We start from the raw sequence: 57,069 nt of genomic DNA on the forward strand, positions 1-57,069 counted from the left end.
CCGTACCAATCGTCAGCTCGCTGCAGCTACACCAAGGGGGCTTTCGCGGCGCCCATGCAGGGCCCTTCTGGATCAGCGGTTAGGTTGCGGCGTCAGGCGCAGGTACGGCTTGACCGCGCGATAGCCCTTGGGAAAGCGCTGCTTGATCTCCTCTTCGTCCTTGAGCGAGGGCACGATCACCACCTCGTCGCCGTCCTGCCAGTTGGCCGGGGTCGCGACCTTGTGGTTGTCGGTGAGCTGCAACGAATCGATCACCCGCAGGATCTCGTGGAAGTTGCGCCCGGTGCTCGCCGGGTAGGTGATGGTCAGCCGCACCTTCTTGTTCGGGTCGATGACGAACAACGAGCGCACCGTCAGGGTGTCGTTGGCATTGGGATGAATCAGGTCGTACAGCTCGGAGACCTTGCGGTCGGCATCAGCCAGGATCGGGAAGTTGACGCGGGTGTTCTGCGTCTCGTTGATATCGTCGATCCACTTGATGTGCGAATCCACCGGGTCTACGGACAGGGCGATGGCCTTGACGTTGCGCTTGGCGAACTCGTCCTTCAGCTTGGCGGTGAAGCCCAGTTCGGTGGTGCACACCGGGGTGAAGTCGGCCGGGTGCGAGAACAGCACACCCCAGCTGTCACCCAGCCACTCGTGGAAGCGGATGCGGCCTTCGCTGGAATCCTGTTCGAAATCGGGGGCGATGTCGCCGAGGCGGATGCTCATCTTCATTCTCCTATCTTGCGTGGGTTGCTGCGTTAGTTGATAGCGACTCAGGCGCGCCGTTGCGCCTGTCGCTCGATCCGGCTCTGCAAGCGGTACAGGCTGGCGAAGCCCTGCTCCCAGCGCCGATGCCCGGAGGCCACGTTGATATGCCCGGCGCCGGCCAGGATCGTGGTCTCGCTGCCCCAGGCGTGGCCCATCTCGACGGCACGCGCGGCACTGGCGGCAGTGTCGTTGTCCGAGCCGATCAGCAGGCTGGCGAATGGCAAAGGCTGGCGGGGGATCGGCGCGAAGTTGCGCAAGGGTTCCGGGCAGCCGCTGCGTGCGACATCCGCGGGTGCCACCAGCAGGGCGCCGCGCACCCGTTGCAGCAGCGGCGCAGGCGCCTGCGCCGCCCAGTGCGCAACCGTGATGCAGCCCAGGCTGTGCGCCACCAGAATGACCGGTTCATCATGAGCGGCAATGCTGCGCTGCAGCTCGGCGACCCAGTCTTCGCGACGCGGAAGGAGCCAGTCCTGCTGCTCCACTCGGGCGCTGCCCGGCAGGGTGCGTTGCCAATGGCTCTGCCAATGCTCATCGGGCGAGCCATGCCAGCCCGGCACGATCAGATAACGGATGCTGCGCATATCGGCGCCTCCTGTGATTCATGGCGGCCAGTCTAGGCAGCAGATCGATTCGCTTAAAAAGAATAAAGGATTATTTATTTATTCTTTTTAAGAATATTAGGCCACCTGATAAAGAATCTTCTTGTTATTCCATAAAGATCTATAAATGTTCTTAAACAATATTTTTAAGAATATTTCGCCCACACCTATGATCCGCTCCACGCCTTGCTGGCTACGGCCGTTCCGGTTGTCACGAAAGGCTTTCACGGAGAACAGCAATGACCGCGACCATTCGCAACCTCGAGGGGCAGGACGAAGCCAGCATCCTGCGCGAGATCAACAGTGCCCTGAGCGGCCTCAAGTTCGGCTCGGTTGAAATCACCGTGCACAACGGCCAGGTCGTGCAGATCGAGCGCAAGGAGAAGTTCCGCCTGCAGCCGACCGGCAAGAACGCCTGACCCCCAACTACCCCATCCATCAGCCCGACTGGACCACCGGAGGGCGTGACCATGAAACGAGCCGAGACCATGAACACGCACCGGTACTGCAGCTGTCGTCCGCGAATGCGGAGCTAATCGAGTCACTGAAAACCGCCTGACACAGCTAGACCAGGTTGCAACCCGCCAGGCTGCTTCTGCCTCGCCCTGCCTGTCTTCCAGCGTGATTTCAGCGACCGCCCCTGATGCGCCAACACATACAAATTAGTTTTTTCAGGAGCTGCACCATGTCCATTCGTCGCTTCGCCCTCGCCGCCCTGGCGAGCGCGCTGTTCGCCGGCCCCGCACTGGCCGCCGATACCCTGCTCAACGTGTCCTACGATCCGACGCGCGAGCTCTATGTGGAATTCAACAACGCCTTCAACAAGCACTGGCAGGCCCGGGGCCATGAGCCGATCAAGGTCCAGCAGTCCCATGGCGGCTCCGGCAAGCAGGCCCGTGCCGTCATTGATGGTCTGCGCGCCGATGTGGTGACCCTGGCACTGGCGGGCGATATCGACGAGCTGCATCGCCTCGGCAAACTGATCCCCGAGGATTGGCAGACCCGCCTGCCGGACGCCAGCACGCCCTATACCTCGACCATCGTGTTCCTAGTGCGCAAGGGCAATCCGAAGGGCATCAAGGACTGGGACGACCTGGTCAAGCCGGGCGTCGAGGTGATCACGCCGAACCCGAAGACCTCCGGCGGCGCACGCTGGAATTTCCTCGCCGCCTGGGCCTATGCGCAGCAGAAATACGGCACTGAGAAACAAGCACAGGAATTCGTCGGGACGCTGTACAAGAACGTGCCCGTACTGGACACCGGCGCCCGCGGCTCGACCGTCACCTTCGTCAACAATGGCATCGGCGACGTGCTGCTGGCCTGGGAGAACGAGGCCTTTCTGGCCCTGAAGGAACAGGGCGGTGAAGACTTCGAGATCATCGCGCCGTCGCTGTCGATCCTCGCCGAGCCGCCGGTGGCCGTGGTGGACAAGAACGTCGAGCGCAAGGGCACCCGTGAAGTCGCCGAGGCCTACCTGAACTACCTGTACAGCGAGGAAGGCCAGCGCATCGCTGCGAAGAACTTCTACCGGCCACGCAACGAGGCCGTGGCAGCCGAATTCAAGGATCAGTTCCCGGCGCTAAAGCTGGTCACCATCGACGGGGATTTTGGTGGCTGGAAGGCCGCGCAGCCGAAGTTCTTCAATGATGGCGGGGTGTTCGACCAGATCTATCTGACCGAATGAAGCTACTGCGCTTGCTCATGCTGCGTTGAAGACCGGCTCGGGCCTGCTCATTTACAGCCCGTAAACTCCGCCGCCCTCGCCGGTCTTCGCCTTGCCTGAGCTGCGCTCGTGACGCTTCAGCCGAAACATTGCGTAGGGTGGATCGCGCTTCACCGATCCACCATCGCTACCGCTCGGAGGGCGGTGGTGGAAAGCAAAAAGCGACTTCCACCCTACGCAGCGCGTGACGCTTCAGCCGAAACCTCTTCAACCGGAACGCTGTGGCCGCGGCGGATTCTTGTCCGCCCTGTCGAAGGAATAGTCATGTCCCGCCGAACCTCCCCCCTCATACCCGGCTTCGGGCTGACGCTGGGCTACACCCTGGTGTACCTCAGCCTGTTGGTGCTGATTCCCCTGGGTGCGCTGTTTCTCAAGACCACCGAACTCTCGTGGGCACAGTTCATCGCCATCGTCAGCGCGCCGCGCGTGCTGGCGGCGCTGAAGCTGAGCTTTGGCACCGCCTTCGCTGCCGCCGTGCTCAATGGCGTGATCGGCACGCTGCTGGCCTGGGTGCTGGTGCGCTATCGCTTCCCCGGCCGCAAGATCATCGAGGCGATGATCGACCTGCCTTTCGCCCTTCCGACCGCGGTGGCAGGCATTGCCCTCACTGCGCTGTACGCGCCGAACGGACCGGTCGGCCAGTTCGCCACGCAGATGGGCTTCAAGATCGCCTACAGCCCGCTGGGCATCACCCTGGCACTGACCTTCGTGACCCTGCCCTTCGTGGTGCGCACCCTCCAGCCGGTGCTCGCCGATATCCCTCGGGAAGTCGAAGAAGCCGCGGCCTGCCTTGGCGCGCGTCCACTGCAGGTTGTTCGCCATGTGCTCCTGCCAGCGCTGCTGCCCGCCTGGCTGACCGGCTTCGCCCTGGCCTTTGCCCGCGGCGTCGGTGAGTACGGCTCGGTGATCTTCATTGCCGGCAACATGCCGATGAAGACCGAGATCCTGCCGCTGCTGATCATGGTCAAGCTGGACCAGTACGACTACGCCGGCGCCACGGCCATCGGCGTGCTGATGCTGGTGGTGTCGTTTGTTCTGCTGCTATTCATCAACCTGCTGCAGCGCCGCATCGCGCACTCCTGAAGAGGCCACCGACATGACTTCCGCTTCCCTATCGGTGACCGCAAACAGCACCGCCAATGCCACGCGCCGCGGCAACGCCCTCGGCCGTCGGCTATTGATCGTCGCTGCCTGGCTGGTCTTCGCGCTGTTCCTCTTGCTGCCCCTGCTGATCGTTGTCAGCGAGGCACTGAAGCAGGGCTTCAGCACATTTTTCACCGCCATCTTCGAGCCCGACGCCCTGGCGGCGCTCAAGCTCACCCTGCTTGCCGTGGGCATCTCGGTGCCGCTCAATCTGGTGTTCGGCGTCGCCGCCGCCTGGTGCGTGAGCAAGTACGAGTTCCGCGGCAAGAGCCTGCTGGTGACCCTGATAGACCTGCCGTTCTCGGTCTCCCCGGTCATTGCCGGCCTGATCTACGTGCTCTTGTTCGGCGCCCAGGGCTATTTAGGCGAGTGGCTGAGTGATCACGATATCCAGATCGTCTTCGCCGTGCCGGGCATCGTCCTGGCGACGCTGTTCGTCACCGTGCCCTTCGTCGCCCGCGAGCTGATCCCGCTGATGCAGGAACAGGGCAGCACCGAGGAAGAAGCCGCGCGGCTACTCGGCGCCAGCGGCTGGCAGATGTTCTGGCACATCACCCTGCCGAACATCAAATGGGGCCTGATCTACGGCGTGGTGCTCTGCACCGCGCGGGCGATGGGCGAGTTCGGCGCGGTGTCGGTGGTGTCCGGGCATATCCGCGGGCTGACCAACACCCTGCCGCTGCACGTCGAGATTCTCTACAACGAATACAACCACGTCGCCGCGTTCAGCGTGGCCAGCCTGCTGCTGGCCCTGGCGCTGGTGATCCTGCTGCTCAAGCAGTGGAGCGAATCGCGTATCGCCCGCCTGCACGCCAACGCCGAGGAATGACCATGTCGATCGAAATCAGCAACATCAACAAGCGTTTCGGCCAGTTCCAGGCACTGAACGCGATCAACCTGCATATCCAGAGCGGTGAACTGGTCGCTCTGCTCGGCCCGTCAGGCTGCGGCAAGACAAGCCTGCTGCGCATCATCGCCGGGCTGGAAACGCCGGACAGCGGCAGCATCGTGTTCCATGGTGAGGATGTCTCCAGCCGCGATGTGCGCGACCGCAACGTCGGTTTCGTCTTCCAGCATTACGCCCTGTTCCGCCATATGACCGTGTTTGACAACGTGGCCTTCGGCCTGCGCATGAAGCCGAAGAAGCAACGCCCGAGCGAAGCGGTCATCGCCGAAAAAGTCCGCGAACTGCTCGGCCTCGTGCAGCTCGACTGGCTGGCCGACCGCTACCCGGAGCAGCTCTCCGGCGGCCAGCGACAGCGTATCGCCCTGGCGCGCGCACTGGCGGTCGAGCCGAAAGTGCTGCTGCTCGACGAGCCGTTCGGCGCACTGGACGCCAAGGTGCGCAAGGAGCTGCGCCGCTGGCTGGCACGGCTGCACGAAGACGTGCACCTGACCTCAGTATTCGTCACCCATGACCAGGAGGAAGCGATGGAGGTCGCCGACCGCATCGTGGTGATGAACAAGGGTGTGGTCGAGCAGATCGGCACGCCGGCGGAGGTCTACGCCAACCCCGCCAGCGAGTTCGTCTACCACTTCCTCGGCGACGCCAATCGCCTGCAGCTGGATGAACAGCGCAGCGTGCTGTTCCGCCCGCATGAGGTTTCCCTGAGCCGCGAAGCGGTGGCCGAGCACCTAGCCGGCGAGGTGCGCGACATCCGTCCGCTTGGTGCGCTTACCCGGGTCACGCTGAAGGTCGCTGGGCAAGCCGAGCCGATCGAAGCGGAGGTCGGCAATGACCACGCCAGCCTGGTAGGCGTGCGACGCGGCAGCACGCTGTACTTCCAGCCCAAGGGGCAGGCGCTGCGCGCGGGCTGATGCGCGCCGCCGCGTCGACTCGCGGTCATATCGGGCGACAGAAGCGACTTGGCCGCGGCGGGCAACTGTCGCACCCTGTCGGCAGTCGCCCCTTATCGCGAGGCTCACATGCGCATCACCCTGTTCAGCAGCAAACCCTACGATCGCCACAGCTTCCAGGCCGCCAATCAGGCACATGGCTTCGAGCTCCAATTCCTCGAGTCGCGCCTCGATCCCGATACCGTGGCGCTGGCCGCCGGCGCCGAGGTGGTCTGCCCGTTCGTCAATGACGTGCTGTCGGCGCCCGTGCTGGAAAAGCTCGCCGCTGGCGGCACACGGCTAATCGCGCTGCGTTCGGCCGGTTACAACCATGTCGATCTGCCCTGTGCCCAGCGTCTCGGCCTGCCGGTAGTGCGGGTGCCGGCCTATTCGCCGCACGCGGTGGCCGAACACACCGTGGCACTGATTCTGGCACTCAACCGGCGCCTGCCACGGGCCTACAACCGTACCCGCGAGGGCAATTTCTCGCTGCAGGGGCTGACCGGCTTCGATCTGGTCGGCAAGCGGGTCGGCGTGGTCGGCAGCGGGCAGATCGGCGCGGTGTTCGCGCGGATCATGCAGGGCTTCGGTTGCGAGGTGCAGCTCTACGACCCCTACCCCAACCCGGAACTGGAACGCCTCGGCATGCGCTACGTGGCACTCGATGAACTGCTCGCCAGCAGCGATATCGTCAGCCTGCACTGCCCGCTGACTGAGCAGACCCGTCACCTGATCAACCAGCAGAGCCTGGCGACCATGAAGCCGCGCGCCATGCTGATCAACACCGGCCGTGGCGCGCTGATCGACACGCCAGCACTGATCGGCGCGTTGAAGAGCGGTCAGCTCGGCTACCTGGGCCTGGACGTCTACGAGGAAGAGGCCGGGCTGTTCTTCGAGGACCACTCCGGCCTGCCGCTGCAGGACGATGTGCTGGCGCGGCTGCTGTCGTTTCCCAACGTCATCGTCACGGCGCACCAGGCATTTCTCACCGACGAGGCGCTGGCTGCGATCGCTGGCACCACGCTGGGCAATGTCGCTGCCTGGCAGGCCGGGCAGATCAGCAATCAGGTCAGCAGCTAGCGGCCTGTACGGTGGGTTGGTTGAGGCAAGTTCGGATGAGAGGCAAGGAGCAGCAACACAGTATCGGGGCCATGGGCGCCGAAATTGACCAACTGAACTTAGCAAAGGCCACTAACGGGCTGGTTTTTCGTCGAGCTGGCGCAGGCGCGCCTCGAGCAGGTCCGGGAAGCGCTTGAACCAGGTCTGGTTCAACGGCGAGGGATGCGGCAGCGGGTGCAGGGTGAAGGTTCGGGCCTGCCCCTGCTCGTCCTGTAGCTCGACGTCGAGGCTGGCGGTGAAGCGGTCCTCACGTTGCCAGAAGTCTTCCAGACGCTGGCGCGCCTCACGCGGCTGGTCGATGCCGAACCAGAGGAATGCCTCGCGCCCGAGGGTGATGATGTGCCGCCCGCGCCAGCTGTCCACCAGCAACTGGCGCATCAGCGGATGGAAGCGGCGCTTGACTGCCATCGACCAGGCCTTGTTGCCGACCGGCTTGTACGGCACGGTGTTGATCCAGAAGTAGTGCCGCCCCAGCGCCCGCCCCGCCTCGAAATCCGGCATCTGCTCGCCATGCAGGTGGCGATAGAGCACGCGGCGGACGATCTGCCCGCCGGAGCCGATGAAGGGCTCGCCATGGCGGACCTCCTCGCGGCCTGGGTCACGACCGAAAAAGCAGAGCGGCGCATCGGCGTCGCCAAGACCGATGATTGGCTCCAGCGGATCACGCTCTAATGCTTGGTAGACCGGTCGATCGATGCCATCGGTGTGTGCGGCAAGCTCGCGCAGCGCCTGACATATCTCGGTGGGTAGCGTCATTGCCTGTGGCTCAGAAGTCGCTTTCGTCGACCAGCTCGACTGCGGCGGCTTCCAGCGCATAGGCGGCATCGGCCAGATCGTTGCTGACCGGCTCGATTTGCAGGCGACCGTCCACCCACAGCGGCGCGTAGATGTCCTCCAGGGCGATGCCCTTCGAGTAGCGCACCAGCACGATCTGGTTCGGCGGCGGCGGCGGTACGTGAATGCAGGCGCCCGGATAGGGCACCAGGAAGAATTCGGTGCTGCGCCCGCGCGCGTCGCTCTCCAGCGGCACCGGATAGCCGCCCAGACGGATCTCGCGGCCATTCAGTTCGGCGACGGTCTTGGCCGAGTACATCACCGCCGGCAGCCCGGCGTCCTGCTTCAGCCCGCCCTGATCGCTGAAGCCGGCATCTTCCGGCGTCGAGTGGTCGATTTCGGGCATTTCCTCCAGCGCCTGGCGGTCCTCGGGCGGCATCAGCTCGAGCCAGTCGAGTTCGGGCGGCGTGGCCTGGGCGTGGGAAACAAGTGCGAGACAGCAGAGCAGCGAGAGGACGAATGTGCGCATAAGGCAACTACATGAGAGAGAACGGGGCCGCTGGGCGCGGCCCCCGGCGGATCAATGTTTGCGGCTGGTGACCATGCCATAGATGACCAGCAGGATGATCGCACCGACCACCGCGCCGATAAAGCCTGCGCCTTCGCCCGCCTGGTACAGACCGAGCGCCTGTCCGCCATAGGTCGCCAGCAGCGAGCCGCCGATACCGAGCAGGATGGTCATGATCCAGCCCATGCTGTCGTCGCCGGGCTTGAGGAAACGCGCGATGAGGCCAACGATGAGGCCGATGATGATGGTGCCGATGATGCCCATGGATAAGCTCCTGAGGTCGGAAAGGTGGGTAACCAATCGGACCCGAGGGCTCTGTCACCGTTCGCCGAAGCCTGACGGCCGGGCGTCAGGAATGCGGGATCAGCGTCTCTACGGCGGTGATCTGCCGGTCGAGGGTGGCGCGATCGGGGCAGCGCAGGGTGGCGTGGCCAACTTTGCGTCCGACCTTGAAGGCCTTGCCGTAGTGATGCAGATGGCAATCCTCGATGGCGATGACCTTTTCCACCGGCGGAACTTCACCAATGAAGTTGAGCATGGCGCTCTCGCCCAGCTTGGCGGTCGAGCCCAGCGGCAGACCGGCGACGGCACGCAGGTGGTTCTCGAACTGGCTGCACTCGGCGCCTTCGATGGTCCAGTGCCCGGAGTTGTGCACGCGCGGGGCGATCTCGTTGGCCTTCAGGCCGCCATCGACCTCGAAGAACTCGAAGGCCAGCACGCCAACGTAGTCGAGCTGCTTGAGCACACGACCGACATAATCCTCGGCCAGCGCCTGCAGCGGATGATTACTACTGGCCACCGACAGCCGCAAGATGCCGCTCTCGTGGCTGTTGTGCACCAGCGGATAGAAGCAGGTTTCGCCATCACGCCCGCGCACGGCGATCAGCGAGACTTCCCCGGTGAAGGGCACGAAGCCCTCGAGGATGCACGGCACGCTGCCCAGCTCGGCGAAGGCATTGCTCACATCGGCCGGCTTGCGCAGCAGCTTCTGGCCCTTGCCGTCGTAACCCAGGGTGCGGGTCTTGAGCACGGCTGGCAGGCCGATGCTGGCCACCGCGGCGTCGAGGTCGGCCTGGGACTGGATATCGGCGAACTCCGGGGTGGGAATGCCGAGATCCTTGAACATGGATTTCTCGAACCAGCGATCACGGGCGATGCGCAGCGATTCGGCGCTCGGGTAGACCGGCACGAACTGCGAGAGAAAGGCCACGGTTTCAGCCGGTACGCTCTCGAACTCGAAGGTCACCAGATCCACCTCGTCGGCCAGCCGGCGCAGGTGGTCCTTGTCGTCGTAGTCGGCGCGGATGTGCTCACCGAGGGCCTGGGCGCAGGCATCCGGTGCCGGGTCGAGGAAGGCGAAGCTCATGCCCAGCGGAGTGCCCGCCAGGGCCAGCATGCGGCCCAGCTGGCCGCCACCGATCACACCAATTTTCATATCAACGGCCCTTCAGTAGGCGGCAGATCGAGCGCGCGCGTCGCGCGGCGCAGGAAAGCAAGTTTATACCCGCCAGCGGGCGTCGCCGCGCCGGCAGGGTCGGCTCAGACGCGTGGGTCCGGGCTGTCCAGAACGGTCTGGGTCTGCTCGTCGCGGAATTTCTTCAGTGCCTGGTGATACTCGGGAAACTCGTGACCGAGGATGCTCGCCGACAGCAGCGCGGCGTTGATCGCGCCGGCCTTGCCGATGGCCAGGGTGGCGACCGGCACGCCCGCCGGCATCTGCACGATGGACAGCAGCGAATCGACGCCGGAGAGCATCGAGGACTGCACCGGCACGCCGAGCACCGGCAGGTGCGTCTTGGCGGCGCACATGCCCGGCAGATGGGCGGCACCGCCGGCGCCGGCGATGATCACGCGCAACCCGCGGGCTTCGGCCTGTTCGGCGTACTGGAAGAGCAGGTCCGGGGTGCGATGGGCGGACACCACCGTCACTTCATGGGGGATGCCCAGCTTTTCCAGCATGTCGGCGGTGTGGCTCAGGGTGGACCAGTCGGACTTGGAGCCCATGATCACGCCTACCAGTGCGCTCATCGTCGTGCCTCTCATTGGGCGCCCGCGGGCGCGTCAAGAACAACAAACCACGCAAAAGAGCGTGGCCTGGACAGTCGCGGACCGACCTTGGCCGCCCGCGCGAAAGCCGCGCAGTATAGCGCAAGGCGTGACCAGCCAGTACCCCGCGCTACTGCAGCGCAGCAGGCGCCAGGCGTGGCAGTTCGATCCAGAAACGGCTGCCGACGCCAGGTTCGCTGTGCAGTCCCAGCTGGCCGTTCATCAGGCGGGCGAACTCCAGGCACAGCGACAGCCCTATGCCGGTGCCCTGAATCATGCTGTTCTCGCGCCCGAGCCGCTGGAAGGGTTCGAACACCTGCGCCTGCTGCGCGGGCTCGATGCCCAATCCCGTATCCTCGACCAACAGCCGCACATGCCCCGGGCTGGTTTCGGTACGCAGGCTGATGTGGCCATCGGGGACGTTGTACTTCATCGCGTTGGACAGCAGGTTGAGCAGCACTTGGCGCAACCGACGCGGCTCGGCAAGCACCTGCAGTGGCTCATCCGGCAACTGCAATTGCAGATGCAGGCCGCGTTGCTGAACCTCGAGCGAGACCAGTTCGGCGCACTCGCGCATCAGCTCGCAGACGTTCACCGGCTGCAGCTCGAGCTGCGCCGGCTCGTTCTGCAGGCTCGACCATTCGAGGATTTCCCCCAGCAGCTGATTGAGGTGCCGGCTGGCCAGCAGGATCTCGTCGAGGTACTCGGCCGCCTCGGCCTGGCTCTCATCGTCGCAGTCCATGCGCATCAACTGGGCGAAGCCGAGAATCGCATTGAGCGGCGTGCGCAGTTCATGGCTGATACCCGAGAGCAGCCGGCCCTTCGCTTCGCTGGCAGCCTGGGCCTGCAGGGTCGCCGCGCGTAGTTCTTCCTCGACCCGCTTCAGCGCGTCGATATCCACATGAGTACCGGCGAGTATCTTCGCCACGCCGGTATCCGGATCATGCGCGAGCACGCGCCCGCGGCTGAGCAACCAGTGGTAGTGGCCCTGGGTATCGGCGAAGCGGTACTCGGCCTCATAGCGCTGCTGCAGTCCGCGGCTGACGCGTTCGATCTGCGCCAGCGCCTGCGGCAAGTCATCGGGGTGGATACGGCGGCGAAACTCGCTGTCGCTGAGCTGCCCCGACGGCAGGCCGAAGCGCGTCACCATGCCGCCGCGTATACGCAGCCGGTGGTTGGGCATGTCGTATTCCCAGAGGCTTTCGGTCGCGCTTTCCAGCACCAGCTCCAGGCGTCGTTGCGCCTCCCAGCGCTCGGATTCGCTATAGGCCAGGCGGCTGCCGATGTCCTGGGTGTGACGGCACATCTCGTCCAGTTCGCGAATCTGCGACTGTGCCGGCTCCGGTTGCCAGCGGCCGACGCCAATCTCGCCGAGCATCCGCGAGATGCCGGCGATGGGCGTCAGCAGCGCGCCGCTGAGCTGGCGTGCGCGCAGCCACATGAGGGCGAAGAAACCGATATAGAACAGCACCAACCCGGCAATCAGCAGATAGCCGATCTGCTGATAACGGCTCGCCAGGGCATTGGTCTGGCGAAATACCGCGGCCTCATCGACCACCGCCAGCAGGTGCCAGCCGGTCTGCGCCACAGTGGTCCAGGCCACCAGCTGCGGCCGGCCGCCAAGCATCACCTGCTGTACGCCGCTGCTGGCCCCGGAGATTGCCGCGGCGAGTTCAGCGGTTTCCGGGCGGCGATCAAGCTGGAAATCCTCCGGTTTGAACACCTCGCGGCGGATGGCATCCAGATAGGAATGCTCGGTCAGCTCGGCCAGGCCGAAATCCGCTTCGCCAGGTTCGGGCAGCGCCATGATCGACAGATCATCGCTGACCAGCATGGCGTAGCCACCCCAGGGCACCTGCACCTGGCCGATCTGCTCGAGGATGCCGCTGACGGTGATGTCGATGCCAACCACGCCTTCTAGAAAATCGCCGTGGTACACCGGCGCGGTCGCCGACATCATCCAGCCGTGCCCGGCCGGGTCGAGGTAGACATTGGTCCACACTACGCCGCGCGACGGGTTGTGCTTGGCGTCCGCCAGGTAATAGAAGTTGTACTTGGGGATATCCATGTCCGCCGGGTACTGATCGAGCGTGAAGAACCACGGATAGATATGGTTGAAGCTATCCCAACTGTTGAAGTAGAGGCTGGCGACCAGCGGGTTGCGCGCTTCGATCTCCTTCATCAGCGGCTCCAGCTGCCGCAGCCTGGCGATCTTCTGCAGATCATGCCGCTCGGGAGCAGTGGCGTTGGAATAGAACACGGCGGCACCGCCGTCATCGCTGGGACTGTAGCGCACGCCCTCGTCGCTCAGGGCCAGTTCGGGCACCTGTCCCGGCGCGACGCCCTGCAGCGCCTGCGCGGTGAGGTTGCGATACAACTGGGTCAGGGAGCTGACCTGGCTGAGCTGCTCGCTGATCAGACGCGACTCAAGACTTACCGCCGCCTGCAGGTCGTTGAGCGCGGTTTCGCGCAGATGCTCGACCTGGGCGTCGCGAATGGCGTTGTTGGTCAGCAGATAGATCGCGATCAACGCGGTCTCCACCAGCACCAGTGGGATGAGCGCGCTGCGCACGAAGGCCCGCCATATCCATTGACGCAGGCCGATTGGCTTTGAGGTGGGCACGATGGGCTCCAGCGGCCGCGCAAGGCGAATAATCAGCAGTAGGCGCGGCGAGGCCGTGATCATACCATCGCGCTCGCGGCGTCGAGCTAGTGGCCTGTGCGGTGAGTGGGTTGAGGCAAGTTCGGATGAGCATGGGTCCGAAACAAGGCGCTGCGACGAGTCATAGCTGGGCTATGGCAAGGAGCAGCAACGCAGTATCGGGGGCCATGGGCACCGAAATTGACCAACTGAACTTACCAAACAGGCCACTGGAGCCTGGCGGTCGAGTTCGCCGTCGTTTCAGCAGGCGCTGGCGACGCTGGTGGTGCCGGAGACCGAACGGCGGCATTGCTTGGCCATCGCCGCCAGGCGTACCGCGACATTGGCGGTGCCGTAGCCGGCGTAGCCATTGCAGCGCTGCAGGATCTCGAAGAAGAAGCGGCCTTCGAACGGCTCGGTGTAGACGTGAAACAGCTCGCCACCCTCGGCATCACGGTCGTAGAGCACGTTGTAGCGCGCCAGCTCGGCGAGCAGCGCGTCGTCGAAATCGAACCGCGCCGCCAGATCGTCGTAGTAGTTGCGCGGGATTTCCAGCAACGGCACCCCGGCCGCCTGCGCCCGGGCGACCTCGGCGAAGATGTCGTCGCAGGCGAACGCCACGTGGTGCACCCCGGCGCCACGATAACTGGACAGCGCCTGGGCGATCACGGTGTCGCGATCCTGCGAGGTGTTCAGCGGCAGCCGGACGCGGCCGCAGGGGCTACGCATGGCGCGGCACTTCATCAGCCCATAGGGATCGGGCAGCAGCAGCTCGTTGTCGGCCTCGAAATCGAACAGGCTGCGATAGAACAGCACCCAGCTGGCCAGGCTTTCGGCCGGCAGCGCGGTAGCCATGTGATCGATACGCCGCAAGCCCGCATCCTTCGGGCCGACCGCATGCAGGCGAAAGTCGATGTCGTAGTTGCTCTGCCCTGGCGCGCCGGACTCGAGCAGATAGATCAGGCTGCCGTCCGGCGCGCGCACGGCCGGAATCTGCCGCTCGTTCGGCCCGATCAGGCCACGGTAGGGCTGGCCGCCAAAGGCGCAGGCACGCGCCAGCGCCGGCCCCTCTTCGTCGATCTTCAGCGCCATTGCACACACCGAAGGGCCATGCGCCTCGAAGTAGTTGTGGGCAAACGAATAGGGCTCGGCGTTGAGCACGATATTGATCTCGCCCTGGCGAAACAGCTGCACATCCTTCGAGCGGTGCTGACCGACATGGGCGAAGCCAAGACGCTGCAGCCAGCTGCCGAGGCGCACGGCGTGCGGCTCGTCCACCGCGAACTCGAGGAAATCGATGCCTTCGTAGCGCGGTGCCGGCGGTGGCGCGAACAGCGTTTGCGCCAGCGCCGGGCTGGTCGAGGCACTCAGGCGCTGCCCGGTTTTCTCTTCCAGGTGCTGAAGCGCACGCAGGCCGTCAGCGGCGATGCCTCGCGGCGGCGCAGCGCGGAAGCCATCGTTGAACACTTCCAGCGACAACGGGCCGCTGTAGCCGGCCTGCAGCACAGGTGCGAGAAAGCCCGCCAGGTCGAATTCGCCCTGACCGGGAAAACAACGGAAATGCCGACTCCACTGCAGCACATCCATTGCCAGCAGCGGCGCATCGGCGAGCTGTACGAAGAAGATCCGCTCGCCCGGGATATCGACGATGCCGCTCGGGTCATCGCCCAGCGCCAGCGTATGGAAACTGTCGAGAATCACCCCCAGTGCAGGATTGTCGACCTGTTGTACCAGTGACCAGACCTGCCGCCAGGTCTTCACGTGGCGGCCCCAGGCCAGCGCCTCGTAGCCCACGCGCAGCCCGCGTGCACCGGCGCGCTCGGCGATCTGGCCAAGGTCACCCACCAGTGTCTCGTTATCGCCCAGCGCATCGGCCTGGACGTTGCTGCAGAGCAGCATCAGGTCGACGCCCAGTTCGTGCATCAGGTCGAACTTGCGCTCGGCGCGATCGAGATTGCGCTGCACGCGCGCCCGCGGGCAGCCCTCGAAATCGCGGAACGGCTGGAACAGCGTGACGGCAATGCCCAGGTCCTCGCACAGGCGGCGGATGTCCTGCGGGCTGCCGGAGTGATAGAGCAGGTCGTTCTCGAACAGCTCGACGCCATCGAATCCAGCCGCCGCGGCGGCCTCCAGCTTCTCCGGCAGGGTGCCGCTCAGCGACACGGTGGCGATCGAGCGTTTCATGCGGTTACTCCTGTTACCGGGTGACTCGGGAAGTTGCGCGGCAGCGCTGGGGTCGACGCGAGCATGATCAGGGCACCAGACCATCGCGCTTGCCCGGCTCGGTCAGCGGCAACATCAAGCCGCTCTGACCAGGCATTGCCGCAGTCGGATCCTCAAGCAGCGCGCGCAGCGGCGTGGCGATGGAGGCGGTGTAGTCCTTGACACAGCGATGATGGCCGCCGAGCACGTCGTAACTCTCGAAGCTCGCCCCCATGCCGCGCCAGGCGCGACTGGTGTAGTCGGCGGAGAAATACACCACCGGCGCGTCGATGCGCCGGGGCAGGTAGCGCGCCATTACCAGCGAGTACTGCAGGAAGCGCACGCGCACCTCACGATCACGCGCGGTGGGTGGTATTGGCACGTGACCGGCCAGCCGCTGCTGCACCATGCGCACGCTGCGCCGCGACAGCTTCCAGGCCAGGTTGGCGAAGCGCTTGGGATAGGGCCACTTGCTGGTTTCACCGAAACGGCTGAGCGCCTCGTAGGCGCGGGCAAGGTGCATGTCCGGCAGCACCCGGTCGAGGGTACGCAGGATGGCCCGCGACCACGGGCGAACATTGGCGGTGGGCGGATCGATCAGAGCGACGATCTCCACCTCATGGCCCGCCTCGATGAGCAAACGAGCGGCCTCGAAGGCCACCAGCGCGCCGTTGCAGTAGCCGCCGATGCGGTACGGTCCCTGCGCCTGGCGCGCGAGGATCAGCGGCAGACGTTCACGCGCCATCTGCTGCACCGACTCTGGTATCGGCTCGTTGTCCATGCCATGCGGGGCGATGGCGGTCAGCGGCTGCTGCGGGCCGAGCAGCCGGGCCAGGCGACGGATGTAGTAGCCGCCATGGGCGAAATCGCCGTGGAACCAGAACAACGGCGTGCGCCCTGGCTGAGCGTTGAAATCGATGACCGGAATGATGTGGTTGGCAAGATTCTCCAGGCGTGCTGCCAGCTCGCGGGCAGTCTCCGCCTCGACCAGCAACGACTCGGGGATCACCCGCCCGACCATCTGCTCCAGCTCGGCAAGCATTTCGGTGGCCAGCAGCGAGTCACCACCACAATCGAGAAAGTTGTCGTTCGGGCCGACCGCCTCGGTTTTCAGCAGTCGCCGCCAGAGCGCCAGCACCTGCTGCTCCAGTTCGGACGCCGCCTCGGCCACCGCCGCGGCCCGGGCCCGCGCGCTGCGCTGCTCGAGGTAGGCATCCGCCAGCCGATGCCGCAACACCTTGCCGGTCAAGCCGCGCGGCAAGGCTTCGATGATCTGCACGCGCCGCGGCACCTTGAAGTACACCAGCTCGCCCCGCAGGTAGCGCTGCAGCTCCTCGGCCGCCACCTGCATGTCAGGGCGTAGCACCACGGCGGCGGCGACGTCCTGGCCGAGGCGCTGATGCGGCACGGCGAACGCCGCTGCATCGGCCACCGCCGGATGGCGCAACAGCACCGCATCGACTTCCGGCAGGCTGACCTTCTCGCCGCCGCGGTTGATCACTTCCCGCAGGCGTCCATGCAGGCGCAGGAAGCCGTCCTCGTCGAGGCTGCCGATGTCGCCGGTGTGGAACCAGCCGTCGCGCAGCACCTCGCGGTTGAGCGTGTCATCGCCAAGATAGCCAGGCATAACCGTCGCGCCACGCACGCGGATCTCGCCGCGCTCGCCCGCCGCTAGCGGAATGCCGTTCTCGTCGACGATGCTCAGGGTTTCCGGCCAGGGCCGACCGACCGTGTCCGCCTTGCGCTCGGTCGGGGTGTTGACGGCGATCTGCGCGGCCTCGCTGGAGCCGTAGTGCTCCAGCAGCGGGAAGCCCATGGTCTGCTCGAAGGCATCGATGATGTCCTGTCCCAGCGGCGCGCCGCCGGATGAGGCGAAGCGCGGCCGCTGCGTGCCCAACCCTTCGGGGTGCGCGCTGGCCGCTTCGAGAATTGCGCGGTGCAACGCTGGGCCGGCGGAATACCAGCTCGGCCGCAGGCTTTCGAACCACTCGTGCAGGTCCACCACGGCCGGGCTGAGCGGAAAGGCAACGCTGCCGCCGGTGAGCAACGGCGTGAGGATGGTGACCTTCAGCCCGTGGGAATAATAGGGCGCCGATACGCACAGGCAGCGGTCGCCGGCATCCAGGCCGAACCAGCGCTGCCACTTGCGGGCGGCGGTCAGCATGTTGCGATGGGTGAAGGGAATCAGCTTGGGCAACGCCGTGGTGCCGGAGCTGCGCAGGATGAACGCCGGAGCGTCTGCCTCGGGCAGATCATCGGTGGCCGGCTGTGCAGCCAGCGGCATGTCGAGCTGTAACGCCGGGCTGCCGTCCGCGGCCGCTTCGGCTCTGATCAGCGTCAGCCCGTGGCGCTCGGCGGCCGCCCGGCCCTGCTGATCGCCGTCACTGCTGATCAGCAGGGCATCGAGCGGCAGCTGTTGGAGAAACTGATCCAGTTCGGCCGGGCCGAGGCGCGGATCGAGCGGTACGGCAACCGCGGAACAGGCGACGGCAATGATCGCGACCGCCGCCTGCGGGGCTTCTGGCAGCAATACGCCGATGCGTGCGTCGCGGCCGAAGCCGGCCAGGCGCAGCTGGCGACGGGTCTGCTCGATCATCTGCTGCAGGCCGCGATGGTCCAGCGGCGCGAAGCGTGTCGAAAGCACCGCCGATCGATCAGGCGCACCATGCGCCACGCGGCTCAGCGCGGCATGCAAAGTGACGGGCTCGATGCCGGCGGTCGCCGGGTCGAGCACAGCAAAGACCGAGCCCGCAGGGGGCACGGCGGCGTCGGAGTCGTAATTCACGGCTGTCTGTCCTTGGCTAGAGTCCGGCCTGGCCATGGCACGGATTGCTCAGCTAAGACAGCATCGCCCGAAAAAGTTGCCTCGCGCGAAGCAACAAAATGTGTGCAGTTAACCGCTTGTTACGCACATTTGGCCGCGTGGGGCGCTTTAACCTGCCGCTTCGCCCGCCTGTCGCTGCGCTTGCGCGGCACGGTTTTCCAGCCTTCGCCAGAGCAAGCGCACTGCACCCTTGCGCATCAGCGAGCAGCGATACAGGCGGATTTCCAGTGGTACGCGCCATTGCTCGCTACCACAGATCGCCAGCTCGCCACGCTGCAGCTCGGGCTCGACGCTCAGGCGCGGCACCCAGGCGATCCCCAGCCCCTGCAGTGCCATGCTCTTCAGGCTGTCGGCCATGGCAGTCTCGTAAACGGTGGTCGAACGCAGCGCGCGCTGACGCAACAGCAGGTTCACCGAGCGACCGAGAAAGGCGCCAGCGCTGTAGGCCAGCAGCGGCACCGTCTGGCCGCTGTCGACGTCGTACAGCGGCGCGCCGTCGGCACCCGCCGCGCAGACTGGCAGCATCTCGGTGCGCCCCAGGTGCAGCGAGGGGAACAGCTCTGGGTCGAGCTGCAGCGCGGCATCCGGGTCGTAGTAGGCGAGAATCAGGTCGCAGCCGCCTTCGCGCAGCACATGCACGGCTTCGCCGACGTTGGTGGCGATCAGCCGGGTGGCGATGTTCAGCCCGTCGTGGCGCAGGCCGGCGATCCACGCAGGGAAGAAGCCCAGCGCCAGCGAGTGCGCGGCGGATATCTGCAACACCTCGCCCTGCTGGCCCTCGACGTGGTGCAGATGGCGCACCACTTCGCCGAGCTGTTCGACCATGTTGCGCGCACTGACCAGGAACAGCTGGCCGGCCTCGGTCAGCTCGATCGGCGTGCGCGAGCGGTTGATCAGTTGCAGGCCGAGCGCCTCCTCCAGCGAGCGTATCCGCCGGCTGAAGGCCGGCTGCGTGACGAAGCGGCGTTGCGCGGCCTGGGAGAAGCTGCGGGTCGCCGCCAGCGCCACGAAATCCTCCAGCCACTTGGTTTCCAGATTCACCTGAACATCCCTCGATACGATTGCGACCGGTACAAAGTCACACGGACATTATGCCGTTTCGGCATAGGGCAGCCAGCAACGGCATTGGCCGCGAAACGCCTGAAAGCCTTATTTTAGGCGCACTGCAGCACTGCCTGCGCCTACCGAAGCCACATTACCATCATGTCCGAAGTTGCATCATCGCGAGTCGAAAAAGACCTGCTTGGCACCCTCCCCGTTCCTTCCAACGCCTACTACGGCATCCAGACCCTGCGCGCACTGCACAACTTCCGCCTCTCCGGCGTGCCGCTGGCGCATTACCCGAAGCTGATCGTCGCCCTGGCGATGGTCAAGCAGGCCGCCGCAGACGCCAACCGCGAGCTGGGCTACCTGCCCGAAGCCAAGCACGTGGCAATCAGCCAGGGCTGTGCACGACTGATTCGCGGCGAATTCCATGAGCAGTTCGTGGTGGACATGATCCAGGGCGGCGCCGGCACCTCGACCAACATGAACGCCAACGAAGTGATCGCCAACCTCGGCCTGGAAGCGATGGGCCACGCCAAGGGCGAGTACCAGTACCTGCACCCGAACAACGACGTGAACATGGCGCAGTCCACCAACGACGCCTATCCGACGGCGATTCGCCTGGGCCTGCTGCTCGGTCACGACACCCTCCTCGCCAGCCTGGAGAGCCTCTGCCAGTCGCTGACCGGCAAGGGCCATGCCTTCGCCCACGTGCTGAAGATGGGCCGCACCCAGCTGCAGGACGCCGTGCCCATGACCCTGGGCCAGGAATTCCACGCCTTCGCCACCACCCTCGGTGAGGATCTGCACCATCTGCGCGGCTTCGCCCCGGAGCTGCTGCTGGAAGTGAACCTCGGCGGCACCGCGATCGGCACCGGCATCAATGCCGACCCGCGCTACCAAGCCATTGCCGTGCAGCGCCTGGCGCAGATCAGCGGCCAGCCGCTGCGCCAGGCCGCGGACCTGATCGAAGCGACTTCGGACATGGGCTCGTTCGTGCTGTTCTCCGGCATGCTCAAGCGCCTGGCGGTGAAGCTGTCGAAGATCTGCAACGACCTGCGCCTGCTCTCCAGCGGCCCGCGCACCGGCTTCAACGAGATCAACCTGCCGCCGCGCCAGCCGGGCAGCTCGATCATGCCGGGCAAGGTCAATCCGGTGATCCCGGAAGCGGTCAACCAGGTCGCCTTCGAAGTGATCGGCAACGACCTCGCGCTGACCATGGCCGCCGAGGGCGGACAGCTGCAGCTCAACGTCATGGAACCGTTGATCGCCTACAAGCTGTTCGATTCGATCCGCCTGCTGCAGCGCGCCATGGACATGCTGCGCGAGCATTGCATCGAAGGCATCACCGCCAACGAAGACCGTTGCCGCGAGCTGATGGAAAGCTCCATTGGTCTGATCACCGCGCTGAACCCCTATATCGGCTACGACAACAGCACCCGCCTGGCTCGTGAGGCGCTGCTCGGCGGCCGCAGTGTGCTGGAGCTGGTGCGCGAGGAGCGTTTGCTCGACGACGCCATGCTCGCCGAGATCCTGCGCCCGGAAAACATGATCGCGCCACGCCTGGCACCGCTGGCGGTCTGATCAACACCGCGCCCGGCATATAGCCGGGCGCTTGCTTTACGGGCCGCCAGCCCGGCTCGTTCGCACAATAAAAACAACAGGAAAACCCATGACTCAGAGTACGACCCTCTCCGCTCCCCTGCGCCTGCTCGTCCGCCTGCCGCTCTGGCAGCAGATCCTCATCGGCCTGGCCCTCGGCGTCGCCGCCGGCATGGCCTTTGGCGCAGACGCGCAGCTGCTGGCACCGATCGGCACGCTGTTTCTGAATGCGATCAAGATGCTTATCGTGCCGCTGGTGTTCGTTTCGCTGGTGGCCGGCATAACCTCGATGCAGGACAGCGCCAAGCTCGGCCGCATCAGTCTGAAGACCATCGTCATCTATCTGGTGACCACTGCCTTCGCGGTCAGCATCGGCCTGCTGTTCGGCGCGCTGTTCACCCCGGGCGAAGGCATGAACATGGTCGCCAGCGGCAGCGAGCAGGCCAAGCAGGCGCCCTCGCTGGTGTCGATCCTGGTCGGGCTGGTGCCAGCCAACCCGGTCACCGCCTTCGCCGAAGGCAACATCCTGCAGATCATCGTCTTCGCCATCGCCCTGGGCGTCAGCATCAACCTGATCGGCGAGCGCGGCGCGCCGGCGGTGCGCCTGTTCGATGCGCTGGCCGAAACCTTCTACAAGCTCACTGACCTGGTGATGCGCGTCGCGCCGATCGGCGTCTTCGCCCTCACCGCAGGCGTGGTCGGCAGCCATGGTGCCGAAGTACTGCTGCCACTGGCGGGCGTGATCGGGGTGATCTACCTGGCCAGCATCGCCCACGTGCTGCTGGTCTACGGCGGCCTGCTCGGCCTGCTGGCGCGGCTCAATCCGCTGCGTTTCTTCCAGGGCATCGCCCCGGCGCTGGCGGTGGCCTTCAGCACCTCGAGCAGCTCCGGCACCCTGCCGGTGTCCATCGAATGCGCGCGCAATAACCTCGGCGTATCCGAAGGTGTGGCGGGCTTCGTGCTGCCAGTAGGCGCGACCATCAACATGGACGGCACGGCGATCTATCAGGGCGTGCTCGCACTGTTCATCGCCCAGGCCTTCGGCATCGACCTTAGCGCCGGGCAGTACGCGATGATCATCCTCACCGCGACGCTGGCCTCCATCGGCACCGCCGGCATCCCCGGCGCCGGGCTGATCATGCTCGGGCTGGTACTCACCGCTGCCGGCCTGCCGCTCGAAGGCGTGGCGCTGATCGCCGGGATCGACCGCATCCTCGACATGGCACGCACCACGGTGAACGTCGCCGGCGACCTGATGACCACCACGCTGGTCGGTCGCAGCGAGCAGGAACTCGACCGAGCGGTGTACGACGCCAGCAACAAGGAGTGAGCGCCGCCCGAAGACCTGCCGCTAGCTCGGCAGGTCCCAGGCGTGACGCAGGCGTTGCAGCGCGGCGATGATCTCCACTTCCGGCACCGCCGCAAAACCCAGCACCAGGCCGCCCGCGGCGCCTCTCGGCGCCTGACCGTCCAGCCAGTAGTCGGCCAGCCCGTTCATTTCCACCTCGGCCGCTCGCGCCGAAGCAACCAGCTCGGCTTCGCGGGCGTGGCTGTGCACCGGCACGCACAGATGCAGCCCGGCATCCACCGCCGGCAACTCCGCGCAGCCAGGGATCGCCTCTGGCCAGTGCTGCAACAGGGTGTCGCGGCGCACCCGGGCGGCCTGGCGCATACGGCGCACGTGACGCTGAAAATAGCCGGCGGCGATGAACTCGGCCATCACCATCTGGCTGCCAATGTCCGAGTGACGCATATCCAATGCACGGCGACGGGCGAAGGCCTCGGCCAGGCCGGGAGGCAACACCAGGTAGCCGAGGCGCAGCGCGGGGAACGTGATCTTGCAGAAGGTGCCGACGTAGAGCACCCGCCCCTGCCGGTCCAGCGCCGCCAAAGGCGTCAACGGCGTGCCGCTGTAACGGTACTCGCCGTCGTAGTCGTCCTCGACGATCCAACCCTCGTTGCGTTCGGCCCACGCGAGCAATTCCAGGCGCCGCGCCAGCGACAGGGTCACGCCGGTCGGGTACTGATGCGAGGGCGTGACATAGGCCAGCCGACAGCCTTCGATCTGCGCGAGGGCGGCGGTATCCAGTCCCTCGCCATCCACCGCGACCCCACACAGCTCGGCGCCAGCCACGGCGAAGGCATGGCCGGCGGCGCGGTAGCCGGGGTTTTCCAGCGCCACGCGATCACCAGGCTGCACCAGCAGCTGGGCGCAGAGGCTGATGCCCTGCTGCGCACCGCAGGTAATCACCACCTGGGACGGATCGCAGTTCAGCCCGCGGCTGCTGCGCAGGTAGGCCGCTACCAGTTCGCGCAAGGCAGGCTCACCCGCCGGGTCGCCATAGCCCAGGCGCGCCGGCGATGGCTTGCGCCAGAAACGCGCCGTGAGCCGCGCCCAGGTTTCGAAGGGGAACAGATCGAAGGCCGGCACGCCGATGCGAAAGGCACGCGGCGCACCGCTCACGGGGAGCGCAAGGTGATTGCGCTGCAGGCGCAACAGCGCCTCGGTCGGCACTACCCCGGAAGCAGGCGGCTGCATCAGCGGCCGCGCGCTGCCGAGTTCCACCACGTAGGTGCCATCGCCTACCCGGCCTTCGATGTAGCCCTCGGCGTAGAGCTGATCGAACGCCCGGGTAACGGTGTTGCGTGACACCGCCAGCAATGCCGCCAGATCGCGACCGGCCGGCAGCCGACTTCCTCCAGCCAGACGCCCGTCGAGGATACGCTCGCGCAGGGCCTGATAGAGCTGGCGTGTCAGCCCCTGACTGCGCTCCAGACAAATGCCGGAAAGATCGACAGGCAACGGGGGTGTGGTCGGCATAGGTCGCATTGGCTCTATCAAAGTCACAAGTAATGGATCTTACAGCGGGCCAATATCCTGCCTAGCATGGCAACACTGTATTTGGAGAGACGCCATGTACCTGCCAGCCTCATTCCGCCAGGACGATCTTGGCGAGTTGCATCGCCAGATTCGGGCGATGCCGTTCGCGCTGCTGACCAGCGCGGGCACGGACGGCGTGCAGGCCAGTCACCTGCCGCTGCTGCTGGAATCGGACGAAGGCGAGTTCGGCACGCTCTACGGGCACTTCGCCAAGGCCAATCCGCACTGGCGCGAGCTGCAGGACGGCTGCGAAGCGCTAGCCGTGTTCAGCGGCCCTGACGCCTACATCAGCCCCAGCTGGTATCCGACCAAAGCGGAGCACGGCAAGGTCGTACCGACCTGGAACTACATTGCCGTGCATGCCCGCGGCCCGGTGCAGCTGATCGACGACCGCAAGAGCCTGCTGCAGATCGTCAGCCGCCTCAGCGATCAGCATGAAGCCAGCCGCCCACAGCCCTGGGCCGTAAGCGATGCACCAGACGACTACCTGGACGCCATGCTGCGCGCCATCGTCGGCTTCGCCCTGCCGATTCGCCGGCTGGAGGGTAAGTGGAAACTCGGGCAGAACCGCTCGCCGGCGGACCAGGCCGGGGTTCGCCAGGGCCTGGCCGCCTCGCTCGATCCACGCGACCAGGCCCTGGCCGCACGCATGCCCATCACCGATTGAAGAGGAATGCACTGTGCCTGAGATCCGCCCTATCACCGCTGCCGACCACGCTGTCTGGAGAGAACTCTGGCAGAACTATCAACGCTTCTACGCCGCTGCGATTGCGGAGCAGACCAGCGACCTTACCTGGCAGCGCTTCCTCGATCCAGCCGAGCCGATGCATGCCGCGTTGGCCTGGCATGACGGCCACGCCATCGGCCTGGTGCACTGGATCTTCCATCGCAGCTGCTGGACCCGCGGTGACTACTGCTACCTGCAGGATCTCTACGTGGCCGAGGGCACCCGCGGCAAAGGCATCGGTCGGGCGCTGATGGAGCACGTCTACGCCAAGGCCGCAGCCGCTGGCGCCTCGCGCGTCCACTGGCTGACCCAGGAGACCAACTATACGGGGCGCATGCTCTACGACCGCATCGCCGAACGCTCGGGCTTCATCCAGTACCGCAAGATCCTCTGAGCCTTCACTCGATGCCGAGCAGCCCGTTCTCCACATGCGGCGTCGCCAGGCGCTCGCGGATGTCCAGGTCAATGCGCGGGTCGTCCGGGCTGTAGAGCATCACCTGGCGATAGGCGCTGACACGGTTGATCTCGCGACCCAGGTATTCCCACACCACCGAGGTGCACGCTGGCGTGCGGCGGTCGCCCGAAGAGACGCCGGTCTTCATTCCGTTAAGCCGGGTGATGCGGCTCTTGAAGCTGGGAATGAGGATGGTCTGGCTCATCTCGTTGAGCGTCAGCGATTCGTAGTCGATCAGGAACAGTCGGTCCTGCAGGCCGAACGCCGCGCCGAGGTAGCGGCAGCGTACCCAGTCCTCGGCGTGGCCGAGGGTAGGGCTGGCGCGCTCCTGGCGCTCCTGACGCTCGAACAGGTAGAGGCCGTTTTCCTCGCGCAGATGCACCAGCGAGATGAGGATGCTGCCCGGCACCGACATGCAGTTGGCGTATTCGAAGTAGTAGCCGCAATAGCGCGACAGACTCGCGGCGTGCTCGCGCAACGGCTGCAGCAGGGCCAGCAGCGGATCGGTCCGCGGCAGCGCCTGGGCTTCCGGATGGCGCGCCCCAACCAGCCGGGCGAACTGCTCGGGCGGCATTTCCAGCTCGTAGCCCTCGACGCCGAAGAAGTCGCCGATGCGTTTGAGGTTGAACGGCGTGGGACGGCTCTGCCCGCCCAGGTACTTGTTGAACTGCGCCCGATTGATGGCCAGCTTGCGGCACACCTCGGCAATCGAGCGGTAGTGACTGCAGAGCAACTTGAGGTTTTCGGCGAGGTGGGAGGTCATGGGATGCCCTGGCGGTTGGCGCGAGTGTCGCCATTCTAGCATCAGGTCGCGTCACATCGCGGCCACCTGCGAAATTGTCCTGTCGTCGCTACTGTTGAAACATCCCCCGCTTGCACGGCGCAGCGGCGCGCGCCGGCACCCTAATAACGACAACAAGGTGAACATTGCCATGCTCGACCTTCTGAATGACCTCATTTGGAGCAAGCTGCTGATCGTCATGCTGATCGGCCTCGGTCTGCTCTTCACGATTCGCTCCGGCTTCGTCCAGTTCCGTTATTTCGGCAACATGTTCAGCATCTTCGGCCACGCCTTCGAGCGTCAGCCGGGACAGCTCTCTTCCTTCCAGGCCCTGATGCTCTCGGTCGCCGGCCGCGTCGGCGCCGGCAACATCGCCGGAGTCTCGGTGGCAATCATGCTCGGCGGCCCGGGTGCAATCTTCTGGATGTGGGTGGTGGCGCTGGTGGGCATGGCGACCAGCTACTTCGAGTGCTCACTGGCGCAGCTGTACAAGCGTCGCGAGCCGGACGGCACCTACCGCGGCGGCCCGGCCTTCTACATCCAGCACGGACTCGGCCAGCGCTGGCTGGGCATCGTCGTCTCGATCCTGCTGCTGATGACCTTCGGCTTCGGCTTCAACGCCGTGCAGTCGTTCACCGTCGCCAGCTCGCTGCATGACACCTTTGGCGTGCCGACCGTAGCCAGCGGCATCGCGCTGACCCTGGTCATCGGCGGCATCATCTTCGGCGGCATCCGCCGTATCGCCAAGTGGGCCGACGTACTGGTGCCGGTCATGGCCTTCTCCTACCTGGGCATGGCGCTGTTCGTCATCGGTAGCAACTTCGGTGCCGTGCCGGAAACCTTCGGCCTGATCTTCCGCAGCGCCTTCGGCCTGGAGCAGGCCTTCGCCGGCGGCATCGGCGCGGCGATCCTGATGGGCGTCAAGCGCGGCCTGTTCTCCAACGAGGCCGGCCTGGGCAGTGCGCCGAACGTCGCCGCGGTCGCCGAGGTCAAGCACCCTGTGGCGCAGGGCATCGTGCAGTCGCTCTCGGTGTTCATCGACACCATCATCCTGTGCAGCTGCACCGCGCTGATCATCCTGCTCTCGGGCGTCTACGAGCCGGGTATGGACCAGGCCGGTGTGGTGCTGACGCAGACCGCCATGGCGGCCGTGGTTGGCGAGTGGGGTCGGGTATTCATCAGCATCGCGCTGCTGCTGTTCGTCTTCACCACGCTGATCTACAACTACTATCTGGGTGAAAACGCGCTGGGCTTCTTCACCGAGAAGCGCATGCCGGTGGTGATCTACCGCATCCTGGTGGTCATCCTTGTGCTCTGGGGTTCGGTGCAGGATCTGGGCACCGTGTTCGCCTTTGCCGACGTGACCATGGGTCTGCTGGCCATCGCCAACCTGATCGCCGTGGCCCTGCTGTTCAAGGTCGGCCTGCGCCTGATGCGCGACTACGACCGCCAGATCCGCGCCGGCATCGAGCAACCCGTGCTCGATCCGAAGGACTTCGCCGACCTGGATCTCGACCCGGCCGTGTGGAAGGCGAACATGCCCGCCACACCCGACACCACCGAGCGCCGCTAAGCGCTCCGACGCGACCGGCCAGCCCTCTGCGCAACCGCGCACGGGGCTGGCCCCATCCGCCTGTATTTCTGATGGTCTGCGCCGAACGAGCGAGGAGCGCGTGTGAATCAATCAATCGAACGCCTGCTGGTGCTCTACACCGGCGGCACCATCGGCATGCAACAGAGCGCCGCCGGGTTGATGCCAGCCTCCGGCTTCGAAGCTCGCCTGCGGGCGCAGCAGGCGCTGGAAGCCGGGCCGCTGCCGAGCTGGACCTTCCGCGAACTGCAACCGCTGCTGGACAGCGCCAACATGCAGCCGACCCACTGGCTGCAGATGGCGTCCGCCGTCCGCGATGCCGTGGCGCAGGGCGACTGCGATGCGGTGCTGCTGCTGCACGGCACCGACACTCTGGCCTACAGCGCCGCTGCGTTGTCCTTTCTGCTGCTGGATCTTGAGATCCCCGTGCTGCTCACCGGCGCCATGCTGCCGGCGGGAAGCCCGGGCAGCGATGCCTGGCCCAACCTGTTCGGCGCCATGCGCGCCCTGCAGGCCGGGCAGGTGCACGGCGTGCAACTGTTCTTCAACGGCGTGCTGCTGCACGGCGCGCGGGTCAGCAAACTGCGCAGCGACGCCTTCGACGCCTTTGCCGAGGCGCCGCGCAAGCGCCTCGCCGCAGCGGCCAGCGAACGTCCGCCGGCGCTGTTGCCGCAGCGACCGGCGCAGGTCGTGGTGCTGCCGTTGTACCCCGGCGTCGGCGCCGCGCAGGTCCGGGCACTGGTCGCCAGCGGCGCTCAGGCGCTGCTGCTCGAGTGCTATGGCAGCGGCACCGGCCCGGCGGACGACGTCCCGTTCATCGAAGCGCTGCGCCACGCGCATCGACAGGGCGTGGTGCTGGCGGCGATCAGTCAGTGCCCGGGCGGCCATGTCGATTTCGACGTCTATGCCACCGGCAGCGGCTTGCGCGATGCCGGTCTGGTCTCCGGCGGCGGCATGACCCGTGAAGCAGCGCTGGGCAAGTTGTTCGCCCTGCTCGCCGCCGGGCTCGACCACGCCGAGGTGGAACACTGGTTCTGCCGCGACCTCTGCGGCGAAATGGCCGACTGAAAACGACACCGGCAAAAATGCGCGCTGCCCCGCAGGGCAGCGCGGCCGGCTGGCGATGTACCTGCAGCACCGCTACCCTTGCTCACGCCAACAACAAGAAAAGCGTCAAGGAGCCGATGCCATGGCCAGATCCCGAACTGCCGGGGCGCTGTTCGCCCTGCTCATCAGCGCTGCATGCGCCGCCCAGGCCGAACTGCCTGCCAACTATCAGATCACCCTGCAAACCGACAGCTTCCCGCCATTCAACATGGGCCCCAACAGCAAGGGCTTCGCCCGCGGCGACGATGTGCAGGGCATCGATGCCGATACCGTGCGCGACATCTTTCGCCGCGCCGGCATCGCCTACAACCTGACCCTGCGCGGCCCCTGGAACCGGCTCTACGAGCAGACCCGGCAGCAGCCCGCCCACGGCCTTTTCTCGGTGGCGCGCACGCCGCAGAACGCCGGACAGTTCAAGTGGGTCGGGCCGCTGGCCCATCACGCCAGCGTGCTGCTGGCGCCGGCCGACAGTGGCCTGAAGTTCGACAGCCTGGAGCAGGCGCTGGGCTACCAGATCGGCGGCCACGCCAACGGCGGCGTCAGCCTGTTCCTGGAAAGCCAGGGCATCGCCACCAGCAACAGCCTCAACGACGCCGAAAACCTGCGCAAACTGCTGACCGGGCGCATCGACCTGTGGGCGGTGGCCGACCCGGTGTGGCGTCATTACGCGCGGCTGCAGGGCGTCGACGAGAGCCAGCTGCGCATCGCGCTGAGCTATCGCAGCGAACCGCTGTATCTGGCACTGAGCCCTGATACGCCGGACGAAGTGATCGATCGTCTGCAGAAGGCGCTCGAGGAAGTGATCGCCGAAGGCTACGCCGGCTGCAGCAAGACCCCTGACCTGTGCTACCTGATTCAGGAGCGCGGCACGACGCTGGCCGGTGGTCGCTGACCCCGCGCCTCGTCAGCAGACCGAAACCGCCCGGAAGCGCTTCAGCTCACCTGGTAGCGCGCCCGCGGCGTGGCCATCGGCAGCGGGCCGTCGCCGACCAGGCGGAACTCGCCCTTCTCGGCATCGTAGGCGCGGATTTCGCTGGTCCCTATGTTGTACACCCAGCCGTGGATGAACAGTTGACCGCTGGCCAGCCGCGCTGCCACCGAGGGATGCGTGCGCAGGTGGTCGAGCTGCGCCACCACGTTCTCCTCGGTAAGGATGCCAAGGGTGTTGTGGTCGGCGCAGCCACAGTTCTGCTCGACGACGATCTTCGCCACCTCGGCATGCCGCAGCCAGCCCTTTACCGTCGGCATGCGTTCCAGCTGAGCCGGGTTGAGCACCGCCTTCATCGCGCCGCAGTCGGAGTGGCCGCAGACGATGATGTGCTGCACGCCGAGCGCCATCACGGCGAACTCAATGGCGGTCGACACGCCACCGTTCATCTGCCCGTAGGGCGGCACCACGTTGCCGACGTTGCGGGTGACGAACAGGTCGCCGGGCGAACTCTGGGTGATCAGCTCGGGGATGATCCGCGAGTCGGCGCAGGTGATGAACATCGCCCGTGGCGTCTGCTCGTAGGCGAGCTTCTCGAACAGCTCGCGCTGCTCGGGATAGACCTCTTCGCGGAAGCGCTTGACGCCCGAGACGATGTGTTCGAGGGCCTCCTGGGCGGTTTCGCTCTTCTTGCCGTCATTCATGCTTGGTTCTCTCCAGAGGAATTCGAAGGGTAGGCGCCGCCGCGACGGCGCGTCAGAAGATGGACCAGCCGATACGCTGCGACAGCGCTTCGAGGGCGGCCATGCCGATCAGCGAATTGCCCGCGGCGTTGAGCTCCGGCGACCAGACGCAGACGGTGAAGCGGCCCGGCACCACCGCGACGATGCCGCCGCCCACCCCGCTCTTGCCGGGCAGGCCGACGCGATAGGCGAAGTTGCCCGCCTCGTCGTACAGCCCGCTGGTGGCCATGATCGCGTTGACCTGCTTGGTCTGGCGCGGCGCCAGCACCGTCTCGCCGCTTTGCGGACAGGCACCATCGCGGGCGAGAAAGGCGAACGCGCGGGCCAGGTCGACGCAGTTCATGCGCAGCGCACAGTGATGAAAATAGCTGCGTAATACCGCTTCGACATCGTTGTGGAAGTTGCCGAAGGCCTGCATCAGGTAAGCCATGGCCGCATTGCGCGCGCGGTGCTGATATTCGGATTCGGCGACGCGGGTGTCGGAGACGATCTGCCGGTTGCCGGACAGGTGCCGGACGAAATCACGCATCGACAGCTCCGGGGTGGCGAAGCGCGACTGGTTGACGTCGCAGATTACCAGCGCCCCGGCGTTGATGAACGGGTTGCGCGGGCGGCCGCGTTCGAACTCGAGCTGCACCAGTGAATTGAACGGCTGCCCCGAAGGCTCGTGGCCTAGCCGCTCCCATAACGACTCACCGCGATGGGCGATGGCCTGCACCAGGCTGAACACTTTCGAAATGCTCTGGATCGAGAACGGCGTCTGCGCGTCGCCGGCTTCGAAAATCTCGCCCTCGGCACTGCACACGGCAATACCCAACTGGTTGGGCGGCACGTCGGCCAGCGCCGGGATGTAACTGGCCACGCGACCTTGCCCGAGCAGCGGGCGTACATCGTCGAGAATTTCCTGCAGCAGGGCGTGCATCGAAGGCTCCATCGGTCCTGAGTCCAGGGTGGACGCCCGCCGGCCGAGGGGCATCACAGCGCGCGGTCAGAACTTCTCGGGCCGCAGCACTTCCACCTCGGCCAAGTAGCAAACCATGGCGAAGTTCTCGTAGTAGCGCGCCTGCAGGTGCTCGGCGATACGCTCGGCGATCTCGCGGCTGCAGATCACCTCCAGGCGGATATTGCCGTCGGTATCCCAGCCGGCGCTGCGCACCCCGCGGCTGCCGCTGCCACGGGCGTCCGACAGGGTCCAGCCCGGAGCGCCCAGGTTTTTCAGGTCGGCTTCCAGCTTGTGTTCCAGCGCTGCCTCGCAGATCACGGTCAGCAGCGTACGATTGTGCGCGTTCATCTCAGAACCCCCAGGCGATCAGCCGCTCGGCCAGGGCCAGGTAGAGCGGAATGCCGATCAGGATGTTGAACGGAAAGGTGATGCCCAGCGACGCGGTCAGCGACAGCGACGGATTGGCTTCCGGTACCGCCAGACGCATCGCCGCCGGCACCGCGATGTACGAGGCACTCGCCGCCAGCGTGGCGAGCATTGCCGTACCGCCCAGCGACAGGCCCATGAAGCGCGCCAGCAGGGCGCCGATCAGCGCACCGATCAGCGGCATCAGCAGCGCAAAGGCAGCGAGCTTGAAGCCGTAGCGCTTGAGCGAGCCGAGCTGGCCGGAGGCGATCAGGCCCATCTCCAGCAGGAAGAACGCCAGCACCGGTTTGAACATGCTGGTGTACAGCGGTTCGAGCGGTTTGATCGCCTCTTTGCCGGCGATCGCACCGATCAGCAGGCCACCAAGCAGCAGCATGATGCTCTTGCCAAGGAAGATCTCGCGGCCCAGTTCCTTCCAGTCGGTATCGCGCGACACGCCCTTGGCCAGCAGAATGCCGACCAGGATCGCCGGAATCTCGAGGATCGCCACGAACAGCGGCATGTAGCTTTCGAAGAAGATTTCCCGCGCCGCCAGATAGGCCACCACGACGGCGAAGGTACCAGCGCTCACCGAACCGTAGTGCGCCGCCACCGCCGCCGCGTTGACCCGGTCGAAACGCAGGCCACGCAGCAGGATGAAGGCCAGGATCGGCAGCAACACGCCCAGCCCCAGCACCAGCAGCGACTGCCCCAGAAGCGCCGCACTGGCCTGTTCGGCCAGTTCCACACCACCGTGCAGACCGATCGCCAGCAGCAGGATGATCGACAGCGTCTCGTAGAGCGCCGGCGGCAGCTTCAACTCGCTCTTCACCAGGCCCGCAAACAGGCCGAACACGAAGAACAGCACTACTGGGTCGATACCCATCTACAGTCTCCACAGCTTGGACAATGGACCGATCCCTGGCAGACATTGGCTCGAAAAAAAGGAGCCACAAGGGCTCCCAAAGGGGACACACTGCCCGCGCCGTCCGTTCCGCTGGCTGCCGCGCATGCTTGCGCAGCGCGGCCAAAACAGTCGAAACGACGCTGGCGTGACGTGATCAGACCGCCACGCCACCCTTCACTCAGCCCTCGATCTCTATCAAGACATCGCCTGGGTTCACCCGGTCACCTTTGGCGACATGCACGGCCTTGACCGTTCCGCTCATGGGCGCCTGAATCTCGGTTTCCATCTTCATAGCTTCGCTGATCAGCACGGCCTGGCCGGCCTTGACCACGTCGCCTTCCTTGACCAGCACGTCGACCACGTTGCCCGGCATGCTGGTGCTGACGTCGCCCGGACCGCTGGCCTGCGTGCGCTGACCGCCGCCGCTGCCACCGACGAAGTTGTTCAATGGCTCGAACACCACCTCTTCCGGCATGCCGTCGATGGAAAGGAAGAAGTGCCGCTTGCCTTCGCCCTTGACGCCGACACCGGTGATATCCACGCGGTAGGTTTCGCCATGCACGTCGATGACGAACTCGGTCGGCACGCCCTGCCCGCCTGCAGCGGTCGCGGTGCTGCCGTCAGGGATCGGCAGCAGTGTTTCCGGTACCAGCGTACCGGCCTCACGCTCCTCGAGGAACTTGCGGCCGATGTCGGGAAACATGGCGTAGGTCAGCACGTCTTCTTCGGATTTGGCCAGCGCACCGACTTCCTGGCGCAGCTTGTCCAGCTCCGGCTTGATCAGGTCGGCCGGGCGCACGTCGATGATCTCTTCACCGCCAATGGCCTGGCGCTGCAGCTTGGCGTCGATGGTGCCCGGCGCCTTGCCGTAGCGGCCCTGCAGGTAGAGCTTCACCTCGTTGGTAATGGTCTTGTAGCGTTCGCCGGCGAGTACATTGAAGAACGCCTGGGTGCCGACGATCTGCGAGGTCGGGGTTACCAGCGGCGGGTAGCCGAGGTCCTTGCGCACGCGAGGGATCTCGGCCAGTACTTCATCCATGCGGTTGAGCGCGCCCTGCTCCTTCAGCTGGTTGGCCAGGTTGGAAATCATCCCGCCCGGCACCTGGTTGACCTGCACGCGGGTGTCGACGCCGGTGAATTCGCTTTCGAACTGGTGGTACTTCTTGCGCACCGCGTAGAAGTACAGGCCGATCTCCTGCAGCAGCTCCAGATCGAGACCGGTGTCGTAAGGCGTGCCACGCAACGCGGCAACCATGGATTCGGTGCCGGGATGACTGGTGCCCCAGGCCATGGAGGAAATGGCGGTGTCGATGTGGTCGGCGCCGTTCTCGATGGCTTTCAACTGGCACATGCTGGCGACGCCAGCCGTGTCGTGGGAGTGAATGAACACCGGCAGGTCGATCTCGGCCTTCAGCGCGCGCACCAGCTCGCCGGTGGCGAACGGCGTGAGCAGGCCGGCCATGTCCTTGATGGCGATGGAGTCGACGCCCATGTCGCGCATCGCCCGACCCTGCTCGACGAACAACTCAACGGTATGCACCGGGCTGGTGGTATAGGCGATGGTGCCCTGGGCGTGCTTGCCGGTCTTCTTCACGGCCTTGATCGCGGTTTCCAGGTTTCGCACGTCGTTCATCGCGTCGAAGATGCGGAACACGTCGATGCCGTTCTGCGCCGCCTTGGCGCAGAACGCATCGACCACATCATCGCTGTAATGGCGGTAGCCGAGCAGGTTCTGCCCGCGCAACAGCATCTGCAGGCGGGTGTTGGGCAGCGCGGCCTTGAGCTGGCGCAGGCGCTCCCAGGGGTCTTCCTTGAGGAAGCGTACACAGGCGTCGAACGTGGCGCCGCCCCAGACTTCCAGCGACCAGTAGCCGACACGATCGAGCTTTTCGCAGATCGGCAGCATGTCTTCAGTGCGCATGCGGGTGGCCAGCAGCGACTGATGGGCGTCACGCAGGATGGTGTCGGTAACGGTGATTTTCTTCTGAGCAGTCATGGTTCGTTCCTCACAGTCCTGCGTGGGCGGCGATGGCGGCAGCGATGGCCAGGGCCAACTCGCCCGGCTTGCGTTTGATCGAGTAGTTCAGCAGTTCCGGGTGGTTCTCGACGAAGCTGGTGTTGAACTGGCCGCTACGAAAATCCGGACTGGCGAGAATCTGCTGGTAATAGGTGGCGGTGGTCTTCACGCCCTGTACGCGCATGTCGTCCAGTGCACGCGAACCGCGGGCCAGCGCCTCTTCCCAGGTCAGCGCCCAGACGATCAGCTTCAGGCACATGGAGTCGTAATACGGCGGAATGGTGTAGCCGGTATAGATCGCCGTGTCGGTGCGCACACCGGGGCCGCCCGGCGCGTAATAACGGGTGATCTTGCCGAAGCAGGGCAGGAAGTCGTTGCGCGGCTCCTCGGCGTTGATGCGGAACTGCAGGGCGAAGCCGCGATACTGGATGTCCTCCTGCTTGACCGACAGCGGCTGGCCGGAGGCGATGCGGATCTGCTCGCGGACGATATCGATCCCGGTGATTTCCTCGGTGATGGTGTGTTCCACCTGCACCCGGGTGTTCATTTCCATGAAGTACACCTCGCCATCGGCGAGCAGGAACTCCACGGTGCCGGCGTTCTCGTAACCCACCGCCTTGGCCGCACGCACGGCCAGGTCGCCGATATAGGCGCGCTGCTCGGGGGTGAGCTGCGGGCTCGGGGCGATCTCGATGAGTTTCTGGTTGCGGCGCTGGATCGAGCAGTCGCGCTCGAACAGGTGCACGGTGTTGCCGAACGAATCGGCGAGGATCTGCGCCTCGATATGCTTGGGTTCGACGATGCACTTTTCCAGGAAGACTTCAGCGCTGCCGAAGGCCTTGGTCGCTTCGGAAATCACTCGCGGAAAGGCCGATTCCAGCTCTGCCTGCGAGTTGCAGCGGCGAATGCCACGACCGCCACCACCGGAGGTGGCCTTGAGCATCACCGGATAGCCGATACGCTCGGCTTCGCGCAGCGCCTCGGCAAGATCGGCGACGTTGCCCTCGGTGCCCGGCGTGACCGGCACGCCGGCCTTGATCATGCTGCGCCGCGCTTCGGTCTTGTCGCCCATGCGGCGGATGACTTCAGCGCTGGGGCCTACGAAGCGGATGCCACGTTCGGCGCAGATCTCCGCCAGTTCGGCATTCTCGGAAAGAAATCCATAGCCTGGATGCAGCGCATCGCAGCCGGTTTCCACAGCCAGGTTCACCAGCTTGCGCGGGTTCAGGTAGCCGGCCAGCGGGTCTTCGCCAATGAAATGCGCCTCGTCGGCACGCTTGACGTGCAGCGCGTGGCGGTCGGCTTCGGAGAATACCGCCACCGAGCGGACACCCATTTCGGCACAGGCGCGGACAATGCGCACCGCGATTTCTCCGCGGTTGGCGATCAGCAGCTTCTTGATCACGCTGTCTTCCCTCGGATCGTTGAGCAGGGGACCCGCGTGCGGGTCATGATCACTCGCATTTGCAACGAGCCGTTTCACCCTACGCCCGCTGGGGGGATTACTGAAAATGAATAATTGTTTGCTTGAGAATAAGTAATTACTTATAGATACACCCTGAGCACCATTAATCTGGCCGAACGGTCAGCGCCGCTGGCAGCGGTGCAACGGGGTTGCGCTTCAATAATATTGCGGAGAACGTGATGCGAAAATCGTTGATGCGCATGACATTGCGCCAGCTTCAGGTATTTCGCGCAGTGTGCGAAACGCGCTCGTATAGCCGTGCGGCGGAGGAAATGGCACTGACCCAGCCCGCCGTCAGTTTGCAGATTCGGCAGCTCGAGGAACTGGTCGGTCAACCGCTTTTCGAGTACCTCGGCAAGAAGCTCTACCTGACCGATGCGGCCGAAGCGCTACAGCGCGCCAGTACCGACATCTTCGGTCGCCTGGACAGCCTCGACATGCAGCTCTCGGATCTGCAGGGCTCGTTGCAGGGCCAGCTCAACCTGGCGGTTGAATCCAGCGCCAAGTACGTCACGCCGCACCTGTTCGCCGCCTTCAAGCGCCTGCACCCGGAGGTCAGCCTGCAACTGGCGGTGGTCAACCATGCCCAGGCGGTCAAGCGCCTGTCGGTGAGCCGTGACGACCTGCTGATCATGTCTCAGGTGCCTACCGACATGGACCTGGAGTTCATGCCCTTCCTGAACAACCCGATTATCGCCGTGGCGCCACCCGAGCATCCGCTGTGCAACGCCGCCACGCTGTCCCTGCAGGACCTCACGGACTATCCCCTGCTGGTGCGGGAGCCAGGCTCGGGCACGCGACGGGCCGGCGAGGACTACCTGCGCCAGAAGCGCGCGCATTTCGCCCAGACCATCCAGGTCGCCTCGCTGGATGCGCTGCGCGAATGCGTGGTGGCCGGGCTCGGCCTGGCACTGCTGCCGCGCCATGCGGTGCATCTGGAGCTGGCCAACGGGCTGCTACGCGAGCTGCCGGTCGAGGAATTGCCGCTGTATCGCAGCTGGTGCGTGGTGCATTCGCGCGGCAAGCGCCTGAGTCCGGTGGCCCAGGCGTTCTTCGCCTTCCTCCGTGAAGAGCGCGCGCAGATCAGTGCGCTGGCGGAGCGCTTCGCCGGCTCGCCGACGACGAGCGCAGCGAGCTGATCACCAGCGCATCGGCGTAGTCGTTCAGCTCGGCATGCAGCTGACGCTGCTCGGTATAGCTTTCGATGGCGCGGCGAAAACGCATGCGCCGCTCATCCTGCTGTTTGCGACGGGACTTGCTGTCGAGCTGGCTGCTGTCGTCGGTGTGCCGGAGCATGAGGCGATCTCCCAGAACAGGTAAGGAGAGATCAGCATCGACGTCATGGATGACAACCTGAAGTCAGGGCGATTACGCGACCGTGAAGGTGCAGCGGCGCCTCAGTCGTCGTGCGTCTTGACCTTCTGCGGCGACAGGCGAAGGCTGCGCAGGCTGCGCTTCACGCTCTTGAGGTGATTGACCAGACTCGGTCCACGGGCCATGGCAACACCCATCGCCAACACGTCGATCACTACCAGATGAGCGATACGCGAGGTCAGCGGGGTGTAGATCTCGGTGTCTTCCTGTACGTCGATTGCCAGGTTGATGGTGGCCAGCTCGGCCAGCGGCGTCTGGCTCGGGCACAGGGTGATGAGCGTCGCGCCGGATTCACGCACCACGTTGGCGGTGATCAGCAGATCCTTGGAGCGCCCGGACTGCGAGATGCAGATCGCCACGTCGGTGGGCTTGAGCGTCACCGCCGACATGGCCTGCATGTGCGGATCGGAATAGGCGGCAGCTGACAGCAGCAGACGGAAGAATTTGTGCTGGGCGTCGGTGGCCACCGCGCCGGATGCGCCGAAACCGTAGAACTCCACGCGCTCGGCCTTGGCCATGGCAGCGATGGCGCGCTGCAGCGCTTCGGGGTCGAGCCGCTCGCGCACTTCCATCAGCGTGTGCAGCGTGGTGTCGAAGATCTTCAAGGCGAAGTCGGCCACCGAATCGTTCTCGCTGATGGCGAACTGACCGAAGCTGGCGCCAGCCGCCAGGCTCTGCGCCAGTTTGAGCTTGAGATCCTGAAAGCCCAGGCAACCGATGGCGCGGCAGAAGCGCACAATGGTGGGTTCGCTGACGCCGACCACGTGGGCCAGGTCGGCCATGGAGCTGTGCATCACCGACGCCGGATCGAGCAGGACATGGTCGGCCACTTTCAGCTCCGACTTCCGTAGCAGGCTTCTGGATTGGGCGATGTGCTGCAGCAGATTCACGTTCCGGACTCGCTATGCTCTCGTTTGATGGCTTTGCTCGGGCGCGATCGGCGCCGCTCAGCCGTCAGCGGGTTGTAGTGGGGCGGTAGTTATACTACAAGCCTCGCCACGACGCCCATTTTTTGGCCCTGGGAGAGAATCGATGTCGATATCCTGTGACATGCTCGTGTTCGGCGGGACCGGTGACCTGACGCTGCACAAACTGCTTCCGGCGCTCTACCACCTGCACCGTGACGGACGCCTGCACGCCGACGTACGGATACTCGCCCTGGCGCGCAAAAAGCTCGACCGCGACGGCTACCTAGCCCTGGCCGAGCGGCATTGCCGCGCGCAGGTCGCCCGCAGCGACTTCAGCCCTGACACCTGGCAGGCCTTTGCCCAGCGCCTGGACTATTTCGCCATGGACGCCAACCAGCGCGGCGACTACGTGCGCCTTGCCCATCACCTCGGTCACGCCGACGGCCGTGTGCGGGTGTACTACCTGGCGACCGCGCCGGACCTGTTCGAACCCATCGCCGCCAATCTCGAAAGCGCCGGGCTGGCCGGTGACGATGCGCGCATCGTGCTGGAAAAGCCGATCGGCCATTCGCTGGACTCGGCGCTGGAAATCAACGAATCGATCGGCGCCGTGTTCCCCGAGTCGCGCATCTACCGGATCGATCACTACCTGGGCAAGGAAACGGTGCAGAACCTCATGGCGCTGCGCTTCGCCAACGCGCTGTTCGAGCCGATCTGGCGCTCCGGGCATATCGACCACGTGCAGATCACCGTCGCCGAAACCCTCGGCGTGGAGAACCGCGGCGGCTACTACGACAACGCTGGCGCGATGCGCGACATGCTGCAGAACCACCTCCTGCAGCTGCTCTGCCTGGTGGCAATGGAGGCGCCGGTGCGTTTCGATGCCAAGCACATCCGCGGCGAGAAGGTGAAGGTGCTCGAGGCGCTGAAGCCGATCACCGGCAACGACGTGCTGGACAAGACCGTGCGCGGCCAATACGGCGCCGGCCGCATCGGTGGCCACGACGTGCAGGCCTACTACTTCGAGCCGAACATCGACAACGACAGCGACACCGAAACCTTCGTCGCGGTGAAGGCCGAGATCGACAACTGGCGCTGGGCTGGTGTGCCCTTCTACCTGCGCACCGGCAAGCGCATGGCGCGCAAGCGCTCGGAGATCATCATCACCTTCAAACAGGTTCCGCACCTGCTGTTCAGCAAGGGTGAAGTGAACCGCCTGGTGATCAGCCTGCAGCCGGAAGAAAGCATCAGCCTGCAGCTGATGGCCAAGGCACCCGGCAAGGGCATGCAGCTGGAACCGGTGGAGCTGGATCTGAACCTGGCGCACGCCTTCAGCAGCACCCGTCGCTGGGAAGCCTACGAGCGGCTGCTGCTGGATGTGATCGAAGGCGACTCCACGCTGTTCATGCGCCGTGACGAGGTCGAGGCGGCCTGGAACTGGGTCGATCCGATCCTGCGCGGCTGGCACAGCTACTACCGCAAGCCGCGCCCCTATCCGGCCGGCGAGGACGGCCCGGAACAGGCCCATCAATTCATCGAACGCCAGGGTCATCGCTGGTGGCAATGAAGTTGTCTGGCACAACTTCCGACAACTTCGCCACAGCCCCCGCATAACGCGAGATAGAGCGGATCGGCAGACTTTCTGAAATCATCGATCGCGGCCACCACAACTACGCCGAGCAACTAGCTCGGCCGTGGCCAGATCGAGCCGACATACAGACGTCACATCATCGAAATATCATCGGTAGTTCACGCCGCCATTTAGTGCTATTTCCGCGTCGATTCTCAGCCTGATTCTTCCCTGCACACTTATCCACAGCACGCCATGCTCAACAGCGCGTGCATGGCGAACGATTCGGGCATCGATCAACCACAGCAAAGCCAGCATTCATGCCGCTTGCAGCTACGTCATGGCCACTCAAGGCGAACTTCTGCGCACCACCGCCATCGAACTTCTCGCGACACTCCCGAAACTTCCCCGTAACTATCAGCCTTCACCGCCAGCCTGGCGAAATGAAACAGACTGAAACATCCACGGCGCAATCGCCGTAATTACGCGGGATCGAGCGATATATGCAGCGCTCTTAACTTCGCATATTCAGAAGTTCGGGTTGAGAAACTTCTCCGGATATGCCTACCCTAAAAAGGAATTCAATCAACAACCCCAAAGGCATTGTTTTGAGTTTCCCTACCGTAGTGCTCCGTCGCCCAACCGACGGCGACGGTTACAACCTGCATCAGCTGGTGGCGCGCTGCCAGCCCCTCGATACCAATTCGGTCTACTGCAACCTGCTGCAGTGCTCCGATTTCGCCGACACCGCCATCGCCGCAGAGAACGCCCAAGGCGAACTGGTTGGTTTCATCTCGGGTTACCGCCCCCCTGCCCGCCCGGACACCCTGTTCGTCTGGCAGGTCGCCGTCGATAGTTCGATGCGCGGTCAGGGCCTGGCCCTGCGCATGCTGCTGGCGCTGACGGCCCGTGTGGCCCGTGAGCACGACGTGCGCTTCATGGAAACCACCATTTCCCCGGACAACGCGGCGTCGCAGGCACTGTTCAAGCGGGCATTCGATCGACTGGGTGCCGACTGCACCACGCGCACGCTGTTTTCCCGCGCCGCGCACTTTGGCGGTCAGCACGAGGACGAGGTGCTCTACCGCGCCGGCCCATTCACCGTTTCCCATCTAGAAGAAGAGCTCAAGGAGCACGCATGAAAACTTTTGAACTGAACGAATCCAAGGTTCGTAGCTACTGCCGTTCCTTCCCCGTGGTCTTCAACCAGGCCCAGGGTGCCGAACTGGTCACCAGAGACGGCAAGCGTTACATCGACTTCCTCGCCGGTGCCGGCACGCTCAACTACGGGCACAACCACCCGGTACTCAAGCAGGCGCTGCTCGAGTACATCCAGAACGACGGCATCACCCATGGCCTGGACATGTACACCGCAGCCAAGGAGCGTTTCCTCGAAACCTTCAACCGCCTGATCCTCGAACCGCGCGGCATGGGCGACTACCGCATGCAGTTCACCGGCCCAACCGGCACCAACGCGGTCGAAGCGGCGATGAAGCTGGCGCGCAAGGTCACCGGGCGCAACAACATCATCAGCTTCACCAACGGCTTCCACGGCTGCAGCATCGGCGCGCTGGCCGCGACCGGCAACCAGCATCACCGCGGCGGCTCCGGCATCAGCCTCACCGATGTCAGCCGCATGCCGTACGCCAACTACTTCGGTGACAAGACCAACACCATCGGCATGATGGACAAGCTGCTCTCCGACCCCTCCAGCGGCATCGACAAGCCCGCCGCGGTGATCGTCGAGGTGGTGCAGGGCGAAGGCGGACTGAACACCGCGTCGACCGAGTGGATGCGCAAGCTCGAGAAGCTCTGCCGCAAGCACGAGATGCTGCTGATCGTCGATGACATCCAGGCCGGTTGCGGCCGCACCGGGACCTTCTTCAGCTTCGAGGAAATGGGCATCCATCCGGACATCGTGACCCTGTCCAAGTCGCTGTCCGGCTATGGCCTGCCATTCGCCATGGTGCTGCTGCGCCCCGAGCTGGACCAGTGGAAGCCGGGCGAGCACAACGGCACCTTCCGCGGCAACAACCATGCGTTCGTCACTGCTGCCGCAGCCGTCGAGCACTTCTGGCAGAACGACGAGTTCGCCAACAGCGTGAAGGCCAAGGGCAAGCGCATCGCCGACGGCATGCAGCGCATCGTCCGCCGCCACGGCCCGGATTCGCTGTTCCTCAAGGGCCGCGGGATGATGATCGGCATCAGCTGCCCGGATGGCGATATCGCCTCCGCCGTCTGCCGTCACGCCTTCGAGAACGGCCTGGTGATCGAAACCAGCGGCGCCCACAGCGAAGTGGTCAAGTGTCTCTGCCCGCTGATCATCAGCGAAGAGCAGATCGACCGCGCACTCGCCATCCTCGACAAGGCCTTCGCCGCCGTGATGAGCGAGCAGACCGAAAACCAAGCTTCCTGAGGTATTTGCAATGATCGTCAGAACCCTCGCCGAGTGCGAGCAGACCGACCGCAAGGTCCACAGCAAGACCGGCACCTGGGACAGCACCCGTCTGTTGCTCAAAGACGACAACATGGGTTTCTCGTTCCACATCACCACCATCTACGCCGGCACCGAAACGCACATCCACTACCAGAATCATCTGGAGTCGGTGTACTGCATGAGCGGCAACGGCGAGATCGAGACCATCGCCGACGGCAAGATCTACAAGATCGAACCCGGCACGCTGTACATCCTCGACAAGCACGACGAGCACCTGCTGCGGGGCGGTAGCGAGGACATGAAGATGGCCTGCGTCTTCAACCCGCCGCTCAACGGCAAGGAAGTACATGACGAGAGCGGCGTCTATCCGCTGGAGGCCGAAACCGTCTGATACCGGTTTACCGGGGCGGCCATGAAGCCGCCCCACCATCACAAGAAAAGGAGGTAAGCGTGAACCCTATGCAAGCCGACCTGTATCCCTCGCGCCAGGAAGACCAGCCCAGCTGGCAGGAACGCCTGGATCCGGTCGTCTACCGCAGCGACCTGGAGAATGCGCCGATAGCGGCGGAGCTGATCGAGCGTTTCGAGCGCGACGGCTACCTGGTCATCCCCAACCTATTCAGCGCCGACGAAGTGGCGGTATTCCGCGCCGAACTCGAGCGCATGCGCCAGGACCCGGCCGTCGCCGGCTCCGGCAAGACCATCAAGGAACCCGACAGCGGCGCCGTCCGCTCGGTGTTCGACATCCACAGCGACAACGAACTGTTCGCCCGCGTGGCCGCCGATGAGCGCACCGCCGGCATCGCCCGTTACATTCTCGGCGGTGATCTGTACGTGCATCAGTCACGGATGAACTTCAAGCCCGGCTTCACCGGCAAGGAGTTCTACTGGCACTCGGACTTCGAGACCTGGCACATTGAGGACGGCATGCCGCGCATGCGTTGCCTGTCCTGCTCGATCCTGCTGACCGACAACGAGCCGCACAACGGCCCGCTGATGCTCATGCCCGGCTCGCACAAGCACTACGTGCGCTGCGTCGGCGCCACGCCGGAGAACCACTACGAGAAGTCCCTACGCAAGCAGGAGTTCGGTGTGCCCGACCAGAACAGCCTGAGCGAGTTGGCCAGCCGCTTCGGCATCGACTGCGCCACCGGCCCGGCCGGCAGCGTGGTGTTCTTCGATTGCAACACCATGCACGGCTCCAACGGCAACATCACACCCAGCGCGCGGAGCAATCTGTTCTACGTCTACAACCACGTGGATAATGCCGTGCAGCCGCCGTTCTGCGAGCAGAAACCCCGCCCGGCCTTCGTCGCCGAGCGCGAAAACTTCAAGCCGCTGGACATTCAGCCGCAACAGTATCTCTGAGGCGATCGGGCGCGTCTGATGACGGGCCCGATCCCCCGGCTTGGCCGATTGCTTATTGGCCCAGGGATGAACTCACTTCCAGCTCGTTGATCGACAGGTGCGCCAGCCGCGCCGGGCCCATCAACGGCCTGCCAGATTCGGACGCAATAAAAAGATGCATACCGTAGAAAAGATCGGCGGCACGTCGATGAGCCGCTTCGAGGAAGTCCTCGACAACATCTTCATCGGCCGCCGGGAAGGCGCAGCGCTGTACCAGCGCGTCTTCGTCGTCTCGGCCTATAGCGGCATGACCAATCTGCTGCTGGAACATAAGAAGACCGGCGAGCCCGGCGTCTACCAGCGTTTTGCCGATGCCCAGAGCGAAGGCGCTTGGCGCGAGGCGCTGGAAGGCGTGCGCCAGCGCATGCTGGCGAAGAACGCCGAGCTGTTCAGCTCCGAGTATGAGCTGCACGCTGCCAACCAATTCATCAATTCGCGCATCGACGACGCCAGCGAGTGCATGCACAGCCTGCAGAAGCTCTGCGCCTACGGCCACTTCCAGCTCTCCGAGCACCTGATGAAGGTGCGCGAGATGCTCGCCTCCCTCGGTGAAGCGCATAGCGCCTTCAACTCTGTGCTGGCACTCAAGCAGCGCGGCGTCAACGCGCGCCTGGCCGACCTCACCGGCTGGCAGCAGGAAGCGCCGCTGCCGTTCGAGGAGATGATCGCCAGCCATTTTGCCGGCTTCGACCTGAGCCGCGAACTGGTGGTCGCCACCGGCTACACGCATTGCGCCGAAGGCCTGATGAACACCTACGACCGTGGCTACAGCGAGATCACCTTCGCCCAGATCGCCGCCGCCACCGGCGCCCATGAAGCGATCATCCACAAGGAATTCCACCTCTCTTCCGCCGACCCGAACCTGGTCGGCGCCGACAAGGTGGTGACCATCGGCCGCACCAACTACGACGTCGCCGACCAGCTGTCGAACCTCGGCATGGAAGCGATCCACCCGCGCGCGGCCAAGACCCTGCGCCGTGCCGGTGTCGAGCTGCGCATCAAGAATGCCTTCGAGCCCGAGCACGGCGGCACGCTGATCAGCCAGGACTACAAGAGCGAGAAGCCCTGCGTGGAAATCATCGCCGGACGCAAGGATGTCTTCGGCATCGAGGTGTTCGACCAGGACATGCTCGGCGACATCAGCCACGACATGGAGATCAGCAAGCTGCTCAAGCAGCTCAAGCTCTACGTGGTGAACAAGGACTCCGATGCCAACAGCATCACCTACTACGCCTCCGGCTCGCGCAAGCTGATCAACCGCGCGGCGCGGCTGATCGAGGAGAAGTACCCGGCGGCCGAGGTCACGGTGCACAACCTGGCCATCGTTTCGGCGATCGGTTCGGACCTCAAGGTCAAGGGTATCCTGGCCAAGACCGTGGCGGCGCTCGCCGAAGCCGGCATCAGCATCCAGGCGATCCACCAGTCGATCCGCCAGGTAGAGATGCAGTGCGTGGTCAATGAAGAGGACTACGACGCCGCCATCGCCGCGCTGCACCGCGCGTTGATCGAGCCGGAAAACCACGGCGATGTGATCGCTGCGGCCTGATCCAGACGCAAAACCGAAACGCCGGGCTCGTCCCGGCGTTTTGCTGTCCGGCTTCCCGACTGCGTATGACGCGGGTCAATACCACAGGCAAGCACCGGTACGACCATGGAAGCACGAGGCAGCTCGGCCCGAGCCGATCTGCCCAACCCGCTCATCCATGCCGCAGGAGTTGCCATGTTCCCCGAGTACCGCGACCTGATCACCCGCCTGAAGGCGGAAAACAAGACCTTTGCCCGCCTGTTCGACGAGCACAACGAGCTGGATCAGCGGGTCAAGAACATCGAAGCGCACATCGTCCCGGGCACCGACAGCGAGGTCGAGACCCTGAAGAAGGAGAAGCTGCAGCTCAAGGACCGGCTCTACGCCATGCTCAAGGAAGCGCCCGCCGCCTGATCCTCGGCGCCCCGCTCAGGCGGGGCGCCATTGCGCCTCACCCCGAATATCGCAGACGACGCGCAATCGACCGCCGAGCGCAGTAAAATGCCGCGCTTCTTCGATGCCCTCCTGCGAGTCCCGCGCCATGAGCACCCCCTACCGCACCGAGCTGCTGTCGCCTGCCGGCACGCTGAAATCCATGCGCTATGCCTTCGCCTACGGCGCCGATGCGGTGTACGCCGGGCAGCCGCGCTACAGCCTGCGCGTGCGCAACAACGAGTTCGACCATGCCAACCTCAAGCTTGGCATCGACGAAGCACATGCACTGGGCAAGCAGTTCTACGTGGTGGTCAACATCGCCCCGCACAACGCCAAGCTGAAGACCTTCATCAAGGATCTGGAGCCGGTGGTGGCGATGGGACCGGATGCGCTGATCATGTCCGACCCCGGGCTGATCATGCTGGTGCGCCAGCACTTCCCGCAGCAGACCATCCACCTCTCGGTGCAGGCCAATGCGGTGAACTGGGCGACGGTGAAGTTCTGGGAGAGCCAGGGCGTCAGCCGCGTGATCCTCTCCCGCGAGCTGTCGCTGGAGGAGATTGGCGAGATCCGCGAACAGGTGCCGGGCATGGAGCTGGAAGTGTTCGTCCACGGCGCGCTGTGCATGGCCTATTCCGGCCGCTGCCTGCTGTCCGGCTACATCAACAAGCGCGACCCCAACCAGGGCAGCTGCACCAACGCCTGCCGCTGGGAGTACAAGACCCATGAGGCGAAGGAGAACGAAGTCGGCGACATCGTGCACAAGTACGAGCCGATCGTCGTGCAGCCGGCACAAACTCCCAGCCCCGACCCAACTCTCGGTATCGGCGCGCCGACCGATGAGGTATTCCTGCTCGAAGACAGCAGCCGTCCAGGCGAATTCATGTCCGCCTTCGAGGACGAGCACGGCACCTACATCATGAACTCCAAGGACCTGCGCGCCGTGCAGCACGTCGAGCGCCTGGTGCAGATGGGCGTGCACTCGCTGAAGATCGAAGGCCGCACCAAGAGCCACTACTACGTGGCGCGCACTGCGCAGGTCTACCGCAAGGCCATCGACGACGCCCTCGCCGGTCGGCCGTTCGACAAGTCTCTGATGGACACCCTCGAGTCGCTGGCCCACCGCGGCTACACCGAGGGCTTCCTGCGCCGCCATGTGCATGACGAATACCAGAACTACGAGCGCGGCTTCTCGCTCTCCGAGCGTCAGCAGTTCGTTGGCGAGCTGACCGGCGAACGCCGCAACGGCCTGGCCGAGGTGACGGTGAAGAACCGCTTCGCGGTTGGCGACCGGCTGGAACTGATGACGCCGCAGGGCAACCTCAACCTGCGCCTGGAGCAGCTGGAGAACAAGCGCGGCGAAGCCATCGAGGTGGCTCCTGGCGACGGTCACACGGTCTACCTGCCGGTGCCGGAAGACGTCGATCTGCGCTACGCGCTGCTGATGCGCGAGCTCGAAGGCAGCACCACCCGCGGCTGACGCCGCTACGGGCGGCGCGTTACCGCGTCGCCGCTAGCGCAGTAATTCGGCGAACTGCTCGGCCGGCACCGGCGGGCTGAGCAGGTAGCCCTGAATCTCGTCGCACTGGTTGGCCTTGAGGAAATCCATCTGCGCCTGGGTTTCCACCCCCTCGGCCACCACCTTGCGCTCCAGGCTGTGGACCATGGCGATGATCGCCCGGGTAATCGCCGCATCCTGACTGGAATGCTCCAGCTCACTGATGAACGAGCGGTCGATCTTCACGTAGTCCACCGGGAAGCGCTTGAGGTAACTCAGCGACGAGAAGCCGGTGCCGAAGTCGTCGATCGCCAGCCTGACTCCTAGCGCGCGAAGTTGCTCGCTGATGCTGATGGCATTGTCGATATCGTCCAGCAACTGGCTCTCGGTCAGCTCCAGCTCCAGCATGGTCGCCGGCAGGCCGGTTTCCTCGAGCACCTGGCGCACCAGGCTGACGAAGTTGCCCTGCCGCAGCTGCTTGACCGAGAGGTTCACCGACACGCGAATCTCCGCCAGCCCGTCCTGCTGCCACTGGCGTGCCTGGCGGCAGGCCTCGCGCAGGACGAACTCACCGAGCGGAATGATCAAACCGGTTTCTTCCGCCAGCGGAATGAAGTGCGCCGGCGCGACCAGCCCGCGCTGCGGATGACGCCAGCGCACCAGCGCTTCGGCGGCCTCCAGAGCATCGTCGGCCAAGCTCAGACGTGGCTGATAGAAGACTTCCAGCTGGCCGACTTCCAGCGCCTTGCGCAGCTGATTCTCCAGCTGCAGGTACTGCATGCTCGACGCCTGCGGCCGGTCGGTGAAGAACTGCAGCGTGTTGCCGCCCAGATGCTTGGCCTGCTGCATGGCCATGTTCGCCTGGCGCAGCAGCACTTCCGCGTCACGGCTGTTGTCCGGCATCAGGCTGACACCGATGGAGGCGCTGATGACCAGCTCCTGCTCATCGATGATCAGCGGCTTGCGGATTCGCTGCAGCAGCCGGCTGCCCAGATGCGCGAGGCTACTGAGGCTGCCGTAGGCGTCGAACAGCACGACGAACTCGTCGCCGGACAGCCGCGCGATGGTGTCAGCATCTGCCAGGGTCTGGGTGATGCGCCGCGACATCTCGCGCAGCAATGCGTCGGCGGCCTCGTGCCCGAGGCTTTCGTTGAGCAGCTTGAAGCGGTCCAGATCGATGTAGAGCACCGCCATGTTGCGGCCGTTGCGACGCACCCGCTGGCAGGCCTCGTGCAGACGCTCCTTGAGCAGGCCGCGGTTGGCCAGCCCGGTGAGGTCGTCGTAATGGGTCAGGTAGCGCAGACGCTCTTCGATCTTGCGCCGCACGCTGAGGTCGGAGATGAACGCGACCACATGGGTGACGCTGTCGTTGGCATCGCGCACTTCGCGCAGCTGTACCCACTGCGGGTAGACCTCGCCGCTCTTGCGGGTCTCGATCAGCTCGCCCTGCCAGTGACCGTGCAGTTCCAGCGCTTCACGCATGGTCTGGTACTGGCGCTGACTCTCCGGCGAACCGGCGATGCGCGCCACGCTGTGGCCGAGCAATTCCTCGCGGCTGTAGCCGGACAGCGCGCAGCAGGCGTCGTTGACCGCCAGCACGCGGTAGTGATCGTTCATGATCACCATGCCTTCGCTGGCCGCCTCGAACACCGTCGCTGCCAGGCGCTGCTGTTCGGCCTGGCGGCGCAGCTCGCTGATGTCGCGACGGGTGCCGATCATGCGCAGGGCACGGCCAGCGGCGTCGCGCTGGATCACCCGGCCGCGATCCTCGAGCCAGATTTCGCTGCCGTCGGCGCGCAACGCACGGTACTCGACGGCAAACTGCTCGGTTTCGCCCTTCAGGTGCGCGATCAGGATCGCGCGCACGCCTTCCAGATCCTTGGGATGGATGTCCGGCAACGGCGAGCCATCCTCGTCGTAGCGGTGCTGCCGGCCGATGCCGAACACCACCTCCAGACGGGAATGATGAACATGGTTGTTCTGCAGATCCCAGTCCCACAGGCCGAGGCCACTGGCGTCCAGCGCTAGATTCAGCCGCGCCTCGCTTTCCCCCAGCTCTTCGGCGAGCTGCGCGAGTTCCGCGGTGCGCTCGGCGACGCGCTGCTCGAGGCCATCGTAGGCACTGCGCAGCTGCTTTTCGGCATGGCGACGTTGCTCGACTTCCGAGGCCAAACGGCGATTGAGCTGGTCGGCTTCGCGGCCGGCGGTTTCCAGCCGCTCGATCAGCTGCTGCTTATGCAGCCGCTGTTCGAGCCCGTCGTTCACCAGCCGGCTGATCTGCCAGCCGATCAGGCTGAGGGTGGCCAGCACGATCATCGCCAGCAAACCCCAGCCCTGCTGCAACGGATAGCCGCTGGTCATCAGCAGAAGGCCGGTCGGCAACAGACTGGGCACGGCGAAACTGAAGAAGGCGGGCAGGCAGACCCCGTAAGCGACGCTGGCGGCCACGACGACCGAACCGATCAGCCCGTACAGCAGCGCTTGGGTAACGAAGACATCGGCGGGCACCAGCACGACCATGGCGTAGCACAGGCTCAGCGCAGACGCGCCACTGCCGAGCAGAAAGCGCCAGCGCCAGCAGGGCGCGGCTTGCGCCTCGGGGCTGACTCGGTTGAAGGCGAAGATCTGTTGCAAGCGCAACAGTGCCAGCGCGCCCATCCAGCCCAGCCACAGCCCAAGTTCGACACCACCCTGCTCGCCCCAGAGCACTACACCGAGGACCAGCGTAGCCAGCAGCAATAGCCAGGCGGGCACGCGCGAACCTCGATACAGCAGCCGGGTACGCTCGGCAGCATAATCGGCCGCCGACGCCCCGCTGGATAATGGCTGTGTTGATGCCGGGCAGGCGGCTCGGATGGAATCGGTCATGAATATTGTTCTAGTAATAACTGCACCTAAAACAGGCTCCCTCGGAACCATACCACCGTCGATAATGGCACGTTGATGGCGTCGCGTCATACCATGGTGCGTCGGAAAAACGGCGATCGGTACTCCAGCCGACCAGCGGAAGGTTCCACCAGGCGCGATCGACCAGGACCGCGCCCGCGCCGGTTTGCCGCAGACTGCGCTTTCGAATGGACCGCAGGGCGAGCGCAGCGCAGGCATTTCCAATAGAATGCCGCGATGCATGACGATCTCTCTCTCCTCCTGAATTCCCTCAACGATGCTCAGCGCCAGGCCGTGGCCGCGCCGCTTGGCCGCCAGTTGGTATTGGCTGGTGCCGGCTCGGGCAAGACCCGCGTTCTGGTGCACCGTATCGCCTGGCTGCACCAGGTCGAGCGCGCCTCGCTGCACTCGATCCTGTCGGTGACCTTCACCAACAAGGCTGCCGCCGAGATGCGCCAGCGCATCGAGCAGCTGCTGCACGTGAACCCGCAGGGCATGTGGGTGGGCACCTTTCACGGCCTGGCCCACCGCCTGCTGCGCGCGCACTGGCAGGAAGCCAAGCTGGCGCAGAACTTCCAGATCCTCGATTCCGACGACCAGCAGCGGCTGGTCAAACGGGTGATCCGCGAACTCGGCCTCGACGAGCAACGCTGGCCGGCGCGCCAGGCGCAGTGGTGGATCAACGCGCAGAAGGACGAAGGCCTGCGTCCGCGCAACATCCAGGCCGGCGGTGACCTGTTCCTCGCCACCCAGCTGAAGATCTACGAAGCCTATGAAGAGGCCTGCGCCCGCGCCGGGGTGATCGATTTCTCCGAGCTGCTGCTGCGCGCCCTGGACCTGTGGCGCGACCACCCGGGCCTGCTCGATCACTACCAGCGGCGTTTCCGCCACGTGCTGGTGGACGAATTCCAGGACACCAACGCCGTGCAGTACGCCTGGTTGCGGCTGCTGGCCAAGGGTGGCGAAAGTCTGATGGTGGTCGGCGACGACGACCAGTCGATCTACGGCTGGCGCGGCGCGCGGATCGAGAACCTGCACCAGTTCAGCCAGGATTTCCCGGATGCCGAAACCATCCGCCTGGAGCAGAACTACCGCTCCACCGCCTGCATCCTCAAGGCCGCCAACGCGCTGATCGCCAACAACCAGGGCCGTCTCGGCAAGGAACTCTGGACTTCCGGCTGCGAGGGCGAGCCGATCAGCCTGTACGCCGCGTTCAACGAGCACGACGAAGCGCGCTACGTGGTCGAGAGCATCGAGAAGGCCATCCGCGACGGCATGAGCCGCAGCGAGATCGCCATCCTCTACCGCTCCAACGCCCAGTCGCGGGTGCTGGAAGAGGCGCTGCTGCGCGAGAAGATCCCCTACCGCATCTATGGCGGCCAGCGCTTCTTCGAGCGCGCCGAGATCAAGAACGCCATGGCCTACCTGCGCCTGATCCAGACCCGCGACAACGACGCGGCGCTGGAACGGGTGATCAACGTGCCGGCGCGCGGCATCGGCGAGAAGACCGTCGAAGCACTGCGCCAGCTGGCGCGTGATCAGGGCCTGTCGATGTGGGCGGCGCTGCATCAGGCGGTCGGTACCAAGGCGGTTTCTGGCCGCGCTGCCAGCGCGTTGAACGCCTTTGTCGAGCTGGTCGATACCCTGGCGCTGAAGGTCGAAGGCATGCAGCTGCACAACATGGCGCAGCTGGTCATCGAGCAGTCCGGGCTGCTTGCCTATCACCGCGACGAGAAGGGCGAGAAAGCCCAGGCGCGGGTGGAAAACCTCGAGGAACTGGTCTCCGCCGCGCGCGCCTTCGACAGCTACAGCGAAGAGGACGACGACGTCCAGTCACCGCTGGCGGCCTTTCTCGACCACGCCTCGCTGGAGGCCGGCGAACAGCAGGCCGGCGACCACGAGGACAGCGTGCAGCTGATGACGCTGCACAGCGCCAAAGGCCTGGAGTTCCCGCTGGTGTTCCTGGTCGGCATGGAAGAAGGCCTGTTCCCGCACAAGATGAGCCTGGAGGAGTCCGGCCGTCTGGAAGAAGAGCGCCGCCTGGCCTACGTCGGCATCACCCGCGCCATGCAGCAGCTGGTGATCACCTACGCCGAAACGCGCCGGCTGTACGGCAGCGAGACCTATAACAAGATCTCGCGTTTCGTCCGCGAAGTGCCGCCGGCACTGATCCAGGAAGTACGTCTGAGCAATACCGTGACGCGCTCGTTCAGCGGCAAGAGCATGAGCGGCTCGTCGCTGTTCGACGGCGCCGGCGTGCCGGAAACGCCGTTCAGCCTCGGCCAGCGTGTACGCCATTCGCTGTTCGGCGAAGGCACCATCCTCAACTTCGAAGGCTCCGGCGCCCAGGCCCGGGTGCAGGTGAATTTCGAGGATGAGGGCAGCAAATGGCTGATGCTCAGTTACGCAAAACTTGAAGCCCTCTAGGGTTGACGCTAACGTCAACCCGTCATACCAACAAGCCATTCCTATAAGAAGAGTCTTCCAAGGATACCGACCCATGAAACGCCGCCATCTGTTCGGTGCTGCCGCTGCCTTGCTTGCCACCCTCGGCCTCGCCGGCTGCAACGACGACAAGAAAGTCGAAACCACAGGCCAGCAGGCCGCCAGCGAACCCGCCAAGACCTACGCCTGGAAGATGGTCACCGCCTGGCCGAAGAACTACCCGGGCCTGGGCACCGCCGCCGAACGCCTGGCCGATCGCGTCAAGGTGATGAGCGACGGCCGCCTGACCATCAAGGTCTATGCGGCCGGCGAACTGGTCCCGGCGCTGGAAGTGTTCGATGCCGTTTCCCGCGGCACCGCCGAACTGGGCCACGGCGCCGCCTACTACTGGAAAGGCAAGGTGCCCACCGCGCAGTTCTTCACCTCGGTACCGTTCGGCCTGTCGGCCATCGAGATGAACGCCTGGCTGAGCAAGGGCGAAGGCCAGAAGTTCTGGGAAGAGGCCTATGCGCCTTTCGGCGTGAAGCCGATGGTGGTCGGCAACACCGGCATGCAGATGGGCGGCTGGTACAACAAGGAAATCAATGCGCTGGACGACCTGCGCGGGCTGAAGATCCGCATGCCGGGCCTCGGCGGCGAAGTGCTGGCGCGTCTCGGCGCGACCACCGTGAATCTGCCCGGCGGCGAAGTGTTCACCGCACTGCAGACCGGCGCGATCGACGCCACCGACTGGGTCAGCCCGTACAACGACCTGGCCTTCGGTCTGCACAAGGCCGCCAAGTATTACTACTACCCAGGCTGGCAGGAGCCGCAGGCGGTGCTGGAGCTGCTGGTGAACCAGAAGGCGATGGACACCCTGCCCGAGGACCTGCAGGCGATCCTCACCGAGGCGACCCGTGCGGCCAGCCGCGACATGATGGATGACTACGTCTACAACAACGCCCTGGCGCTGGACCAGCTCAAGCAGCAAGGCGTGGAGCTCAAGCGCTTCCCCGACGAAGTGCTCGGCGCCATGCAGGAGCAGTCGGAGCTGGTGCTCGGCGAGCTGGCCGAACAGAGCGAGCTGAACGGCCGCATCTGGGCGTCGATGAAAGCCTTCCAGGAACAGGTCAAGCCGATGCACGAGATCTCCGAGAAGGAGCTGTACAACTGGCGTTGATCCAGCGCTCGAACGAACGGAGCCGCGAGGCTCCGTTTTCGCAACCGCATCACCCTATCTGAGCCAGCCCTGGCGCGACCAACGGTCGCAAGCAAAAGCCGGTAACATACTGCCCCTGGCCAACCCCTGCCTGCCTCGGCAGGATGGCGCGCGTACTCCACTCTTTTTAGCGGGAACACTCAATGCAACGTGTGCTTAGCATCTTCATGGCGCTGTGTATCAGCCTGACCTTCGCGCTCGACGCCCACGCCAAGCGTTTCGGCGGCGGCAAGAGCTTCGGCTCGGCGCCCAGCCACCAGACCCGCCAGGCGCCCCAGCAGACCCAGGCCGCACCGAATCAGGCTGGCCGTCAGACGCCCGCTGCCGCCAGCGGTGCCTCGCGCTGGCTCGGCCCGCTGGCCGGTCTGGCCGCCGGTGGCCTGCTCGCCTCGATGTTCATGGGCGACGGCTTCGAGGGCATCCAGTTCATGGATATCCTGATCTTCGGCCTGATCGCGTTCCTGCTGTTCCGCTTCCTCGCCGCCCGCCGTCGCCAGCAGCAGCCTGCCATGGCCGGCCATGCGCCGATGCAGCGTGACATGCCGCAGCAGCCGTCGACCTCCATCTTCGGTGGCAGCGCCGCCCCGGTTGCCGCCGCGCCGATGATCAACGCCCCGGCCTGGTTCAACGAGCAGAGCTTCGTCGCCGCAGCCCGCGAGCACTTCCTCTCGCTGCAGCAGCACTGGGACGCCAACGAGATGGACAAGATCTCCGAGTTCGTCACCCCACAGCTGCTGGGCTTCCTCAAGCAGGAGCGCGCCGAGATCGGTGATGCCTATCAGTCGACCTACATCGACGATCTGCAAATCCAGCTCGACGGCGTCGACGACGATGCCGAGAAGACCACCGCGACCCTGACCTTCACCGGCACCGCGAAAACTTCGCGCTTCGACCAGGGCGAGCCGTTCAGCGAAAGCTGGCGCATGGAACGTGCCCAGGGCGAGAACCAGCCTTGGCTCGTGGCTGGTATCCGCCAGAACGCCTGATCGGCGTCGTGTAGAAAATCTGGTCTGCCTTAGCGCAGTCCACAGACAAACCCCGCCATCTGGCGGGGTTTGTCGTTTCTGAGCGGCAAGTGACGCGGTGCTGCGAGCCCCTCGATAGAGCCCCGGCGCATCACTCCTTGAGAAAGGCCAGCAGATCGTTGTTGAAGCGCTCCTTGTGGGTGTCGGTCAGGCCGTGCGGAGCACCGGGATAGACGATCAGCTTCGCACCCTTGACCAATGCAGCGGACGCCTTGCCGGAGCTGTCCAGCGGCACGATCTGGTCATCGTCGCCGTGGATCACCAACGTCGGCACGTCGAACTTCTTCAGGTCACCACGGAAATCGGTGGCCGAGAAGGCGGCGATGGAGTCGTAGGTGTTCTTGTGCCCGGCCTGCAGCCCCTGGGCGCGCCAGTTGTCGATCAGGCCCTGGGAGACCTTCGCCCCCGGACGATTGAAGCCATAGAACGGGCCGGAGGCGAGGTCGAAGTACAGCTGCGCGCGATCCTCCAGCGATGCCTTGCGGATGCCGTCGAAGACTTCCAGCGGCAGCCCACCCGGGTTATCCGCGGTTTTCAGCATCATCGGCGGCACGGCGCTGACCAGCACGGCCTTCTTCACCCGTTCGGTGCCGTGGCGGCCGATGTAGCGCGCCACCTCGCCGCCACCGGTGGAGAAGCCCACCAGGGTGACATCCTTCAGGTCCAGCGCCTCGATCACCGCGGCCAGGTCGTCGGCGTAGTGATCCATGTCGTTGCCTTCCCAGGGCTGACTTGAACGGCCATGACCGCGGCGGTCATGGGCGACCACTCGGTAGCCCTCGGATGCGAGAAACAGCATCTGTGATTCCCAGCTGTCCGAGTTGAGCGGCCAGCCATGGCTAAAGGTGACCACCGGACCGTCCTTCGGGCCCCAGTCCTTGTAGTACAGCTGCACGCCATCGACCGTGGTGATGGTGCTGGCGGTGCGAGCGCTGGCGATACTGGATGTCGGTTGCGTGGTCTGCTCCGGCTGCGCGGCGAAAACTGGCTGCATCGCAATGGCCAGCAGCGGGAGGGTGAAGGTGCGGATGATGGCATTCATGGCGTGTGTCTCCTGTTAGTTAGGTACGGTGGGCTGGATCAGTCGGCGAGGATCAGGGTTACGTCGATGTTGCCGCGGGTGGCATTGGAGTACGGGCAGACCACGTGGGCCTGGTTGACCAGCTCCTGCAACACGTCGTGGGCAATGCCGGGCGCGCTAATGGTCAGCTCGGCTTCGATGCCGAAGCCGGTGGGGATCTGGCCGATGCCGACCTTGCCGGTGATGCGGGTGTCGGCCGGCAGGGCGACCTTCTGCTTGCCGGCGACGAACTTCAGCGCGCCGAGAAAGCAGGCCGAGTAGCCGGCAGCGAACAGCTGCTCGGGATTGGTGCCGGGGTCGCCGGCGCCGCCCAGTTCACGCGGCGTGGACAGCCGCACGTCGAGCGCCTGATCGGAGGAGCTGGCGCGACCTTCACGGCCGCCGGTGGCGGTTGCAGTGGCGGTGTAGAGAATCTTTTCGATGGTCATGGCTACGGTTCCTGTTCTGTTGGTAGGCCAGGGCGTTGTTGCCCGGTTAGAGCTATTCTGCTCACCAGAAAAAACTATTGGTGACGTAGAATCCGGAAAACATGATCAGGAGTACGAAGATGGCTGACCGGCTCGCTGCGCTGATGACCCACTTCCCGATGAGCGCACAGGTGTTCAATACCGGCCCCCTGTGCGGCATCAACACGCTGCAAAGCGATGGCGTGCACGGGCAGCTGCATCTGGTGCGCAGCGGCACGCTGGAGGTGCGCTATGGCAGGGAGTCGCTGCAGGTCGAGCGACCGAGCCTGCTGCTGTTTCCGCGTCCGCTGACGCACCGTTTCATCATCGCCCCCGGGCAGAACGCCGATATGGTCTGCGCAAACCTGTCGTTCGAAGGCGGCACCAGCAACCCGATCGCCTCGGCGCTGGCCGATGTCGTCTGCCTGCCGCTGGATCAGGTCTGGGGCGCCGAGCCGATCCTCTCGCTGCTGTTCGAGGAGGCCTTCGAGCAACGCTGCGGGCGCGTGGCACTGGTCGAGCGGTTGCTCGAAGTGGTGATGATCCAGGTTCTGCGCCAGCTGATGGAAAGCGACGAGGTGAATGACGGGCTGCTGTCCGGGCTAGCGCACCCGCGCCTGCGCAATGCTCTGGTGGCGATGCACGAGGCGCCGGCGCAGGACTGGACGCTCGAGGAGCTGGCCAGCGTTGCCGGGATGTCGCGCAGCGTGTTCGCCACAGCCTTCCGCGAAACCGTCGGCACCACGCCGGGCCAGTATCTGCAGGGCTGGCGCGTCCGCCTGGCGCAGAAGGCCCTGCGTCGCGGACGGCCGATCAAGATGATTGCGTTCGAAGTGGGATATGGCAGCGAAGCCGCGTTTTCCCGGGCTTTCAAGGCGCACGCCGGGCAATCGCCGCGGGAGTGGAAAAAGCAGCTGGTCACGGCCGCTGTCGGGTGAATTCCTGGCACACCCAGGCTCTTTCATAGGTGCAGCGCGAGGCAGCGGAGCGCGGAATTAGCCCTTTACTTTG

Annotated in this window: 50 protein-coding genes; 26 read left to right on the top strand and 24 right to left on the bottom strand. The window is 64.9% G+C overall.

Going from position 1 to position 57,069, the window contains the following annotated elements:
* Positions 1–72: 72 nt before the first annotated feature.
* Both LW136_RS21220 and LW136_RS21225 read right to left on the bottom strand, forming a co-directional pair.
* Positions 73–711 (bottom strand): peroxiredoxin, encoded by a 639-nt coding sequence (locus LW136_RS21220; RefSeq protein WP_003284022.1) that lies wholly within the window; start codon positions 709–711, stop codon positions 73–75.
* A 47-nt stretch (positions 712–758) separates the two neighbouring features.
* Positions 759–1,334, bottom strand: a complete 576-nt coding sequence (locus LW136_RS21225; protein ID WP_181122016.1) for an RBBP9/YdeN family alpha/beta hydrolase — start codon at positions 1,332–1,334, stop codon at positions 759–761.
* Between the two features lie 257 nt (positions 1,335–1,591).
* Here LW136_RS21225 and oscA point away from each other — a divergent pair, with 257 nt between their 5' ends.
* The 6 genes from oscA (at position 1,592) to LW136_RS21255 (ending at position 7,134) form a co-directional block, all read left to right on the top strand.
* Entirely contained in the window at positions 1,592–1,771 is a 180-nt protein-coding gene (gene oscA / locus LW136_RS21230; protein ID WP_003284024.1) for a sulfur starvation response protein OscA, read from the top strand.
* 266 nt (positions 1,772–2,037) lie between these two features.
* Positions 2,038–3,036, top strand: a complete 999-nt coding sequence (locus LW136_RS21235; protein WP_234174082.1) for a sulfate ABC transporter substrate-binding protein — start codon at positions 2,038–2,040, stop codon at positions 3,034–3,036.
* A gap of 303 nt (positions 3,037–3,339) precedes the next feature.
* Positions 3,340–4,158, top strand: a complete 819-nt coding sequence (cysT, locus tag LW136_RS21240) for a sulfate ABC transporter permease subunit CysT (protein WP_234174083.1) — start codon at positions 3,340–3,342, stop codon at positions 4,156–4,158.
* Positions 4,159–4,171: 13 nt separating this feature from the next.
* A complete protein-coding gene (cysW, locus tag LW136_RS21245; RefSeq protein WP_234174084.1) occupies positions 4,172–5,047 on the top strand; it encodes a sulfate ABC transporter permease subunit CysW in 876 nt (291 codons plus the stop codon).
* Between the two features lie 2 nt (positions 5,048–5,049).
* Positions 5,050–6,036 (top strand): sulfate/molybdate ABC transporter ATP-binding protein, encoded by a 987-nt coding sequence (locus tag LW136_RS21250; protein WP_125898545.1) that lies wholly within the window; start codon positions 5,050–5,052, stop codon positions 6,034–6,036.
* Positions 6,037–6,144: 108 nt separating this feature from the next.
* Positions 6,145–7,134 (top strand): 2-hydroxyacid dehydrogenase, encoded by a 990-nt coding sequence (locus LW136_RS21255; protein ID WP_234174085.1) that lies wholly within the window; start codon positions 6,145–6,147, stop codon positions 7,132–7,134.
* A 111-nt stretch (positions 7,135–7,245) separates the two neighbouring features.
* Here the strand turns inward: LW136_RS21255 and LW136_RS21260 are convergent, their stop codons facing one another.
* The 9 genes from LW136_RS21260 to LW136_RS21300 all read right to left on the bottom strand — a co-directional run bounded on the left by LW136_RS21260 (position 7,246) and on the right by LW136_RS21300 (position 19,269).
* Positions 7,246–7,929, bottom strand: a complete 684-nt coding sequence (locus tag LW136_RS21260) for a uracil-DNA glycosylase family protein (RefSeq protein WP_234174087.1) — start codon at positions 7,927–7,929, stop codon at positions 7,246–7,248.
* A 10-nt stretch (positions 7,930–7,939) separates the two neighbouring features.
* A complete protein-coding gene (locus LW136_RS21265) occupies positions 7,940–8,476 on the bottom strand; it encodes a DUF3299 domain-containing protein (RefSeq protein ID WP_234174088.1) in 537 nt (178 codons plus the stop codon).
* A 51-nt stretch (positions 8,477–8,527) separates the two neighbouring features.
* Positions 8,528–8,779: a GlsB/YeaQ/YmgE family stress response membrane protein gene (locus LW136_RS21270; protein ID WP_003297756.1), complete on the bottom strand. Its 252-nt coding sequence runs from the start codon at positions 8,777–8,779 to the stop codon at positions 8,528–8,530.
* An 85-nt stretch (positions 8,780–8,864) separates the two neighbouring features.
* Positions 8,865–9,950: a 5-(carboxyamino)imidazole ribonucleotide synthase gene (locus LW136_RS21275; protein ID WP_090522701.1), complete on the bottom strand. Its 1,086-nt coding sequence runs from the start codon at positions 9,948–9,950 to the stop codon at positions 8,865–8,867.
* A 104-nt stretch (positions 9,951–10,054) separates the two neighbouring features.
* Complete coding sequence (gene purE / locus LW136_RS21280; RefSeq protein WP_014822018.1) at positions 10,055–10,543, bottom strand: 5-(carboxyamino)imidazole ribonucleotide mutase; 489 nt, start codon at positions 10,541–10,543, stop codon at positions 10,055–10,057.
* A gap of 148 nt (positions 10,544–10,691) precedes the next feature.
* Entirely contained in the window at positions 10,692–13,184 is a 2,493-nt protein-coding gene (locus tag LW136_RS21285; protein WP_234174090.1) for a sensor histidine kinase, read from the bottom strand.
* A gap of 279 nt (positions 13,185–13,463) precedes the next feature.
* The gene (locus LW136_RS21290) at positions 13,464–15,386 is read right to left on the bottom strand and encodes a bifunctional sugar phosphate isomerase/epimerase/4-hydroxyphenylpyruvate dioxygenase family protein (RefSeq protein ID WP_234174092.1); all 1,923 of its coding nucleotides are present in this window, start codon (positions 15,384–15,386) and stop codon (positions 13,464–13,466) included.
* A 67-nt stretch (positions 15,387–15,453) separates the two neighbouring features.
* Entirely contained in the window at positions 15,454–18,189 is a 2,736-nt protein-coding gene (locus LW136_RS21295) for an AMP-binding protein (RefSeq protein ID WP_234174094.1), read from the bottom strand.
* 147 nt (positions 18,190–18,336) lie between these two features.
* On the bottom strand, positions 18,337–19,269 hold the full coding sequence (locus tag LW136_RS21300; RefSeq protein ID WP_023445448.1) for a LysR substrate-binding domain-containing protein: 933 nt from the start codon (positions 19,267–19,269) through the stop codon (positions 18,337–18,339).
* Between the two features lie 162 nt (positions 19,270–19,431).
* On the opposite strand from LW136_RS21300, the gene LW136_RS21305 reads away from it, so the two are divergent.
* A complete protein-coding gene (locus LW136_RS21305) occupies positions 19,432–20,856 on the top strand; it encodes an aspartate ammonia-lyase (RefSeq protein WP_234174096.1) in 1,425 nt (474 codons plus the stop codon).
* Positions 20,857–20,944: 88 nt separating this feature from the next.
* The gene (locus tag LW136_RS21310) at positions 20,945–22,204 is read left to right on the top strand and encodes a dicarboxylate/amino acid:cation symporter (protein ID WP_234174098.1); all 1,260 of its coding nucleotides are present in this window, start codon (positions 20,945–20,947) and stop codon (positions 22,202–22,204) included.
* Positions 22,205–22,225: 21 nt separating this feature from the next.
* On the opposite strand, the gene pdxR is transcribed toward LW136_RS21310, so the two are convergent.
* Complete coding sequence (gene pdxR, locus LW136_RS21315; RefSeq protein ID WP_234174100.1) at positions 22,226–23,695, bottom strand: MocR-like pyridoxine biosynthesis transcription factor PdxR; 1,470 nt, start codon at positions 23,693–23,695, stop codon at positions 22,226–22,228.
* Positions 23,696–23,789: 94 nt separating this feature from the next.
* Between pdxR and LW136_RS21320 the strand changes: the two genes are divergently transcribed.
* Together LW136_RS21320 and LW136_RS21325 are read left to right on the top strand one after the other, a co-directional pair.
* The gene (locus LW136_RS21320; RefSeq protein ID WP_046618079.1) at positions 23,790–24,422 is read left to right on the top strand and encodes an FMN-binding negative transcriptional regulator; all 633 of its coding nucleotides are present in this window, start codon (positions 23,790–23,792) and stop codon (positions 24,420–24,422) included.
* Positions 24,423–24,435: 13 nt separating this feature from the next.
* Entirely contained in the window at positions 24,436–24,876 is a 441-nt protein-coding gene (locus LW136_RS21325) for a GNAT family N-acetyltransferase (protein ID WP_234174101.1), read from the top strand.
* Between the two features lie 4 nt (positions 24,877–24,880).
* Here LW136_RS21325 and LW136_RS21330 read toward each other — a convergent pair whose 3' ends face one another.
* Entirely contained in the window at positions 24,881–25,699 is an 819-nt protein-coding gene (locus LW136_RS21330) for a helix-turn-helix domain-containing protein (protein ID WP_234174103.1), read from the bottom strand.
* A gap of 169 nt (positions 25,700–25,868) precedes the next feature.
* Here LW136_RS21330 and LW136_RS21335 point away from each other — a divergent pair, with 169 nt between their 5' ends.
* The 3 genes from LW136_RS21335 (at position 25,869) to LW136_RS21345 (ending at position 29,307) form a co-directional block, all read left to right on the top strand.
* Positions 25,869–27,290 (top strand): alanine/glycine:cation symporter family protein, encoded by a 1,422-nt coding sequence (locus tag LW136_RS21335; RefSeq protein WP_234174105.1) that lies wholly within the window; start codon positions 25,869–25,871, stop codon positions 27,288–27,290.
* Positions 27,291–27,392: 102 nt separating this feature from the next.
* Positions 27,393–28,376, top strand: a complete 984-nt coding sequence (locus LW136_RS21340; RefSeq protein ID WP_041015382.1) for an asparaginase — start codon at positions 27,393–27,395, stop codon at positions 28,374–28,376.
* A gap of 121 nt (positions 28,377–28,497) precedes the next feature.
* A complete protein-coding gene (locus LW136_RS21345) occupies positions 28,498–29,307 on the top strand; it encodes a substrate-binding periplasmic protein (RefSeq protein WP_234174107.1) in 810 nt (269 codons plus the stop codon).
* A 41-nt stretch (positions 29,308–29,348) separates the two neighbouring features.
* Here the strand turns inward: LW136_RS21345 and LW136_RS21350 are convergent, their stop codons facing one another.
* The 6 genes from LW136_RS21350 to LW136_RS21375 form a co-directional block, all read right to left on the bottom strand.
* Complete coding sequence (locus LW136_RS21350; RefSeq protein WP_014822032.1) at positions 29,349–30,047, bottom strand: carbonic anhydrase; 699 nt, start codon at positions 30,045–30,047, stop codon at positions 29,349–29,351.
* Between the two features lie 52 nt (positions 30,048–30,099).
* Positions 30,100–31,008 carry a glutaminase B gene (gene glsB, locus LW136_RS21355; protein ID WP_179485131.1) on the bottom strand — a complete coding sequence of 303 codons (909 nt, stop codon included), beginning with the start codon at positions 31,006–31,008 and terminating at the stop codon, positions 30,100–30,102.
* Positions 31,009–31,074: 66 nt separating this feature from the next.
* Entirely contained in the window at positions 31,075–31,377 is a 303-nt protein-coding gene (locus tag LW136_RS21360) for a P-II family nitrogen regulator (RefSeq protein ID WP_014822034.1), read from the bottom strand.
* Position 31,378: 1 nt separating this feature from the next.
* Positions 31,379–32,320 (bottom strand): sodium-dependent bicarbonate transport family permease, encoded by a 942-nt coding sequence (locus LW136_RS21365; protein ID WP_042922987.1) that lies wholly within the window; start codon positions 32,318–32,320, stop codon positions 31,379–31,381.
* A 199-nt stretch (positions 32,321–32,519) separates the two neighbouring features.
* Entirely contained in the window at positions 32,520–34,337 is a 1,818-nt protein-coding gene (gene oadA / locus LW136_RS21370; RefSeq protein WP_234174109.1) for a sodium-extruding oxaloacetate decarboxylase subunit alpha, read from the bottom strand.
* A gap of 10 nt (positions 34,338–34,347) precedes the next feature.
* On the bottom strand, positions 34,348–35,763 hold the full coding sequence (locus tag LW136_RS21375) for an acetyl-CoA carboxylase biotin carboxylase subunit (protein ID WP_014822037.1): 1,416 nt from the start codon (positions 35,761–35,763) through the stop codon (positions 34,348–34,350).
* A gap of 239 nt (positions 35,764–36,002) precedes the next feature.
* Between LW136_RS21375 and LW136_RS21380 the strand changes: the two genes are divergently transcribed.
* A complete protein-coding gene (locus LW136_RS21380; protein ID WP_272877657.1) occupies positions 36,003–36,962 on the top strand; it encodes a LysR family transcriptional regulator in 960 nt (319 codons plus the stop codon).
* Here the strand turns inward: LW136_RS21380 and LW136_RS21385 are convergent.
* Entirely contained in the window at positions 36,907–37,119 is a 213-nt protein-coding gene (locus LW136_RS21385; protein ID WP_041754611.1) for a PA3496 family putative envelope integrity protein, read from the bottom strand. The genes LW136_RS21380 and LW136_RS21385 overlap by 56 nt on opposite strands.
* Positions 37,120–37,220: 101 nt before the next feature.
* Positions 37,221–38,087, bottom strand: coding sequence for a transcriptional regulator HexR (gene hexR, locus LW136_RS21390; RefSeq protein WP_014822039.1), 867 nt, complete (start codon positions 38,085–38,087; stop codon positions 37,221–37,223).
* 142 nt (positions 38,088–38,229) lie between these two features.
* Here hexR and zwf point away from each other — a divergent pair, with 142 nt between their 5' ends.
* From zwf to trhP, 8 genes are all read left to right on the top strand, one after another.
* A complete protein-coding gene (gene zwf, locus LW136_RS21395) occupies positions 38,230–39,672 on the top strand; it encodes a glucose-6-phosphate dehydrogenase (protein ID WP_234174110.1) in 1,443 nt (480 codons plus the stop codon).
* 629 nt (positions 39,673–40,301) lie between these two features.
* Entirely contained in the window at positions 40,302–40,817 is a 516-nt protein-coding gene (gene ectA, locus LW136_RS21400; protein ID WP_003297792.1) for a diaminobutyrate acetyltransferase, read from the top strand.
* On the top strand, positions 40,814–42,091 hold the full coding sequence (gene ectB / locus LW136_RS21405; protein ID WP_014822041.1) for a diaminobutyrate--2-oxoglutarate transaminase: 1,278 nt from the start codon (positions 40,814–40,816) through the stop codon (positions 42,089–42,091). The genes ectA and ectB overlap by 4 nt, the downstream gene beginning before the upstream one ends.
* 10 nt (positions 42,092–42,101) lie before the next feature.
* Positions 42,102–42,503 carry an ectoine synthase gene (locus LW136_RS21410; protein ID WP_003297794.1) on the top strand — a complete coding sequence of 134 codons (402 nt, stop codon included), beginning with the start codon at positions 42,102–42,104 and terminating at the stop codon, positions 42,501–42,503.
* A gap of 68 nt (positions 42,504–42,571) precedes the next feature.
* On the top strand, positions 42,572–43,480 hold the full coding sequence (gene thpD, locus LW136_RS21415; RefSeq protein ID WP_104098395.1) for an ectoine hydroxylase: 909 nt from the start codon (positions 42,572–42,574) through the stop codon (positions 43,478–43,480).
* 154 nt (positions 43,481–43,634) lie between these two features.
* On the top strand, positions 43,635–45,065 hold the full coding sequence (locus LW136_RS21420) for an aspartate kinase (RefSeq protein ID WP_045666733.1): 1,431 nt from the start codon (positions 43,635–43,637) through the stop codon (positions 45,063–45,065).
* Positions 45,066–45,239: 174 nt separating this feature from the next.
* Positions 45,240–45,458: an HP1242/YdcH family protein gene (locus LW136_RS21425; RefSeq protein ID WP_041015392.1), complete on the top strand. Its 219-nt coding sequence runs from the start codon at positions 45,240–45,242 to the stop codon at positions 45,456–45,458.
* A 127-nt stretch (positions 45,459–45,585) separates the two neighbouring features.
* On the top strand, positions 45,586–46,959 hold the full coding sequence (trhP, locus tag LW136_RS21430; protein ID WP_041015393.1) for a prephenate-dependent tRNA uridine(34) hydroxylase TrhP: 1,374 nt from the start codon (positions 45,586–45,588) through the stop codon (positions 46,957–46,959).
* A gap of 33 nt (positions 46,960–46,992) precedes the next feature.
* On the opposite strand, the gene LW136_RS21435 is transcribed toward trhP, so the two are convergent.
* Positions 46,993–49,845 (bottom strand): EAL domain-containing protein, encoded by a 2,853-nt coding sequence (locus LW136_RS21435; protein WP_234174112.1) that lies wholly within the window; start codon positions 49,843–49,845, stop codon positions 46,993–46,995.
* Between the two features lie 255 nt (positions 49,846–50,100).
* On the opposite strand from LW136_RS21435, the gene uvrD reads away from it, so the two are divergent.
* The 3 genes from uvrD (at position 50,101) to LW136_RS21450 (ending at position 54,492) form a co-directional block, all read left to right on the top strand.
* Positions 50,101–52,290: a DNA helicase II gene (gene uvrD / locus LW136_RS21440; RefSeq protein ID WP_046618091.1), complete on the top strand. Its 2,190-nt coding sequence runs from the start codon at positions 50,101–50,103 to the stop codon at positions 52,288–52,290.
* A gap of 73 nt (positions 52,291–52,363) precedes the next feature.
* A complete protein-coding gene (locus LW136_RS21445) occupies positions 52,364–53,467 on the top strand; it encodes a TRAP transporter substrate-binding protein (protein WP_023444807.1) in 1,104 nt (367 codons plus the stop codon).
* Positions 53,468–53,649: 182 nt separating this feature from the next.
* Entirely contained in the window at positions 53,650–54,492 is an 843-nt protein-coding gene (locus LW136_RS21450; RefSeq protein WP_234174113.1) for a Tim44 domain-containing protein, read from the top strand.
* A 130-nt stretch (positions 54,493–54,622) separates the two neighbouring features.
* Here LW136_RS21450 and LW136_RS21455 read toward each other — a convergent pair whose 3' ends face one another.
* Both LW136_RS21455 and LW136_RS21460 read right to left on the bottom strand, forming a co-directional pair.
* Positions 54,623–55,573: an alpha/beta fold hydrolase gene (locus LW136_RS21455; RefSeq protein ID WP_234174114.1), complete on the bottom strand. Its 951-nt coding sequence runs from the start codon at positions 55,571–55,573 to the stop codon at positions 54,623–54,625.
* A 38-nt stretch (positions 55,574–55,611) separates the two neighbouring features.
* A complete protein-coding gene (locus LW136_RS21460) occupies positions 55,612–56,040 on the bottom strand; it encodes an organic hydroperoxide resistance protein (protein WP_234174116.1) in 429 nt (142 codons plus the stop codon).
* 119 nt (positions 56,041–56,159) lie between these two features.
* Between LW136_RS21460 and LW136_RS21465 the strand changes: the two genes are divergently transcribed.
* Entirely contained in the window at positions 56,160–56,996 is an 837-nt protein-coding gene (locus LW136_RS21465) for an AraC family transcriptional regulator (RefSeq protein ID WP_234174118.1), read from the top strand.
* The last annotated feature ends 73 nt before the right edge of the window (positions 56,997–57,069 follow it).

This window comes from Stutzerimonas kunmingensis (assembly GCF_021432085.1).
GTDB lineage: Bacteria > Pseudomonadota > Gammaproteobacteria > Pseudomonadales > Pseudomonadaceae > Stutzerimonas.

What these genes read in the sequence shown, in the direction of transcription:
- LW136_RS21445 (WP_023444807.1), top strand. Translation starts at nt 52,364, where the DNA reads ATGAAACGCCGCCATCTGTTCGGTGCTGCCGCTGCCTTGCTTGCCACC.
- LW136_RS21450 (WP_234174113.1), top strand. Translation starts at nt 53,650, where the DNA reads ATGCAACGTGTGCTTAGCATCTTCATGGCGCTGTGTATCAGCCTGACC.
- glsB (WP_179485131.1), bottom strand. Translation starts at nt 31,008, where the DNA reads ATGCACGCCCTGCTGCAGGAAATTCTCGACGATGTACGCCCGCTGCTC.
- trhP (WP_041015393.1), top strand. Translation starts at nt 45,586, where the DNA reads ATGAGCACCCCCTACCGCACCGAGCTGCTGTCGCCTGCCGGCACGCTG.
- LW136_RS21335 (WP_234174105.1), top strand. Translation starts at nt 25,869, where the DNA reads ATGCTCGACCTTCTGAATGACCTCATTTGGAGCAAGCTGCTGATCGTC.
- cysW (WP_234174084.1), top strand. Translation starts at nt 4,172, where the DNA reads ATGACTTCCGCTTCCCTATCGGTGACCGCAAACAGCACCGCCAATGCC.
- LW136_RS21235 (WP_234174082.1), top strand. Translation starts at nt 2,038, where the DNA reads ATGTCCATTCGTCGCTTCGCCCTCGCCGCCCTGGCGAGCGCGCTGTTC.
- LW136_RS21225 (WP_181122016.1), bottom strand. Translation starts at nt 1,334, where the DNA reads ATGCGCAGCATCCGTTATCTGATCGTGCCGGGCTGGCATGGCTCGCCC.
- cysT (WP_234174083.1), top strand. Translation starts at nt 3,340, where the DNA reads ATGTCCCGCCGAACCTCCCCCCTCATACCCGGCTTCGGGCTGACGCTG.
- uvrD (WP_046618091.1), top strand. Translation starts at nt 50,101, where the DNA reads ATGCATGACGATCTCTCTCTCCTCCTGAATTCCCTCAACGATGCTCAG.
- LW136_RS21365 (WP_042922987.1), bottom strand. Translation starts at nt 32,320, where the DNA reads ATGGGTATCGACCCAGTAGTGCTGTTCTTCGTGTTCGGCCTGTTTGCG.
- LW136_RS21435 (WP_234174112.1), bottom strand. Translation starts at nt 49,845, where the DNA reads ATGACCGATTCCATCCGAGCCGCCTGCCCGGCATCAACACAGCCATTA.
- LW136_RS21220 (WP_003284022.1), bottom strand. Translation starts at nt 711, where the DNA reads ATGAGCATCCGCCTCGGCGACATCGCCCCCGATTTCGAACAGGATTCC.
- LW136_RS21420 (WP_045666733.1), top strand. Translation starts at nt 43,635, where the DNA reads ATGCATACCGTAGAAAAGATCGGCGGCACGTCGATGAGCCGCTTCGAG.
- LW136_RS21380 (WP_272877657.1), top strand. Translation starts at nt 36,003, where the DNA reads ATGCGAAAATCGTTGATGCGCATGACATTGCGCCAGCTTCAGGTATTT.
- LW136_RS21270 (WP_003297756.1), bottom strand. Translation starts at nt 8,779, where the DNA reads ATGGGCATCATCGGCACCATCATCATCGGCCTCATCGTTGGCCTCATC.
- LW136_RS21255 (WP_234174085.1), top strand. Translation starts at nt 6,145, where the DNA reads ATGCGCATCACCCTGTTCAGCAGCAAACCCTACGATCGCCACAGCTTC.
- pdxR (WP_234174100.1), bottom strand. Translation starts at nt 23,695, where the DNA reads ATGCCGACCACACCCCCGTTGCCTGTCGATCTTTCCGGCATTTGTCTG.
- purE (WP_014822018.1), bottom strand. Translation starts at nt 10,543, where the DNA reads ATGAGCGCACTGGTAGGCGTGATCATGGGCTCCAAGTCCGACTGGTCC.
- LW136_RS21275 (WP_090522701.1), bottom strand. Translation starts at nt 9,950, where the DNA reads ATGAAAATTGGTGTGATCGGTGGCGGCCAGCTGGGCCGCATGCTGGCC.
- LW136_RS21320 (WP_046618079.1), top strand. Translation starts at nt 23,790, where the DNA reads ATGTACCTGCCAGCCTCATTCCGCCAGGACGATCTTGGCGAGTTGCAT.
- LW136_RS21290 (WP_234174092.1), bottom strand. Translation starts at nt 15,386, where the DNA reads ATGAAACGCTCGATCGCCACCGTGTCGCTGAGCGGCACCCTGCCGGAG.
- ectB (WP_014822041.1), top strand. Translation starts at nt 40,814, where the DNA reads ATGAAAACTTTTGAACTGAACGAATCCAAGGTTCGTAGCTACTGCCGT.
- zwf (WP_234174110.1), top strand. Translation starts at nt 38,230, where the DNA reads ATGTCGATATCCTGTGACATGCTCGTGTTCGGCGGGACCGGTGACCTG.
- LW136_RS21410 (WP_003297794.1), top strand. Translation starts at nt 42,102, where the DNA reads ATGATCGTCAGAACCCTCGCCGAGTGCGAGCAGACCGACCGCAAGGTC.
- oscA (WP_003284024.1), top strand. Translation starts at nt 1,592, where the DNA reads ATGACCGCGACCATTCGCAACCTCGAGGGGCAGGACGAAGCCAGCATC.
- LW136_RS21265 (WP_234174088.1), bottom strand. Translation starts at nt 8,476, where the DNA reads ATGCGCACATTCGTCCTCTCGCTGCTCTGCTGTCTCGCACTTGTTTCC.
- LW136_RS21465 (WP_234174118.1), top strand. Translation starts at nt 56,160, where the DNA reads ATGGCTGACCGGCTCGCTGCGCTGATGACCCACTTCCCGATGAGCGCA.
- LW136_RS21305 (WP_234174096.1), top strand. Translation starts at nt 19,432, where the DNA reads ATGTCCGAAGTTGCATCATCGCGAGTCGAAAAAGACCTGCTTGGCACC.
- thpD (WP_104098395.1), top strand. Translation starts at nt 42,572, where the DNA reads ATGCAAGCCGACCTGTATCCCTCGCGCCAGGAAGACCAGCCCAGCTGG.
- LW136_RS21350 (WP_014822032.1), bottom strand. Translation starts at nt 30,047, where the DNA reads ATGAATGACGGCAAGAAGAGCGAAACCGCCCAGGAGGCCCTCGAACAC.
- LW136_RS21330 (WP_234174103.1), bottom strand. Translation starts at nt 25,699, where the DNA reads ATGACCTCCCACCTCGCCGAAAACCTCAAGTTGCTCTGCAGTCACTAC.
- LW136_RS21310 (WP_234174098.1), top strand. Translation starts at nt 20,945, where the DNA reads ATGACTCAGAGTACGACCCTCTCCGCTCCCCTGCGCCTGCTCGTCCGC.
- LW136_RS21460 (WP_234174116.1), bottom strand. Translation starts at nt 56,040, where the DNA reads ATGACCATCGAAAAGATTCTCTACACCGCCACTGCAACCGCCACCGGC.
- LW136_RS21250 (WP_125898545.1), top strand. Translation starts at nt 5,050, where the DNA reads ATGTCGATCGAAATCAGCAACATCAACAAGCGTTTCGGCCAGTTCCAG.
- LW136_RS21345 (WP_234174107.1), top strand. Translation starts at nt 28,498, where the DNA reads ATGGCCAGATCCCGAACTGCCGGGGCGCTGTTCGCCCTGCTCATCAGC.
- LW136_RS21260 (WP_234174087.1), bottom strand. Translation starts at nt 7,929, where the DNA reads ATGACGCTACCCACCGAGATATGTCAGGCGCTGCGCGAGCTTGCCGCA.
- LW136_RS21425 (WP_041015392.1), top strand. Translation starts at nt 45,240, where the DNA reads ATGTTCCCCGAGTACCGCGACCTGATCACCCGCCTGAAGGCGGAAAAC.
- LW136_RS21360 (WP_014822034.1), bottom strand. Translation starts at nt 31,377, where the DNA reads ATGAACGCGCACAATCGTACGCTGCTGACCGTGATCTGCGAGGCAGCG.
- LW136_RS21385 (WP_041754611.1), bottom strand. Translation starts at nt 37,119, where the DNA reads ATGCTCCGGCACACCGACGACAGCAGCCAGCTCGACAGCAAGTCCCGT.
- LW136_RS21455 (WP_234174114.1), bottom strand. Translation starts at nt 55,573, where the DNA reads ATGAATGCCATCATCCGCACCTTCACCCTCCCGCTGCTGGCCATTGCG.
- oadA (WP_234174109.1), bottom strand. Translation starts at nt 34,337, where the DNA reads ATGACTGCTCAGAAGAAAATCACCGTTACCGACACCATCCTGCGTGAC.